Raw genomic sequence first — 57,671 nt, 5'->3', positions numbered from 1 at the left:
GGGGTCTTTTTCATTTTCAAAAAGGTAGGCAACCTCACTCCGATAGATGAGATCCCCCTCGCTTTCATAGCGTTCGATTTTGTGGGACGCATCCAGTATTTGGACTTGGTTTTTTCGAATATTTTCGAGATAGGACACTGCACGAACGACCTCTTCTGTAGAAGAGAGAAGGAGCTTCGTTAGGTTGATTGCACCCGGCATGGGCTTCCCCATTCGGTACATATCATAGCGCTGCAAAATCCCTTGCAGGAGGTCGACACCATCGTCCAGATCGTTTGCCAACGCGTATATGTCTTCACGATCAATCGGGGTAATAAACGTGAGATTCAGCTTATCGATGATGCGGTCATTAATGGCATCTGCTTCATGCTCAATGCGATTGATTTCTTCCACTTTCTTGCTTGCTGTAGTGTAATCCTTCATAACATCATCCAGCACCAATGCGCCTGCATGGAAGAATTTTGCACTCTCAAGGAATAAGTCGAAGAATTCGTCATCCTTCTGTTTGAAATTAAACATAAACCCGGATCCTCCCTAAGAAGATGTAATATCGGAGGCATATACAATAAAACTCGCAAGCTAATAATATCATTATTTCAGATTGACAGCAAGATATAAATTGAAAAGCTTTCCGGCTATAATTCAATATTTATCTAAGGCATAGTAAAAGAGCAGCGTATGAGATCGCTGCTCTTCTATCATATAATTTATCTATCTGTCATATTAGTTGCCTGCTATGCAGGGATTTCGAGTTCCGGAACGACAATGCGTGGAGCTTTCCCTTTCGGCAGGAGTGTAAATACGGACGAGAGGAGCTTTTGGGTGTAGGGATGCTTTGCGTGAGCAAGCTCCTGTCCATCCAGCTGCTCCACAACCTTTCCAAAGTACATGACGACAACACGCGTGCATAAACGCGACACGAGTGCAAGGTCATGACAGATGAACAGGATTGTCAGATTTCGTTCCTGCTGAATACGTACCAGAAGCTCTACAATTGTTTCCTGAACGGAAACGTCAAGAGCACTTGTCGCCTCGTCACAGACCAGAATCTCCGGCTCCAATGCCAGTGCACGCGCAATTCCTACACGCTGACGCTGTCCCCCGCTCATATTTGCGGGATAGCGTTCGGCAAAGTCCTCGGGCAGATCGACAAGACGCAGTAGCTCAGCTGCCTTGTCATGTGCGCTCCCTTTGAGGAGTCCGAAGTTCCGCAACGGTTCACAGATGATGTCCTTAATCTTCATTTTCGGATTGAAGGATGTTGTAGGATCCTGAAAGACCATCTGGATATTGCGCCGCATATTGCGGGCACCCTCGCCCTTCAGCCCCGTAATCTCCTTGTCTCTGAAGAAGATTTGACCCTCGGATGGTGCATGAAGCTGCATCAGCGTGCGTACAAGTGTACTTTTTCCACAGCCGCTTTCACCAACAATGCCTAGGATTTCCCCACGATATACGGGAAATGTCACATCGTCACATGCCGTAAGAACTTTGCCGCCCTCAAGGGGGAAGCGTTTAGTGATATGCTCGATGCGCAGGATAATCTCACGCTCCGACTGTGTCATAACGCTCCCCTCCAATCTGTGGTACGGCACGCAGAAGCTCCTTCGTGTAGTCCTTCTGTGCATGTTCAATAACTTCTTCAGCAGTGCCATGCTCAATGACATTGCCGTTCTGCATGACCATGATCTGATCCGACATATAGGCCGCGACACCGAGGTTGTGCGTCACAAGGACAATGGATGTGCCATCCTTCTGGCAGATATCCATCATCTCATTGACGACCTGTGCTTGCGTGGTCACGTCCAACGCGGACGTTGGTTCGTCAGCAAGCAGGAGTGCCGGTTTGAAGAACATCGCCATTGCGACCCCGACACGCTGACGCATGCCGCCCGAGAGTTCAAACGGAAAGCTCTTCATTACATTTGCGGGATTGGACAGATGCATGCGTGCAAGCATATCCTGTGCCTGCGCCGCCGCCTCCTTCGCCCCCATCGTATCATGGGTCTGAATGTACTCGACGAACTGCTCGCCGATGGTACGAATCGGATCCATCATGCTGCCGCTGTCCTGGAAGATCATCGCAGCGGTCTTGCCGCTCACGTGACGCCACTCCTCAGAGCTGCACTTTGTCATATCCTTCCCGTCATAGAGGATCTCGCCCGCCGTTACTCTGCCGACATGCGGCAGGCAGCCGAGCATCGCCCGAATGACGGTGGTCTTTCCGCTGCCGCTTTCGCCGACAATGGTCAGCACTTCCCCGTCCTTGAGGGTGAAGTCCACACCGTGCACCATTTCCGTGCCTTCGTATGCGATTTTTAGCCCTCTCACCTCAATCAACATTCGGGCTTCTCCTCCTTATTACTTCGCAGGTTTGATCTTGTTGGTGATCCAGTAGTAATCTGCCGGATGCATAATCGCACCCGTGATCTTTGTCGAGCTGACGATGTTTGTCTCGGGATAGCCGAGGAACAATGCAGCTCCATCATTCAGCAGAATCTGTTGCATATTGATCATTAGTTGACGGCGCTTTGCACGGTCAAACTCAACAGCAAGCTGTGCGCAAAGTGCATCATATTCTGGGTTGCTGTATCCTGAGCCGTTCTGCGGGTTGTTGCCGTTCACGTTTGTGCGCCAGTACCAATTGAGATAGATCTCAGGATCGCCTGTATTCGCTGTGGTGATGTTGGAAATCAGAAGATCGTACTCGCCATTGATCCCAATTTTGTCGAGCAAATTGTAATCGACAGACTTTACCTTTACGTCGATACCGACCTTCTTGGCATCTGCCTGTACTGCCTCTGCATAGATCGGCAGCTCTGCACGGCTGTTGTAGATGATAAAGTCCACAGACAGCGGTTTGCCGTCCTTATCACGGATGCCATCGCCATCCGTATCCTTCCAGCCTGCCTCGTCGAGAAGCTGCTTTGCACGGTCGACATTGTATGCATTCGGGTCGGTGAGCTGATCGAAGCCATAGTCGAGAGAGGGCGGGACAGGAGCCTTGCCCGGGATGAACGTTCCCTTCAGGATTACCTCATTGTATGCCTTGCGATCTGTCATTGAGATAAATGCAGCGCGTACCTTCGGATCGCCGAGAATCCCCTTCTGATTAATGCGTGCGAGAACCGTACGCAGCGATGCGATACGATCTACATGGAACTTCGACGTATCATTAAAGAGGCCAAGATCACCTGCAGCGATGTTGACCGCCATATCGACTTCTCCCGACTGGAGTGCCATTGCGCGCGTGTTCGGATCGTCGATCGACGGGATCTCGACCGTCTCATAAGGCACTTCGCCACCCCAATAGTTCGGGTTCTTCTTCATGACGGCCTTTTCCTTCACGAAGGACTCGCACACATAGGGACCCGTGCAGATGGGACCCTGTGTTGCGAAGTTGCGCTCCTTCTCACTCTCAACGTCGACAATGAGAAAAAGCGGATCTGCAAGGTAGCCGAGCATGCTCGGTGCAGGTTTATCCGTTGTAATTTTGAGTATCTGCCCGTCTGCAGTCATATTTGTATACGTGAAGAATGTTGCTGCGCGTGTATTCTTTGCAAACGCACGCTCAAGTGATGCTTTGACCGCCTCTGCCGTAAGTGGGCGCCCGTTCGAGAATTTGACATCGCGAATCTTAAATGTCCACGTCAGCTTGTCATCGCTGATTTCCCAGCTCTCAGCAAGCCACGGCTGGATATTCATTTTCTCATCAAACTGAGTTAGTGTCTCGCCCATACCGTAGCGCATGACGACCCATCCGAAGGCATTTTCCGTCGGTTCGAGCGAGTCTGCAAAGTTCGTTACGCCAACCTTCAGCGTCGTCTTGTCCTCTGTCGACTGACCGCCGCCGCATCCCGTCAGCAGTGCAGCTGCCATACAGCCTGTCAGCAGTGCTGTCAGCCATCGTTTTTTCTTTCCCATATGTTCCTCCTTTAATTTGCCTTGCGCGGGTCCATAATATCCCGCAGACTATCTCCCCATAGATTAAAGATTGCAACCACAGAAGCAATTGCAAGTCCTGGGAAAATCATAAGCCAGGGTGCCGTCTGAATCAGCTGACGTCCCTCATTCAGCATGAGTCCCCATTCCGGTGTCGGCGGCTGTGCGCCAAATCCGAGGAAGGAGAGCCCAGCAAGCTCCATCATGAGTGCGCCGATGTCGAGTGCGGCAGTCACAATGATAATCGGTATAATATTCGGCAGGATATGCCGACGAATCATCGCAATCGGTCGTGTACCATTTGTAATTGCAGCAGCTAGGAAATCCTGCTGCTTAACCTTCAGCGTCATACTGCGTGCAAGACGCGCATACTTTGTCCAGCCCACGATAACAACGGCAAGAACAGCGTTGACGGCACTTCCGCCCAGCACACCCGCAATTGCAATTGCAAGCACGATGCCCGGAAATGCAAGGAACACGTCGGTCAGACGCATGATGGCATTGTCGACCTTGCCGCCAATATAGGCGGAGATGACACCAATCAGTGTGCCAAGTCCTGACGAGATGATGACAACTGTGAGCGCCATCGTAATCGAGATGCGCGCACCGTAGAGAATACGCGTAAAGATATCGCGCCCGAGCTTATCTGTACCAAAGTAATGCTCAGCGGATGGCGGCAGGAGCGAATTCTGAATCTGCGACTCATACGGATCGTATGACGAGATCAGCGGCGCACAGATGGCGACAAGCACAATCAACAGGATGATGCCTGTATAGATACGAAACAGCAGTTGATCCCGCATCATGCTTTCGCCCCCTTCCTGAGTCTTGGATCAAGATACGCATAGGATATATCAACGATGAGGTTCACAAACATATAGAGCGTTGCAATCCAGAGGACAAAGCCCTGCAGGAGCGGATAGTCGCGCGCTTCGATCGCACGCACCGCAACACGTCCGATGCCCGGCCACGAGAATACGATCTCGATAACGGCGACACCGCCGAGCAGCCAGCCAATGGAAAGCCCAAGCAGTGTGATAAGCGGCAGGAACGCATTCGGCAGAACGTGACGAAGGAGGATGCGTGTCATCGACATGCCGCGTGCCTTGAGACCCGTGACGTAGTCCTGCCCGAGCTCCTCAAGTACCGCTGTACGTACCTGACGCGTATACTTCGACGACAGCAGGATGGCAAGTGTAAAGGCAGGGAGAATCATACGATCAAGGCTGACCTCGCCGCCTGCAATCGGGAAAAGCCCCAACTTCAGACCAAATACATAGAGCAGAATAAGTCCCACCCAGAAGCTCGGCATGGAGACACCGAGAAAGGTGAAGAATCGTATGACTTGATCCGGCCACCGATTACGATAGAGTGCTGAGATAACTCCTGCCGGAAGTGAGATGATCAGCATCATCACGATTGCCGTTCCCGCAAGAAAAAGTGTTCCCGGCAGATTCTGCAAGAGTTTATCCTGTACCGGAATTTTTGCCGAGTAGGAACGCCCCATATCTCCGTGTACCACACCGTTCAGCCAACTGAGATACTGTTCGTGGAATGGTCGATCCAGCCCCAACTCGTGGCGTGTACGCTCGATGGTCTCTTGTGATACAATCGTATCGCCGGTTTCGAGAATCGCATCCACAGGATCGCCCGGCGCAATGAATGTCAGACTGAACGTCAGAAAACTGACCCCCAACAGGGTAATGATCATCTGCCCCAGACGCATCAGGATCGCTTTTGCACTCAACTCCCCAACTCCTTTGTTGTCATGTAGAAAATAAAACCGCCTGTCTCTTTTAAGACAAGCGGAAGAATGCACATAAAAAATAACGATCTTACGGCACTCCCCTAGCGCTGTAAATCGCGCATCCATCTCCCCATCTCTCGTGAGTCCATCAATGAATCTTATTGCGAGCAGGCTTTCCGGCTCATAGATCGATGCATTCTTCCGCCTTCCCGGGGTTATCCCAGTGACTTTACAGGCACAGGCTCTGCGCCTGTGGAAGAACACTCCCTATTTACGGCTGCGGGACAGCATGGGCATTTCATCCATTTTCCTCTCATCGCTCAACGGAATGCGTATAAAGCTATATTCATCCGTCGACACTCGCAACGTCATGTATTCAATTTTCAATATCAATTCAAACGTAGTATATCCATATTAGATATACTTGTCAATACACCTATTTCAGATTATTGTATTTGGATAGTCAGAAAGTCCCTTGTACTTCATCTTGATTCTTTCTTAACATGGATTCAATGCATGCTTGTAATTTCTTTCATGATATACCTTGCGCAGGAGTATGGCTGCACAGATGGCGCGCATACTCTGATCGAGTGCCAGTGAAAGCCATGCCCCCTCAAGTCCCATATTGTACTTATAGAGGAAAATATAGGTGATAATTGGCCGCAGTACCGTTATGCTGATAAAGGAATAGGCTGCTACCTGTGTTGTCTTTCCGCTTGCGCGCAGAATACCGGCACAGACCATCTGGTACGCCTCGGGAAAACTGACCGCTGCGACGTATGCGATAATCAGGCTGCCAAGAGGAAGGAGAGCTGCATCACGTGCATAGACGGCAAAGATTTCCTCACGCAGTAAGAAGGTTATGAGGAATACAATGATGGAGAAAATCAGACTCCAACGCATCCCTGTCCAGAGATAGCGGCGCCATTCATTCTGCTTGTGGCTGTCTCTGTTGTGTCCGGCGAGAACCGTGCTTGCCTTTCCCATCCCATTGCAGAAGCTGTAATAGAAATCACAGAAGTTCATTGCAATTGCATGGATGGCATACGGAATCGTCCCCAGTTCCGCAACCATGCGGGTGTAGACGACCATGCCAATGCGTTCAAATCCCTGCTCACTGAAGATACCACCGAATACGCTGAGGAATTCACGCAGATAGGCGCGCGTCAGACAATAATTTCCCTGCGCAAAGATGCCCCATGCATAGAGTATACGCAGGGTGAGGTAGAATGACCAAAGTGTTCCGCCGATTGTTCCAAGTGCAGCACCAAGAACACCGAGCTGTGGGAATGGTCCAAGGCCAAAGATCAGGAGTGCATTGAGGATGACGTTGACGACATTCCCCTGTATGTTGATCGAGAGAACACGCATGGACTCGCCTCGCCCGAACATGACCGCCTGCATCAGCGTCGTGACGGATGTGATAAAGACAGCGGGCAGCGTCCAGAGACCGTAGATCATCGCGTCGGAAAGGTAGTCCTGCTGTGCCCCCATCCAGATCAGGATGGAATCAAGATGGATGAAAAATACAATATGTGCAAGTCCAAGAAAAACGACGACTAAGACTATGGTCTTTTTCAAAATATCCCCGTAGGTATCGTGTCGGTCTTGTCCAAACCGTTCTGCAATCAGGATGGTCACAGCTGCCGCCACTGAACGTGCAACGGTGAGCAGGATCATGCGCGGCTGCGTAAAGATGCTGACAGCCGCAATCGCCCCTGCCCCGAGCGTTCCGACCATGATGATATCCGCGTTGCTGAGGAAGATCATAAGCACGCCCTCGAGCGCTGCAGGCAGACCGATCCGCAAATAATTCCTGTCGTAGGATGTCAGCACAATATTATCCCCCATATTTTCCCATGATTCCAAGTCAACAAACTATCACACAATGATAATTCTTGTCAACCATATATGAATATGAATTGACAAGTGACCTGAAATACTGTAGTTTGGTCTTAGCGGGAATATGGAGGATCAATCGGAGGGAGAAAGTCTATGAAAATAGCATTCAGTGATTATGATGGCACATTGTCTGTTCCTCATGAAGGCGTTGCTGCAGAGACGATCACAGCCATTCATGACTGGCGCAGTGCGGGAAATAAATTCGGCATTGTGACGGGGCGGGATTATAGCCTGATCGCGATGGAGACGAGAGCACATAACATTCCTGTAGATTTCTATATCTGCTGCAACGGCGCGGCAATTCATCATACGGATGGTACGCCCCTTATTTCTACACCGCTCTCCCGCGAGGTAATGAAAGACTTTTTCCGCTCGGAACACGTTCGCAGCTACACAGACGGCATGCTCTTTTTTACGCCTGAGCATGCCTATACCTACCGTCTGCGTACGGATGTCCCGTCCTCCTATCTTACGCCGCTGAATACAATAGAGGAGGCACTGCGTCTCAAGGACGTTGTCCAGATGGGGATGCGATTCCGTGACCGAGAAGAAACGCTTGCGGCTTTTGCAGCGATTGATTCGGATTTCCCGAACATATTTACGGGAAATATGAATCGCCAATTTCTTGATCTCAATCGTGCAGGTGTAAATAAAAGTATGGGCATTGCAGATTTTGTCCGTCATATGGGCTGGGAGGCGTACGATCTGTTCATCATCGGAGATGACCGCAACGATCTCGCGATGATCGAAGAATATGGCGGCTATACCGTGCGCCGCGCTCAGCCGTTTATGCACGAGGCGGCGCGTGCGGTCTACGATTCAGTCGGTGCAATGCTGCGCGATTATCTATAAAATAATTACCACTAAAAAAGAACTTCTGCCGAGCAAATTCGACAGAAGTTCTTTTTTAGCGATGCAGCGCGCGATGTGCAATGTCTTTGCGATAGTACGCGTCCTTGAAGGAGATTTTCTCCACTGCCGCATAGGCAGAATGCACAGCAGATGCAATGTCCTCGCCCATACCGACAACGCCGAGTACGCGTCCGCCGTTTGTGACGAGTTTGCCTTCTTTCTCTGCTGTTCCTGCATGGAAGACAAGCGCCCCTGTTTTCTCGGCATCTGCAATCCCGTGAATCTCGTTCCCTTTTTCGTAGGATGCGGGATAGCCGCCCGCTGTCAGAACAACACAGACAGCCGCGCCATCCTTCCAGTGAATCGGCACATCGGCAAGCGTTCCATCTGCACAGGCACACATGATCTGTATGAGATCCCCATCCAAAAGCGGCAGAACAACCTGTGTTTCGGGATCACCAAAGCGGGCGTTGAACTCCACCACCTTCGGTCCTTTTTCCGTAATCATGAGACCGAGATAGAGGCATCCGCTATAGGGACGCCCTTCCTTTGCCATGGCGGCAAGCGTCGGCTTTAGAATCTCCTCGGTTGCACGATCAATCATCTCAGGCGTCATGACCGGTGCAGGTGCATAGGTTCCCATACCGCCTGTATTGGGACCCTTGTCGCCGTCAAAAGCGCGCTTGTGATCCTGTGCGCTGATCATGGGGCGAATGGTTTTTCCATCTGTGAAAGCGAGAAGGGATGCCTCCTCCCCTTCCATGAATTCCTCGATGACAACACGAGCCCCCGCATCTCCAAAGGAGTTGTCCTCCATGATTGCATTCACGGCGTCAAGCGCCTCCTGCTCACTCATGGCGACAATGACGCCCTTCCCTGCCGCAAGACCATCTGCCTTGACGACAATCGGAGCACCCTCACGGCGGATGTATGCACGTGCAGGCTCTGCCTCCGTGAAGACTTCATAGCGTGCTGTCGGGATACCGTACTTCTTCATGAGATCCTTTGCAAAGGACTTGGAGCCCTCGATCTCTGCGGCGTTGGCACGAGGTCCGAAGGCGCGGATTCCCGCCGACTCGAGCTCGTCCACAAGCCCGTTCATCAGGGGAACCTCGGGGCCGACCACAACAAGACCGATCTCCTTTTCCTTGGCAAAGCGCAGGATTTCCGCATTGTCCTCAACGGAGATGTCCGTCATCTCTCCCATGCCGGGGTTTCCGGGGATTGCATAGACCTTGTCCGCCTGCGGGCTTTCCGTGAGCTTATGGAAGAGCGTGTGTTCACGTCCGCCTGATCCGATTACGAGAATATTCACGTTGCGTTCCTCATTTTTCTAGCTGCTGTGAAAGATAGGCATTGATGGCACTGTCATAATCCGCCGTATGTGCAAACGCCTCATGGGCAAGCCGCATGCGCGTCATACCGTCGACAGCGCAGTCCTTCTGAATCTTCTCCGCAATCTCTGTATAGCGCGCGGGGTTCGTAATAACGGTGACAAATTTGAAATTCTTCGCCGCCGCGCGGATCATCGCAGGCCCGCCGATGTCAATCTGCTCGACAGCCTCTGCAAGGGTCACGTTCGGGTTTGCAACCGTCTCCTTAAAGGGATAGAGGTTGACGGCAACGAGATCGATCGGCGTGATCTTCAGCTCGCGCAATGCCTTCTCGTGCGTCTGATTCCCGCGAACGGCAAGAATTCCCCCGTGCACGAACGGGTGCAAGGTCTTGACGCGGCCGTCCATAATCTCCGGGAATCCCGTCACATCGCTGACATAGACGACAGGAATACCTGCCTCTCGCAGCGCCTTCATCGTTCCCCCCGTAGATACGATCTCTACGCCTGCCTTGTGCAGAACGCGTGCAAACTCAACAACGCCGGTCTTATCGGACACACTGATTAGGGCACGTTTTATCTTCATAATGATCCTCCTTCAGCGACGTGCAGAATCTGTACTTTTCGCCCATCAGTACGCAGTCTGCCTTCGACATAGAGTTTGATGGATGCAGGAAATATCCGATGCTCCTGTTCCAGCACCCTTGCGGCAAGCGTCTCTTCCGTATCCCCTTCCAGAACAGGCACTGCCGCCTGCATGATGATGGGACCGGAATCCATGCCCTCATCCACGAAGTGCACGGTACATCCACTGACCTTGACACCGTATGCGAGTGCGTCGCGATGGGCGTGTGCCCCGGGAAAACTCGGCAGAAGTGCGGGATGAATGTTCAATATGCGCCCCGTATATGCGTGGACGAAGATCGGCGACAGGATGCGCATAAATCCTGCAAGAACGACAAGGGTCACGCCGTGTGCCTGCAATTCTTTGAGCAGAGCCCGCTCGAAATCCGCACGCTCCGCATAGTCCCGATAGATGACGGGCACGGCGGGGATGCCCTTTTCACGTGCGCGTTCAAGTGCATAGGCATCCGCCTTGTCCGCGATGACGATGGCGATCTCCGCAGGAATATCGCCGCGCTCGACCGCCTCGATGATGGAGGCGAGATTAGAACCTCGTCCCGAGCAGAGAATACCCAGCCTCTCCTTACACATCAAAGACACCGCCCTTGATGACGACTGCGTGTGCGCCCTCGGTCACATGGCCGATGCGGTGAACGATCTCGCCCTGTGCGTGCAGATGGGATACAATGCGCTCCGCTTCCTCGGGTGCAGCGATCAGCACCATGCCGATGCCCATGTTGAACGTGCGGTACATCTCCGCCCAGTCCACATTGCCCCACTCCTGGAGCAGACGGAAGATTGGCGGCATCTGCCAGGCAGCGCCGTCCACCTCTGCGCCCCTGTTCTCGGGAAGTGCACGCGGAATATTCTCATAGAATCCGCCGCCCGTAATATGCACCATGCCGTGAATGTCAAATTCTCGAATCAGAGGCAGACAGATGCGCGGATAGAGGCGGGTCGGCGTCAGCAGTTCCTCGCCGATGCTCTTGCCGAGTTCCTCTATGAACTCATTGCCCTTGAATCCCTTGTGTTCAAATACAATTTTACGTACCAGCGAGTAGCCGTTCGAGTGCACGCCCGAGGATGGCAGACCGAGCAGCATGTCTCCCGCCTTGACACGTGCGCTCGTAATGAGCTTGGAGCGCTCCGCCACACCGACCGAGAAGCCTGCAATATCATATTCCCCGACGGGATAGAAGCCTGCCATCTCTGCTGTCTCACCGCCAATCAGGGCGCAGCCGGATTCCTTACAGGCGCGTGCAACGCCTGTGACCACTTCGGCGACCTGAGCAGGTTCGAGCTTGCCGACGGCGAGATAGTCAAGAAAGAACAGAGGCTCTGCGCCCTGCACAAGGATGTCGTTCACGCACATGGCGACGGCATCCTGTCCGATCGTATCGTGTTTGTTCAACAGGAAGGCAAGGCGCAGTTTCGTTCCGACACCATCCGTACCGGATACGAGTACGGGTTCTTTATAGTCCTTCGTATTGAGGGCAAACAATCCGCCGAAGCCGCCGAGATCGCCCAGTACCTCGGGTCGGTAGGTCGCGCGTACACAGTCCTTTATCATGGACACGGATTCATTTCCGGCATCAATGTCAACGCCCGCATCGCGGTAGGTCATTTTCTCCATCGGTCTCAGAGTCCCCTTTCACGCTGTGCAATCCGTCTGCGCTCAAGGATGATTTTGTCATCCTCGCTGAGTGTCGCATCCTCCTCGGGAACGGGATAATCGTTGTTAAAGCAGGCATAACACATATGATCCGGATTGAGTGCCGGAACACATTGCCGCAGCCCTTCGATGGATATGAAATGAAGGGAATCAGCGCCAATAAAGGAGCAGATTTCCTCGACACTCTTTGTCGCAGAGATGAGCTCCTTGCGGATGGATGTATCTATGCCGTAGTAGCACGGATCTGTGATCGGCGGGCTGCTGATACAGACGTGGATCTCCCGTGCGCCCGCATTTCGCAGGAGACGCACGATTTTGCCGCTCGTCGTGCCGCGCACGATGGAATCGTCCACCATGATGACAGCCTTTCCAGCAACGACGGAACGCACGGGACTCAGCTTCAGCTTGACCGCCGCATCGCGTTGCTTCTGCGTGGGTTGGATGAAGGTACGCCCAATATAGCGGTTTTTGATGAGCCCCTCCGCAAATGGAATCCCTGTCTCATAGGCAAAGCCCGTTGCTGCCGTTGTCCCCGAATCGGGGACGGAGATCACGACATCCCCACGGAAGGCAGATTCGCGCGCCAAAACGCGCCCCATCTCGAATCGTGCAGCATGAACACTCTGTCCGTCGATGATGGAGTCGGGACGCGCAAAATATATGTACTCAAAGATACAGGAGGCAACATCTTCACCATTGGAAAAGCGGTAGGATTTCAATCCCTCACTGCTGATGACCACCATTTCGCCCGGCAGCACGTCGCGCACGAATTCCGCACTGTTGACATCAAGGGCGCAGGTCTCCGAGGACAGAATCCAGCCGCCGTCGGGTGTGCGGCCAATGCACAGCGGGCGGAAGCCCTGAGGGTCACGCACGCCGATCAGCTTATCCTCGGTCATAATGCTGAGACAAAATGCGCCGCGTACAACGCTCATTGCCTCAAGGATACGCTCCTCGATGGAGGGCTTCTGTGAACGCGCAATCAGGTGGACAAAGACCTCAGAATCGATCGTCGTCTGAAAGACTGTTCCCTTGCTCTCGAGGTCGCGTCGAATCAGCGCCGCATTCGTAAGGTCACCGTTGTGTGCAAGAGCGAGTGCGCCGCCCGCATAGTTGACACGGAGCGGCTGCGCATTTGCAGCAAGGCTGAATCCGGTTGTCGCATAGCGGACGTGCCCGATGGCAATCTTCGCATTGTCGAGATGTGGGAGCTGTTCGCGAAAGACCTCGCTGACCAGCCCCATCCCCTTTTTCACATCAATCCAATAGCCGTCCGTCAGCGCAATGCCCGCACTCTCTTGACCGCGGTGCTGGAGCGCAAAGAGTCCAAGATACGTCATCTCCGAGACATCCTCCGCATGGGAGTATACCCCGTAGATGCCGCATTCTTCCTTCCACTTTGGCACTTTTTCGTACATTGTGCTTATGCTTCTCCTGTCAGCCTGTGGAGCATCTCCTTATAGGCATCCTCTACATTGCCGAGGTCGCGGCGGAAACGATCCTTATCCAGTTTCTCCTTTGTGTCGCTGTCCCAGAACCTGCAATTGTCCGGCGAAATCTCATCGGCGAGGATGATATTCCCCTGCGCGTCCTTGCCAAATTCCAGCTTAAAGTCGATGAGATCAACCTTTTTCGTCTTGAGGAACTTGGTCAGGACATCGTTGATCTTGAGCGACATCCGCTCAATCTCATCCAGCTCCGCGTCTGTTGCAATCTTCATCGCACGAATGTGATAGCGATTGAGCATGGGATCGCCGAGATCATCGTTCTTGTAGCAGTATTCGATGACAGGGAACGGCATCGGAACGCCTTCCTCAAGTCCAAGGCGCTGCGCCAGCGAACCTGCCGCCACGTTGCGGATGATGACCTCCAGCGGAATGATTGTGAGTTTCTTGACAATCATCTCACGATCGCTCGGCATGGAGATATAGTGATGTGCAATCCCCTCTTTTGCAAGAAGGTCGAAGAAGAATGCCGTCATCTTATTGTTCATGACACCTTTGTCCGCGATCGTGCCGCGTTTTGCACCATTCCCTGCCGTTGCGTCGTCCTTGTAATAGACGAGATACTCATCCGGATGATCCGTTGCATAGATGATCTTTGCCTTACCCTCATAAAGAGCCTCTTTGCGTTCCATCATAGGCCTGCCTTTCCATTATTCCCAATCAGAGGAAAATCCTATTCCATGATTCACAACAGTTTACAGCTGAGCTGCAACGCGATCTGCCTTTGCCTCGACATCGAGTACCATCTTTTCGCGATAGTCCATCAACGCCTCTGCAATCGAAGCATCATAGACCGCAAGAATCTCCGCTGCGAAAATCGCAGCATTCTTTGCACCGTTGATCGCCATGGAGGCCACGGGCACGCCCGATGGCATCTGTACCGTACTGAGCAAGGCATCCATGCCGTTGAGCGGTGTCGCATTGACCGGAATACCGATGACAGGTTTGATCGTGTAGCTTGCAACAACGCCTGCGAGATGCGCCGCTGCACCTGCAGCAACGATAAATGCCGCAAAATCCTTGTTATGGTCGGCCTCCATGACAAAGTCACGCACATTGGACGGTGTGCGATGTGCCGAGGCAACCTTCACCACAGGCTCAATGCCGAATTGCTTAAGGAGCTCGACCGCAGGCTTTAAGATTGGCCAGTCGGAGTCGCTTCCCATGAGAACTGCTACCTTCATTTTACCATCTCCTTGAATCCTATGATAACGAGATTTTAGAGTCATGTCAATAGAATGAACAAAGGGACTGCCATACCGGAGTACAGCAGTCCCTCATAAATATTCAATTAGTGTTCGTCTACGACATCGTGGAGCGGCTCGCCAAAGGTGAGCGTGTCCAGGAGGTCGATGAGCTGATTGATCTCCGGCTTCGACACCTGTCCAGATGCACCGAGGCTTTCGCCTTTGCGCCTCATCTCCTCACTGATGAGAGAGGAGAAGAGCACGAGAGGAACCTCGCTTAGGCGATTGTCCTCTCGGACGAGTTTAAGGAGACGGTGTCCGTCCATCTTCGGCATCTCAACGTCGGAGATGATGATGCGCACATGGTTCTCAATCGGCCCGTTCTTGCGTGCAAGATCCTGCAAATAGTCCCAAGCGTCCTGTCCATTGCCGAAGTCACGGATGAACTTGTAGCCTGCTTCGTGCAAGGTGCTGACGAGGAGGTCGCGGAGCATCTTGGAGTCCTCTGCAACGACGATATGAGCTGTACCACGGCGCGTCTTCGCATCCTGTGTTGCCTCCGTAACCGTTGTGAGCTTCTGATTGATCTCCGGGTTGATCTCGGCAATGATCGTCTCGAAGTCGAGCAGGAGGACAATGCGATCTTCCATTTTGATGATGCCGACAACGCGCGAGCCTTCTCCGACGTTCGGCGCGGGTTCCATGTTCTTCCACGAGATGCGGTGAATGCGGTAGACACTGCCGACGAGGAAGCCAATATCGTAATTGTTGATCTCCGTGACAATGATGTTCTGAAGCTCGTCTGCTGTCTGGAGATTGAGGCAACGTGCCATGTTAACCAGTGGGATCGCCTTGCCGCGCAGCGTGAACAGTCCGTCGACGTATGGATGCGCCTCGGGCATTGCCGTCACCGGTGCGCGCGTGATGACCTCACGCACCTTGGCAACATTGATGCCGTAGTTCACCTTCCCAATGCTGAACTCGACAATCTCAAATTCATTCGTGCCTGTCTCAAGCAGGATGCCTTTTCTCTCTTCTGTAACCGTATCTGCCATTTATCTCTCTCCCCCATGCTCGTAAACATTGTTTGCTATGCTCTCTATTCGCCCTTCAGGAAAAAAATCCTGCCTGTTTTGATAAAAAACTATTTCTCTGTTAAATATGTCCATCCATCGCGCTGCTCAACGAGACCGTCTTTCATGAGTCTGCCAAGTGCGCGCTTGAACGCCCCCTTGCTGATATGAAATCGATCCTGAATGACCTCGGGCGATGTGTCATCGGTGTAGGGCATCTTTCCGTCATGTTCCATCAGGAGGGCGAGCAGACGATCCGCATCCTCGATGCGGGCGGTCTCCTTGGGAGGTCTGAGCGACGCGTTTAGGCGTCCATCCTCACGTAGATAGGTCACGCGTATCTCCACGGTCTCTCCTACGCGCGGACGATTTTGAACCTCGCGATGATCGATAAATGCGATGTAACGTTCCTCGGTAAAGAGGAAGATACCGCGCTCGGTGATATTATAGACCGATGCTTTCAGGTGATCTCCCACGCGTACTCCTTCGGCAGGACGTGAGGCGCGGCGGAGCTCGTCCTCAACCTCCATTGTCACCGCGAGCCGTCCGGATTTATCCGTGTAAAGCTTTGCCCATACGGTTTCGCCGATCTGCGGACGGCCGCGCATCCCCGCATAGGGCAGGAAGATGCCGCGCTCCGCGCCGACATCGAGGAACGCGCCCTCCTTCGTGACGTTGATGACGCGCAGACGGGCGACCTGTCCCTCCTTCATGCGGGGGGTGCGCATGCTCGCAGTCAGCCTGCGCTTCGGATCCAGATAGAGAAAGACGCGGACGCGATCGCCAACCTTGACAGGCGCAGTCTGCTGGATGGTATGCAGCAGGATATCGTCGTTTGTATTGCCCGTCTCCGCATCCAGAAATACGCCTAGCTCACTTTCGCGCACGGCGGTGAGCTCGGCAACCTGACTTGGCCCGTATTTGCACGGACGCCGTGCCGCTTTGTCCCTCTGCGTTCTTTCCTGCATGAATTCTATTCCTCGTACGGGGTCAGCCTCGCATCGCCCCACAGGCGCTCTAGGGCGTAGTATTCGCGTGCCTCATGCTGGAAGATATGTGCGACGGTATCGCCGTAGTCGAGCAGAACCCACTCGCCCTCGCGGTAGCCCTCCTTGTGCAGGAACGAAATACCCGCTTCCTCCATTTTCTCCTCAATGTTGTCTGCGATTGCGCGTACCTGCGTCGCCGTATTCGCAGAGCAGATCACAAAATAATCATTCGTCGACATGAGACCGATCATGTCCATCTCCACGATATCGCGAGCCTTTTTCTCATCTGCCGCTGCACAAATCACGCGGCATTTTTGCTGCTCTGTCAAATCTTATTCCTCCTGCTTCTCCGTACCCGCCTCCGGCGGGAAAAGTTCATGAATAATCTCATCTGTTGCCGCACGATCCATAATCCAAACGGTATCATCGTCCCGTGAAAAGTCCCCGGGCAGCATGATGGTGCGCGGCGGCTCGATGTTCAGCTTTCGGATGACGTTGCCAATATGCACAGAGTCAAAGAGCTCGGCGCTCGTCGTGACGTTCTTCTTTAGAATATCTGCAATGGCAGGAACCTTTGGCAGTGTATCAACGCGCAGCAGCTTGGCATAGAATGCCTTGACAAATTTCTGCTGGCGCTGCGTGCGCCCGAGATCGCCGAGATCGTCGCTGCGATAGCGCAAATAATGCTCTGCACCTACCCCGTCCAGATGGCGGTAGCCCTGCTTCATATGGATGGACAGTCCTGCCTCCGGATCGTCATAGTCCATATTGCGCTCGATATAGAGATCAATGCCGCCGACGGCATCGACAATCTGTCCGAATGTTGCAAGGTCGATGACGACATATTGATGAATGGAGATATCAAACATCTGATTGATTGTCCGCACCATTAGGGGCGCCCCCCCCACGGCGTAGACATTGGCGAGCCGCGTCTCTCCCTTGTCCTGAGCCATTTTGACCCATGTATCGCGCGGGATGTTGAGAATACGTACCTTGCCCGTCGCATTTTCCATGCTGATCAGGAGAATGGCATCAGCACGCTTCTCCTCCGCGTTATCCATGTTGACAGCATCATCCAGACCGAGAACGAGTACGTTGGTGTAACCGTCAAAGCGGACATCCACCTCGCCCCGATTTGCCTCCTGCCTGATGAGGTACGCCTCGTACATATCGCGTACATCTCGATATGCCTGAACGCCCCAGCCCACGACGTAATAGCCGCCAATTCCGACTGCCGCAAGCAAGAAGATCGTGCAGATAAGGCGGAAGATTCCCTTCAGAAATGCCATGCGGCGGCGGCGTGTCCGCTGACTGCGACGCTTTTTTATATTCTCACGCGAATTTTCGCTCTGTAGTTGTGCAGCAAGCTCCTCTGCATCGTATTCCGACATCGCCACCCCCTCTCTTATTTACAGCATAGCACGTTTGTCAACGGCGATTCAGAATAAGTTCATTTCGCGCCGTGATCGTATCGGGATGAATGAGACCGCCCTTTTGCGCAACAAAGAGGATGGACTCCGTCAGTCCGACGAGCATCATCTCATCTAAAGATGCCGTGCGGGCAAGTTCACGCAGATGCTCCACCTCGGGGTACGCGCGCGACGGCTCGATCATATCCGCATAGTAGATGATCTTGTCCAGTGCCGTCATGTTCGCCCCGCCGACCGTATGCCGCCAGACGGCCTGCGCAATCGCCGCATCGTTCACGCCGTAGACCTCGTAGATCAGATAGGCACCTACATAGGCATGGAGGAGGAGCGGCATGGCAGCCTCGATTTTTCCGATGGGAATCCCGCGTCGGCGAGCCTCTGTAGGAAGTTCCGCAGTTCCGTATACGCGTCCGCAGTCATGCAGGAGCCCCGCAACGTGTGCACGTTCCTCATTCATGCCGAAGCGGCGTGCCAGCGCGGCAGCCGTATCCGCAACGCCGAGAGAATGCTGATAGCGGCTTGGGGTCAGCTGCTGTTCCAGAATGACACGCATCTCCTCATAGCTCTTTGTCATACTCACGATACAGCCCCCGTTTCTCAATATACTCCTCTACGACACGCGGCACAAGATGGCGGATGGACAGTCCCGCACGGATGCGTGCGCGAATAACGGTCGAGGAGATCTCCAAATGCGGCGTCGGCAGCACCTCGATGTGACTGCGATCCTCCACCGTAAATTTTTCTGCAATCAGCACCTCGTCCAGCGGAACACCCTGCCGTGTCGCAACGATGAAGCGGCAGGAACGCAGCAGCTGCTCCGGCTCGTGCCAGAGATAGAGGTCGTTCATGGCATCTGCGCCCGTGATAAAGAAGAGCTCCGCATCTCCCAAATCAGCGCGCAGCTGCGCAATCGTATCCACTGTATAGGAAGGACCATCTCTCCGCAGTTCGACGTCGGATACAGAAAAATACGGATTCTCTGCGACCGCATACTCCGTCATGATAAGGCGATCCTCGGCGGATGCCGCACGCGCCCCATCCTTATGTGGCGGACGTGCGGACGGAATGAAGAGAATCTCGTCCAAATGCGCGTCAGCGCGCACCATTTCCGCAGTGATGAGGTGTCCCATATGGATTGGGTCAAATGTGCCGCCCATAATTCCGATGCGCCGCTTCAACGCACTCACCTCACGATCCGCAGAAATAGCATTATGAGTACAGTCGTCAATATAAATATAACGCCTGCATACAGATAGTCAAGTATATCGTGACGCCCTTTTGGCGACGTTGCATATTGCCTGATCGTACGCAGATAAGCATTCAGGTGTCGCATGCGCTCATTTTTTCGCGGGGACACTCCCGCGGATCTGCCCCTCCCCATAGACGAGATACTTCGTGCTGGTCAGGGCATCCAGCCCCATCGGACCGCGTACATGGAGCTTTTGCGTACTGATGCCGATTTCTGCGCCAAAGCCGAACTCGAAGCCGTCCGTAAATCGTGTCGAGGCATTGACATAGACGGTCGAGGCATCCACTCTCTGCTGAAAGTCATGTGCCGCCCGTATGTCGTTCGTGACAATCGTTTCGGAGTGCCCCGTATTATAGCGATTGATATGCGTGACAGCTGCATCGAGATCCTCCACGATGCGGATGGACAGGATGAGATCCCCGTACTCGGTTGACCAATCCTCCTCCGTTGCCGCAGCGATGTTCGGCAGGATGCGGCAGGTATTAGCACATCCGCGCAGTTCCACGCCGTCTGCACAGAGGAGCGTCGCCATCTGCGGCAGGAACTCCGCTGCAATGCTTTCGTGGACGAGCAGCGTTTCCGCCGCATTGCAGACGGAGGGACGTGCGACCTTCGCATTCTCCACAATGCGGAGTGCCATCGCGGTATCAGCCGCACGGTCTACGTAGATATGACAGACGCCCGCGCCTGTCTCTATGACGGGAACCGTGCTACTCTCGACGATACGGCGGATGAGCCCCGCGCCGCCGCGCGGAATGATAACATCGAGCAGTCCCGTCAGATGCGTCATAACGTCGACAGCGGCGCGATCCTTCATTGCAAGCAGCTGAATTGCCCCCTGTGGGATGCCTGCACCATATGCGGCATGTGAAAGGGTATCTGCAATCACACGATTGGAGCGGAGTGCGTCAGAGCCGCCGCGCAGCAGGACTGCATTGCCCGACTTTAGGCAGAGACCGATGGCGTCGGCGGTCACATTTGGTCGCGCCTCGTAGATCATTCCAATGACGCCGAGCGGGACACACATACGCCTGATCTCAAGACCATTGGGGCGGCGAACCGAGTAGTCCTCTCTGCCAAGCGGGTCGGGCAGAGCTGCCGTCAGGCGAAGCCCCTCCGCCATAGCAGCAACGCGCTCCTCATCAAGGCGCAGACGATCCAGATAGGACGCGCGTGTTCCCGCGCTGGCCGCCTCCGCGACATCCGCTGCATTTTCACGGAGAATCTCATCCGTGTGCGCGGTCAGTGCATCTGCCATCGCAGAGAGCGCCGCATTCCGCTCGTCCGTCCGTAGCACTGCAAGCCGATAGGATGCCGCCTTTGCCGCCTCTGCCTGTGCGTGAATCTCCTGCTCCATCATCGTCCACACTCCTTAGGAATCACTGATAAAATGAAGTTCTCCGGATTGGTAACAGATTTTTGTCCTGCCAAGGAAACAAACCGAACCCAGAGTGGTGCTCTGTGGAGGATTTGTTGACGATGGCAGGGCGAAAAAGATGCGCCAAGTCGGCGAGACTGAATTTATCAGTGATTCCCTTATACCATCAGCACCATATTATCTCGATGAATGATCTCCTCATGCGCTGCATCCGCGACGAGCGCATGAAAATCTGCCGTCTGATGTCCCATCAGGCGCGCAATATCTGCGGCATCATACGCCGCAATGCCACGTGCAATCTCCTGGCCATCGGGGCTGAGAACGCGTATGGTGTCTCCCTCTGAGAATTCACCGTAAACGTCGGTCACACCGACCGCAAGCAAGCTCGCACCGCCCCGCATGGCGGAAACACAGCCCGCATCGACGGAGACTTCGCCCATTAGACGCTGGCCGAATGCGAGCCAGCTCTTGCGCGTTCTGAGATGTGCCTCACGCGCCGGAAAGAGAGTTCCGACTTTTTCTCCGCGCAGGATACTGCGAACGATACCGTCCTCATCACCGCGTGTAATCACCATCGTCACGCCGGCATTCTGGGCAATCTTTGCAGCCTCGATCTTCGTCTGCATACCTCCTGTGCCCTGTGCGGAGCCTGCCCCGCCTGCGATGCTCTCGATCTCGGGCGTGATCTCCGGAATCTCCGAGATCAGCCTTGCAGATAGATCTGTGCGTGGGTTCGCTGTATAGACGCCGTCAATATCAGAAAGGATAATCAGCACATCGGCATCGACGAGTGCGGCAACGACGGCGGACAGATTGTCGTTGTCCCCAATCTTGATCTCATCGACTGCTACGGCGTCATTCTCGTTGATGACCGGAATGACATTCATCCCGAGAAGCGCAAGGAGGGCGTTGCGTGAATTCATATACTGATGATGACGTGCGGCATTCTCCTTCGTGAGGAGCACCTGTGCCATGGTACGCCCGTACTCGTGAAAGAATTTCTCATAGATGTGCAGGAGTGCCCCTTGCCCGATTGCCGCAAGTGCCTGTCGCGCAGGGACGCTCGCAGGACGCTCGGCAAGTCCAAGCGCATTCATCCCCGCTGCAATTGCACCGGAGGAAACGAGCAGGATATCCTTGCCTTGATTTGCTTCGTCGATGAGTTCGCGCACGAGATGCTCGATGCGATGTAGATTCATGCCGCCCGATGGATGCGTGAGCGTGCTCGTTCCTACCTTGACGACGATGCGCTTTGCAGAGCGGAGTTGATTGCGCGTACTCATAGCTCAATCCTGGGCTTGTCAAAATTCCGACGGAAGAGCAGTCCGTTCCGCCCGATCACCTGAACGAGATTCGCATCGGCTCGCTCTGCAAGAACGGTGATGGCATCCTCCGGATCGTCTGGTGCATTTTGCAGGACGCGCACCTTGATGAGCTCACGCTTCTTGATCGCCTCGCGGGCGGAGGCAACGACTGTAGGTGTCACTCCATCTTTCCCGATCATGACGACAGCGTCCTCCGTCATGCCGAGCGAGCGCAGCTTACGAATCTGTTTACTGGTTAGAGAGTTTCGCAGCAAAGGTCTTCCTCCCCTAATCCTGATAGTCGAACGCCATATCTCCGATATGTACGGTCATGCCTTCTTTGATGCCGCGTGCACGCAGCTTTTCGTCCAGCCCCTTGAGGCGCCAGATATACTGGAAACGCCGTACCGCTTCATCGTTGTTGAAATTCGTCATGGCAACGAGTTTTTCAATCGCCTTGCCGGAAACGATAAAGTCGCCCGCATCGTTGCGCGAGATTGTCACCTTTTCGTCATCCTCGGCATTCTGGTCAAAGACGGCGACTTCCTCCTCCTCGGACTCCGGTTCCGGGACATAGGCATCGAGCCATGCGCCGACGTGGTCGATCAGCCCCTGCACGCCTGCACGGGTCGCCGCTGAGATGGCAAAGAATTCCAGTCTCTCGCGTTCAGCAAGCTCCTTCAGACGCGGCAGATGCTCCTCCGCAGAGGGGAGGTCAATCTTGTTCGCTACCAGAATTTGTGTGCGCCGTGCAATCTTCTCACTGTAGCGCGCGAGTTCCGTATTGATCTTGTAGTAGTCCTCGACAGGATCGCGCCCCTCGATGGCTGAGGCATCCACAATATGCAGGATAAGACGTGTGCGCTCGACATGGCGCAGAAAATCATGCCCCAGACCAACGCCGTCGGCAGCCCCCTCGATGAGTCCGGGGATATCTGCCATGACGAAGCTCTTCTCGTAGTCCGTCTGGACAACGCCGAGAACGGGTGTGAGCGTCGTAAAGTGGTAGTCCGCAATCTCGGGACGTGCTGCAGAGCAGGAGGCGACAAGGCTCGACTTACCGACGCTCGGATAGCCGACCAGACCGACATCTGCGAGGAGCTTGAGTTCCAGACGCAGCTTGCGGCTCTCGCCCGGCTCACCGAACTCGGCAAATGATGGGGCACGGTTCGCTGCATTTGCAAACTTCGCATTGCCGCGTCCCCCGCGTCCCCCGCGCACAATGACCGCCTCTGCGCCGATCTCCGTAAGATCGGCAAGCACCTCCCCCGTCGCATCATCGGTGACAATCGTACCGGGCGGGACATCGACATAGAGGTTCGGGGCATTCCTGCCGAACTGGTTCTTATGCTCGCCGTTCTCGCCGTTTTTCGCGATGAATTTGCGGTGAAAACGGAACGAGAGAAGCGTATTCAGATTGCGGTCAGCGCGGAAGATGACATCTCCCCCGCGCCCGCCGTCTCCGCCCGACGGACCGCCCTTCGGCATGAATTTCTCGTGACGGAAGGCAGACTTGCCGTGTCCGCCGTCTCCTGCCTTCACCGTAATCTGTGCGCGGTCAATGAACTGCATACGTCCCCCTACATAAGAAGCTGCTTTCGCAAGTGTAGCATTTCACTTGTGAAAACAGCTTCTAAAAGAGCCTGTACCCGGAGGGGCACAGGCATCCACATATAACAAGATTAAACAGCGGCCTCCGCAAGCGGATACACACTAATCTGGCGCTGATGACGCCCCTTGCGCTCGAAGGCAACCTTGCCGTCGATCTTTGCAAAGATCGTGTCGTCCTTGCCGATGCCAACGTTGTGCCCCGGATGGAAATGCGTGCCGCGCTGACGAACGATGATGCTGCCTGCAGTCACATGCGTACCTGCCTGCTCCTTTACGCCGAGGCGCTTGGAATGGCTGTCGCGTCCATTGCGTGTCGAGCTGACACCCTTTTTATGTGCAAAAAGCTGCAAATCAAACGAGAACAATCTGTTCACCCCTTTACTTCCTGAATTCGAATACCTTTCGGGCTGATCTTCTCAATTTCTGCAAGCCCCATATACATGGTGCGCAGAATCGCCTCGGTGGAATCGTCCGGCTCTTTCAGCCGCATTTTGAGATTCCCGCTCGCAATGTCATAATCGACGGTGCGATGCAGATGCTCCATGATTCCGAGAAGCGCCGACTGGGTCAGAGCCGATACACCGGCGCAGACAATATCCTGCCCGCGCTTCGCTGTGCCGCTGTGCCCTGCAACAGTATACCCCGTGATCCTCCCGTCTTCATTCGTGAAGATTTCAACCGAGATCACAAATTACGCCTCGATCTTCTCGATGACGACCTTCGTGAACGGCTGACGATGACCCTGACGCTTGCGGTAGTTGGACTTCGCCTTGTACTTGAAGATCAGAATCTTCTTGCCCTTGCCGTGTGCCATGACCTTACCCGTCACCTTCGCACCGTCCACCATCGGACGACCGACCTTGACGTCTGCGTCATTCACAACAGTCAGCACCTGATCGAAAACAACGGTCTCGCCCTCGCCCGCCTCGAGCTTCTCCACGAAGATGGTATCGCCCTCAGCGACCTTGTACTGCTTGCCGCCCGTCTTTACGATTGCATACATGAAAACACCTCCCTATATGGTTACTCGCCGGCTGTGGTTCGGCTATGCCGATTACATGACCTCGCCGTGCGGTTGGGGATGGGCTCACGCCCAAACAGGCTATACGCCTACGTTAGAGGATAATAGCATATTCATGACTTGCTGTCAACTTTTCTTTAGGAAACCGTCAGCTCTTCCGTCACTCGAGCTCGATCGTGCTGGGCGGTTTGGCCGTGCAGTCATACAGAACGCGATTCACGCCGCGCACTTCGTTGACAATGCGGGTCGTGACCCTCGACAGCACGTCCCACGGGAGCTGTGCCGCCTCTGCCGTCATGAAGTCGCTGGTCTCGACCGCGCGCAGAACGACGGCATAATCGTAGGTGCGTCCGTCTCCCATGACGCCGACGGAGCGCATATTCGTGAGTGCGGCGAAATACTGTCCGAGGTTCTTTTGGATGCCTGCTTTTGCAATTTCCTCGCGATAGATGGCGTCTGCCTCCTGCACAATGTGTACCTTCTCCGCCGTGACTTCGCCGATGATGCGGATGCCGAGCCCCGGCCCAGGGAAGGGCTGACGGTCGACGAGATAGTCCGGAATGCCGAGTTCACGCCCTGCGGCACGCACTTCATCCTTAAAGAGGAGGCGGAGCGGCTCGACGATCTCCTTGAAGTCGACGTGATCGGGAAGTCCTCCGACGTTGTGATGCGATTTGATGACAGCGGATTTTCCAAGACCACTTTCGATGACATCGGGGTAGATCGTTCCCTGCACGAGGAAATCGACTGCACCGATCTCGCGTGCTGCCTCCTCAAAGACGCGGATGAATTCTTCCCCGATGATCTTGCGTTTCTGCTCCGGCTCTGTTATGCCCTTGAGTTTTGCATAGAAGCGGTCGCGTGCATTGATACGTACAAAGTTGACATCATAGGTTCCGGATTTGCCAAAGACCGCCTCGACCTCATCCCCTTCGTTCTTGCGCAGGAGACCGTGATCGACAAAGACGCAGGTGAGCTGGCTGCCGATTGCCTTGGAAAGCAGGACGGCGGCGACGGAGGAGTCCACACCGCCCGAGAGCGCACAGAGCGCACGCCCCGTTCCGATCTTTTGATGCAGCTCCTCCACCGTCTTTTGGACGAAGGAATCCATGCGCCACTTACCCGTGCATTTGCAGACATGATAGACAAAGTTGCGCAGAATCTCCGTGCCGTTTTCCGTGTGCATGACTTCGGGATGGAATTGCACGGCATAGAGCTTCTCCTCTGCGTTCTCCATGGCTGCAATCGGACAGACGGGCGTACTTGCCGTCGCATGAAATCCTGCGGGCAATTCGCTGATATAGTCCGTGTGGCTCATCCAGCAGATGTTTTTCGCAGGAATACCGTCAAACAGAAGTGAATTCTTGTCCGTGATGTCTACTTCCGTTTTACCGTACTCGCTTGTTGGCGCAGTTTCGACGCGTCCCCCGCAGAGATACGCTATCAGCTGCGCGCCGTAGCAGATGCCGAGGACGGGAATCCCGAGCGAAAAGAGCTCGTTTGGCGCAGTAACGGCATCCTCGCCGTAGACACTGTTCGGACCGCCCGTCAGAATAATGCCGCGCGGTGCAAGTTCACGAATACGATCCAATGACAATGTATGTGGATGTACTTCACAATATACGGAGTTCTCGCGTACACGGCGCGCAATGAGCTGGTTGTACTGTCCTCCGAAATCGAGCACTAAGATCATTTCGGCGGCATCGGGTCTGTTCATCATGGAAGTCCTTTCCTACTTTTATTCTTCTGCACCCTCTGTATAGTTTTCCACGGCATGACGTGCCGCATCGACGGAGAACCCCTTTTGATAGAGATTCGCCATCATCTTTTGACGATTGTCCGTCGGCTGATACTTCATTGCAAGTACGCGCTCTGCTGTGGCAATCTCCCGCTCGAAGGTATCCTCCGGCACAACACTCCATACGAGGTCATGATTGAATCCACGCTGGATCAGCTTTGCACAGATCTGTCGGACAGAGTTTCGTTTCTCGTTGTAGAGGTACATGAACTGCTGCGCGCAGAGATCCGAATCGTCCAGATAGCCGCGTTCGATCAGGCGTGCGATGGCAGCATCGATCTCCTCCTCCGGAAAACCCTTGCGCTCGAGCTTCTCACGCAGTTTCTTTTCGCTATGTGCCTGCCGCGCAAGATAGTCAACAGCAGTCACAAGTGCGGTCTTTGCCTGCGATTTTCGACCACGTTTCTTCGGCGCGTCGCCCGTGCCATTCATTCATCCATCTCCGGCATTGCCTCTTCCTCAGGAATATCCGTTGCATCTTGATCCGTATCTGCAGAAGTTTTTTTCGAACCTTTCTTTTTTGACGCAGCTCCCTCTACGAGAATTTTCGTGCGAATCTTCTCCTCGATTTCGGCAATCAGCTCCGGCTTTTCCTCTAAGGTCGCCTTTGCATTTTCCTTGCCCTGACCGAGGCGCTCCCCCTCATAGGCATACCATGCACCGCTCTTGTTCACGATGTCCAGCTCGACGCCCATGTCGATGATGCTGCCCAGGCGCGAGACACCTTCACCGTAAATGATGTCAAATTCTGCCGTCTTGAACGGCGGTGCAACCTTGTTCTTGACAATCTTCGCGCGTGTGCGGTTGCCGAGGGATTCCGTCCCCTGCTTAATGGAGTCTGCACGTCGCACATCAATGCGCACGGAGGCATAGAATTTGAGAGCCCGACCGCCCGTCGTCGTCTCGGGATTGCCGTAGGATACGCCAATTTTCTCGCGCAGCTGATTAATGAAGATTGCGACCGTGCGCGTCTTGCTGATGATACCCGTGAGTTTGCGCATTGCCTGACTCATAAGACGCGCCTGCATTCCAACAACGGAGGAGCCCATGTCCCCCTCAATCTCGGATTTTGGCACCAGCGCAGCAACGGAGTCAACGACGATGATGTCAATGGCACCGCTGCGTACAAGCGCATCCACAATCTCAAGAGCCTGTTCCCCTGTGTCCGGCTGAGAGATCAGAAGATCCTCCGTATTGACGCCCAATTTGCGCGCATACTCGGGGTCAAGGGCGTGTTCGGCGTCGATGAACGCGGCAAGCCCTCCTGCCTTCTGTGCCTCAGCAATCATATGGAGGGTGACGGTTGTCTTTCCGGAGGACTCGGGACCGTACACCTCGATGATACGTCCGCGCGGGATGCCGCCGACGCCAAGTGCAATGTCCAGCGGCAGAATACCGGTCGATATGACATCGATATTCATATTCGCCTTTGCTTCGCCGAGACGCATGATCGCGCCTTTGCCATGCGTTTTCTCAATTTGCTTGAGTGCATTCTCCAGAGCCTCTTCGCGTGTCATCTGCTTGTCTCGCTTCGTATCCTTCTTGTCCTTCTCTGCCATATCGTGCACTCCTTTGATGTTCTATTGATGTTCTATTCCATTCCCAATTATACGAAAATCCCCGCACCTTTGTCAAAAGGAATGTGCGGGGATTTTATGTTATGCGCGTGAGTTATTTCAAAAGAGAGCGGACAATTTCGTTTACGAGCTTGCCGTCGGCACGCCCCTTGATACGCGGCATAAGGACGCCCATGACCTTGCCCATGTCCTTCGCCGTCGCTGCACCAACCTCGGCGACAGCTTCCTCAACGATCTTCTTGACCTCATCGGCACTGAGCTGTGCGGGCAGATAGGGCATCAGAATATCGATCTCCGCCTTGGTCTTATCCACGAGATCTGCGCGCCCGCCGCGCTCAAACTCCTCGATGGAATCGCGGCGCATCTTCACTTCCTTCGTGATTACACCGATGATCTCATCATCGTTCAGCGTTTTCTTGCCGTCAATCTCAGCCTGACGAACGGCACCGCGTACAAGGCGAATGACAGAGAGCCGCTCCTTCTCGCCCTGCTTCATAGCATCCTTCATATCCGCCGTGAGTTTTTCCATCAATGACATCTTCTTCATCCTTTCCTCAGTCGAAGCAGAATAGAAAAACATCCGCGGAACAGCGTCCACGGATGCCTTTTTGCAATCAGCCCCTGTATTTGCGTTTACGCGCTGCCTCAGATTTCTTCTTGCGGCGAACGCTCGGTTTCTCGTAATGTTCACGCTTTCGAACTTCGGCAAGAGTGCCGGCCTTCTGTGACATACGCTTAAAGCGGCGGAGAGCACTATCGATCGACTCGTTCTTGCCGACCTTGATTTCATTTGCCATGCATTTCCCCTCCCTCCACGCGCGGAGTAATTTTGCACCGATAAATGATGCAAGGACATTATACCCCATAGAGATAATCCGTGTCAATCGCGTAATGAAATTTTCACAAAACATAGGATGATATCATCAACTGTTCGTTTGAACATCTATTTATACATAGTATGCAACAATAAAAAATTTTTATATTTTACTCTTTTCGTATTGACAATACATCTCACCTTAGCTATGATTTTACTCGTGAGACTTAACCCAATTCACAAAACGTTCAGCTACATTAAGGAGATCTGTTACCCATGCACAGTACAACGAAAATTCTATCTCTGCTGCTTCTCGTCCTCTCCGTCGCACTGGTCGGTTGCGGCGGTGCAGACAAAGGCGCAGAAAAGAAAAGTGCGGAACCGTTCCGCATCGTGACATCATTCTATCCCATGTATGTTGCGACCATCAACATTACGGACGGCGTGGACGGTGTCGAGGTATACAATATGACGAAGCCACAGACTGGCTGTCTGCATGATTATCAGCTCATGACAGAGGACATGAAGACGCTCGAAAAGGCGGATGCCTTTGTCATCAACGGCGCCGGTATGGAGGACTTCATGGACAAGGTGACCGAGCAGCAGAAGAAGCTCAAGGTCATCGATGCATCACGCGGCATTGAACTCATTCACGATGATGAGGGCGATAACCCCCATGTCTGGCTCAGCGTGACCGACGAAATTGCTCAGGTGCGCAACATTGCCGATCAGCTGAAAGAAGCCGATCCCGCACATGCCGACAAATACGAGAAGAACGCCGCTGCCTATATCGAAAAACTCACGGCGCTCAAAAATGAGATGCACGCAGCACTCGACAATGTGCCCCACAAGGATATTGTCACCTTCCACGAAGCTTTCCCCTACTTTGCAAAGGAGTTCAATCTGAACATCATTGGCGTGGTAGAGCGTGAGCCGGGTACGGAGCCAACACCGACAGAGCTGCAGGAGACCATCGAGCAGGTGAATGCACTTCCGACGAAGGTGCTTTTTACAGAGCCGCAGTACTCCCCCGCTGCCGCTGAGACCATTGCACGCGAGACAGGCGCCAAGATCTACACGCTTGATCCTGTTGTCACTGGTGAGGCAACGTCTGCGGCAAAGGACGCATACATTGATACGATGAAAAAGAATATGAAGGTATTGCAGGAAGCTCTGCAGTAACCTAACGCAAACGAAAAGACATCCACGGCAAATACGCTGTGGATGCCTTTTGCTTTGCAAGAAATTCATCTCGGATATGATCGTCTATATTTCGGAAACCTTATTTTTTCGGCGCTCTCGAAAGAAGCACTTAATAATCTCTGAGCACTCGTCCGCGAGCACGCCAGCGCGTATTTCCGGCTGATGGTTGAGCGCGGGGCAGCCCGTGATGTTAAAGAGCGATTCACACGCTCCCGCCTTCGCATCCGTACTGCCGTACACAACGCGGCTAATGCGGCTCATGACAATTGCACCGGCACACATGGGACACGGCTCGATCGTCACGTACAGGGTCAGCCCCGTGAGCCGCCAACGCCCGAGCTTCTGACAGGCACACCGAATCGCAATCAGTTCGGCATGTGCCGTTGCATCATGTTCCGTCTCGCGAAGATTGTATCCACTGGCAATCAGTTCCCCAGCGTCATTCAAGATAACGGCGCCGATCGGAACCTCACCGAGCGCATAGGCGCGCTCCGCCTCTGCCAGTGCAAGGCGCATTCCGTAGGAATCATCCGGCATGAGGGAGCTTCCCCTTCACATCCGAGATATCAGCTTTCCCCTGATAAAAGAGGGACTGCGTCGGACGACCGACCTCAAGCTGATAGGCTCGATTCGAAGAAGAATTTTCTGACTGACGCTGTTTCTTCTTCTCGATCTCATCTTGAAAGATGGATGCGAATGTCTCGCCTTGTTCCTTCTCTTCAAAGCCTTTCCTACGCTCAAACAGCTCGTCGTTGTTGAACCGCAGACGCTTTATGCGCATGACGCGCTCAATACGTTCTACCATCGCTGACACCTCCAATCATTATTGACACACTATTCTATCTTATATCAATAATATCGTCTGCCCGCGATGGAACTTAAACAAAAAAGGTAGTATTTACCACAATATAACGTGAAATAATGCTGCCCTAATGCGCTCTGTTGTGCACTCCGTCAGCCCGGCGGCCATGCGAGGGAGCGTCCGCCGAGAAGATGGAAATGCAGGTGTCCGACCGTCTGTCCGCCATCTGCACCGGTGTTCGTCACAAGGCGGAAGCCGCCTACATCGACACCGAGCTCTCGTGCAATCTTTGGCACAACTACGGTCAGAATATGCGCAGCCAGTTCCCGATCCTCTTCTGCGAAATCCAGCACGCTTGCGATATGCTTCTTCGGAATGACGAGAACGTGCTCCGGCGCCTGCGGATCGAGGTCGCGGAACGCTAGCACCAAATCGTCCTCATAGACCTTTGTCGAAGGAATCTCTCCCTGTGCAATCCTGCAAAAGATACAATCCGTCATTTCACTCGCTTCCTTTCAATATGTTTTGTATTGGACTAATTCGCCGCAGACTGAATGATTCCTGCATCCGTGCATCTATCTTTGAATATAGAAGCAATCAGAAATATTCAATCAGATTGAGGAAGAACATCCGCCATCTTGCCGCAGTTTGCAATATCCGTCTCGTAGCCGAAATGCACGAGATCGGCGGCGAGTGCCACATCGGTCACGGTAAAGCCAGAGAGACCGTCTACACCATAGTTAAGGACGCACTGATAAATTCAGCACCGCCATCTTGGCGTATCTTTTTTGCCCTCTCTGTGTCGACAAATCCTCCACATAGCTCTGGCTATGCGTCCGGTTTGCTGCCTCAATCGGACAGAAAAATCTGTGCCAATCTGACGGACTTCATTTTATCAGCGATTCCTATACATTGATCGCTGCGGCGACGATGGACGCCTACTGTCCCTGCAAGGATCTCACATACTCCCCCGCTTCGCGCAGGGAGCAGCCGAGAAAGCTCTCCTTTCGCAGACGCGGGCGCGTGTACGCTGGAATCGTCATGCAAATACCCCCTAGTCCCCCTGCACGCATATACGTCCATGGTCGTCCGACAGCATAGTCATCAATCCGAACATCGTCGGGTAGTCCGGCAATGATTTCATCATACAGATTCCGATAGTTCAAGAAAAAACCTCCGTATCCTACATTTTTACCTCTATGCCCGTATCGAGCAGGAAGAGATAGCGTTCCTTGACCGCCTTGTGCAGGATGGTCTCCACGGCGTCGCAGTAGAGGTCGATCTGGAACTGGTAGCGCTTGCGCGCAGCGACAGCGGAAATCCTGCGATCCGTCTTGTAGTCGAGTAGGATGTAGTCGCCGTGCTCGTCCTCAAAGAGTACGTCGATGATGCCTTGCAGGAAGATCCGATCGGATGTATCTGTTGCCTCCTCATAGTAGCGCCGCGCAGGGAGCAGCCGTCCAAACGGCAGCTCGCGGTAGATCGCCTTTGCCGTGCGCATACGACGCCCCAGCGGCGAGGAGGCAAATTTCCAGATTTTGCCGACATCGATGCTTTTGCGTTCTGCTTCCGTGAGAATCCCCTTTTTCAGGAGTTCGTCGGCCTGCGCCGCAATGGCAGCGATATTCTCCACATGATCGAGATCGAGCTGCTGCATGGCTGTGTGCATTGCCGTACCGCGCTCCATCGGGGTCAGATGCTCCCGTTCCGACGCGCGTAGGAAGCGCGGCATTTCCCATTCCGGCTGCATACTTTCAGCATTGCCGACGGCGGGCAGGAATGGTGCGATCACCTCTTCCTCCACCGCCTGCTGCCGCTTTAGCTCGGTCACACTGGTCTTGGCATGGATATGCGCCGTGCCGCGCAGGTCGTATGTCCAGTCCAGCACCGCTGCAACGCGGTCGGCTGTGCCGCCGTCCGGAAGAGGCTTATCCACACGGACTGCGGAGAGGATGTCATCTGTCGCCTCCTGCGCCTCTGTCTGAGCGGCACGGACGCTCTCATCCAGAATCCTCACATGGAAGCGTGCCTGCGGGTGCGTCGGCTGACGATGTGCGATTTCCTTCTCACCCTCGAACAGCAGCGCGCCGTCGGGGTGGCGCATGAGCGCGAGCGTAATCCAGTCGAGATAGGACTTCGCTGAGAGAATGGCAGATGCAGGAAACTGCGCCTCCTGCGTCTGTGCGTATTTCAGACAGAACGCACGCAGCTGTTCCAGTGCATCCCTGCCTGTGCGCGTGATGCTGAGCGTTCCCGTCAGAATCAGCTTTTCCTGTGCGCGCGTCATAGCAACGTAGAGGATGCGCATTTCCTCCGCAATGGACTCACGCTGAATGATGTTCTTGACCTTCCTTCTTGCCATGGTATCGTATTTCTGTCGTCCTGCTGTTGTATTCTCAGAGACGCGCAGTCCGATTCCCATATGTGCGTGATAGAGGAGGTCGCCCCTCGTGTCCTGTGTGTTGAATGTGCCCGCAATATTGGCGAGGAAGACAACGGGGAACTCCAGCCCTTTGCTCCTGTGGATCGTCATGATGCGCACGACATCCTCACTCTCGCCGAGCGTTCGGGCAACGGAGAGATCCGTGCTGCGGCGTTTCAGTGCGTCGATGTAACGCAGGAAGCGGAAGAGGCCGCGCTCGTTCGTCCGTTCGAAGTCGGCGGCACGGTCGATGAGCATGCGCAGGTTCGCCTGACGCAGCGTGCCCCCGGGGAGCGTGCCGACATAGTCATAGTATCCCGTCTCACGATAAAGTGCCCAGAGCAGTTCGGGAACGCTGTGCGTCAGCGCATGACGGCGCCAGCGGCGAATGCGCTCCAATGCGTTCTCAGCCGCCTCGTCCCCCGCCGCGCCCGTGAGCATATCGTAAATGCTGCCGCTCGGCGTGCGTACGCGCAGCTCCGCCATCTTCGCCATCGTGAGCCCAATCATCGGTGAGGTGAGCACAGCGGCGAGCGGGGTGTCCTGACGCGCATTGTCGAGGACTGCGAGGAGGGAGAGGATCATGCGGATCTCGCTCGCCTCGAAGTAGCCCGCCGTATCATCCGCATAGGCGGGAATGTTCCGTGCGCGCAGTGCGTTGAGCAAAAGCCCTGCGCGCTCCTTCGCCCCGCGCAGAAGAATCACGATGTCCCTGTTGCGGAGTGGCTCCCCGTTCTGGAGGACATAGCCCTCCGATTTGAGTTCGTCGATGCGGCGTGCGATGAAGTGCGCCTCAACCTCGAATGCCTTGCGCTCCTCCTCTGCCTCCTCATCCTCAGAGGTGGAGTAATCGGCACGGAGAAGGTCGATCTCAAGCGGATCCACGAGTGATCTTCCCTGCGGTAGATCATCGAACTGCCGCCCTGGATTCAGCCGTGCAGTGTCGTCATAGGCGATCTCAACGGACTCCTCGCTCATGATTTGGGAGAATATCTCGTTGATGGGTTCAAGCACCTCGGCACGGCTGCGGAAGTTCTCGGACATGGTGACGAGCGTCCCGTCCACCCCATTCGTGCGATACTTCCGATAGGTCGCCTGAAAGAGGGCGGGATCGGCAAGGCGAAATCGGTAGATGCTCTGCTTCACATCGCCGACGATGAAACGATTCGCGTCTCGTGCAATCTGACTCAGGATGCCCTCCTGCAAGCCGTTCGTATCCTGATACTCGTCCACCATAATTGCGTCGTAATGTCTGCGCAGCTCCTCTGCAATCTCCGTTGGCATGGGGGTGGTCGGCTTCTCCTGCAGGAGCGCGGGCTGCGCGCAGAGGAGGGCAAGCGCTGTGTGTTCGAGGTCGCTGAAGTCAAGGATGCCGCGCTGCAGTTTTTCCTTTTGAAACGCCTTGTGAAATGCTGTTGTCAGTCGTACGTATTGACGGATTGACGCGTTTGCGCGGTTTTCCGTCTCACAGAGCTCATCCGCTGTTGTGGGCAGCTGTCCGATGCAGCCGTCCCACGCGGCGTGGATTTTCTCTGTCAGCTTTTTCAGACGCGCGCCGACTGCGGCATCGTAGTTCTCGACTGCCTTTCGCGGAATGTTTTTTCGCTGTTTCTTTGCTGTGGCTGCTTCGGTCAGGAATATTTCCCACGCAGCTTCATCCTCTGCGTGCAGGAAGTGAGCGAGTGAAGAACGGAGCGCTTCGTAAATCTCCCGATTGCCCTCAAGTGCGTCGAGACATTTTGCAGCTGCCGCGCGCAGGTTCGCATCCCCTGCAACGAGGAGCGCTGCTGCCTCGGCATAGTCTGCGCACAGCTGCGAGAGAGCTTGCTTCAGTTCATCCGCAAGCATGGAAAAGCCGCTGCGCGCCCAATATGGGGTATCCGCGCTCTCCTGCCCCTGTGCCCGCAGCCATGTCTCGGGTGAGGGCTGACTGAGAGAAAAGGCATGGAGGGAGAGAATGTCTCCTTGCAGCTGCTCGTCATCGCCCCTGACCCCACCATAGGCGTCAGAAAAGGCAAGAAATCCGTCCACATCGCCGTTCTCGGCACGTTGATACTCCTGTTCGAGCAGATCTTCCACGACCTTGTTTTTCAGAAGGGTGATCTCCTGCTCGCCTGCAATGCGGAAGTTCGGCGAGATGTCGGTCGCGTCAATATGCGACTGAATCAGACGCTGGCAGAAGGAGTGAAAGGTCGAAATGTCTGCTCCTGTGAGCAGGACGCGCTGGCGTTCGAGAGCGCCGATGCGCTGATGAAGGTCGGATGCGAAGCCGCCGCCCACAGCCAGTGCGGCAATCTCCTCGTTGAGCGCCGCCTCGATGCGCTCCCGCATCTCTGATGCCGCCGCCTTGGTAAAGGTGAGGACGAGGACGCGGTCTAGTGAGAGCGTACCGCTGCGTACCTGCGAGATGATGCGCTCCACGAGGACGCGCGTCTTTCCGGAGCCTGCTGCTGCCGCCACGAGGATATTCTGTCCGTGGGTTTCAATCGCCTTTTTCTGATCTGCCGTAAATGTCATCTGTGCCATCGGATTTCACCTCCCCACATACGATCTGTGCGATTTCCTCCATCGCCGCCTGCCCATTGTCTGCAATATCGCGGTAGACATCGCCCCGCCCGAGTTCCGGCTCGAACGCGCAGACGGCGCGATAGGTACAGAAGGTACAGGCATTGCGCTCGTTGAAGCGATAGGGCGCAACCTGTATATTCCCACGCAGTATCTCCTCGGCTGTCTCACATACGAGCTTTGGCAGATATGCGAGAAGCTGCTCGAACTCCTCCTGTGAGTGAATGTGCTTCTCCGAGTTCTTGGAAAAGCTGCTGTCCTTGTTGAACGATATGCAGAGATGTTCGCCCATCTTGTCAATCTGCTTCACAATCTTTTCGTCTTTGATCAGGAGGCCTGTGAGCACCATTGCAGCCGCAATTTTCTTTTGTAAACTTTCATCATCCAGACGCTTGTCGTCCGACACAACGGGATTCACCGCAGGCACATAGAGCATGCCGGCAGGGATGCTGCTGCCATCGAGCAGGGAACGGACGACGAAAAGATAGAGGAGCAGCTGCATTTTCAGCCCGTGTCGAATCTCGGGCAGAAGCAGCGATGTCCCGCCCGTCTTGTAGTCGAGGACAAGGTAGTAGTCCATGTCCCTCGTCACGTCGAATCGGTCGATCTGACCGCGCAGGGACAGGGTCATGCCGTTGGAGAGCTGGAAGTCCGCTACCTTGACCCCGTCGCTGCGGCGTCCGAAGCTGAGTTCAAATCGGTGGGGATGAAAGGAGGATTTCTTCGCCCACGAGGTGAGATGGCGGATGACCTGCTGTGCGGTGCTGCGTATCCGCTCGACTCGGTGACGGTAGCCGGCGCTGCTCATGAGGACGGCGCTCCGTATCTTCGGTATGAGACCTTGCAGCAGCGCGTCAATCTGCGCCGCGCCGCCCGCCTCTGCTACGACCCAATCATTTGCATGCTCTGTGCGTACCCACTCACCGTATCCGTGCAGAATTTCATGCAGGAGGGTTCCGAAATCGCTGCTCTGGAACTCATAGACATCGCGCTCGCGCAGACCAAGCCCGTATCGCGCAAAGTGGCGAAACGGACACTGACGGAAGGTCTCGAGTCTGGTCGTACTGCCGCTGATCCGCCCATTGCGCGCGTACAGCTCCGCTGCGATAGAAGCAGAAAGAGCCTCCTCGCGCGGCGCGGCAAACAGACCGCGTACCATTAGGCGAAGGAGTGGGTGCATGGCGTGATCGCTGCGCATCCAATTGTAGACATCCTGCCACAGAGGGCGCATTTCCCCCAGCTCCTTCTGCCCCAGCAATGCACCTGAAAGCGATGAAAGCATCGGATGCGGCGCAGACAGGACGAGATCATCCTGCCGCTGTACCATTGCAAGCGGTATCGAGAGCACCTCCGGGGCTATCATACGCAGACGTGCCACGAGCGGCGACGGTGCAAGCGCAGTGCCGTCGACAGAGGAGAGCGCATAGGAGACCAACAGGTATTCACGCGCCTCCGTGAAGCCGCGATAGAGCTGATAGGGTTCGAGAAACGTCTGCTCCTGTGTGCCGCCGAAGATCATATACGGCGTATCGGAGAGCGATTCACGTATGGAAAGGCGGTCTGCGTCCGACAATACACCCTGCGGCGCTGCGGCGCGCGGCATGATGCCCGCATTGGCACCCACGATGTAGACGGCGCGGATGCCTGCGAGGCTGTTCTGATCGAAGGAGGCAAGCGTCACATGATCGAGCCCCGGGGGAATCAATGCGATTTCAAGCGCATCCAGACCGTCTCCCAGCAGCTCCTCGAAGTCGCGGGCGGAGATCTCCTGCTCACCGCTGACCTCGACAAGCTGCTCGAAGAGCGTCATGCAGGAAGCCCAGATCTGACGATGCGCCGCCGCATCCGCGAGACGCCCCTCCGCATCTGCCGCTGTCCGCCACGCATCGAGCGTCTGCTGCACCCCCAGCTGATCGAGGAAGTCGTAGAGGGCGCGCGTGCGCTCATATGCCGTGCTCTGCTCGCTCGAAAGATGCTGCGTCAGGATGGAGAGCGGTGCGGCGATGCGTCTGCGCATCGCGTCGAGGGCGATCTCCTCGGCAATGCGTAGGGCGTTCTGCTCCGTTCCCATCTCCTCGTCAGGGATTGCGTGGCGGACGAAGTTCCACTCATCCGTCATCGTCCACTGACGCTCGGTGCGGATGCCAAATGCAATGCAGTAGTTCTCGAGCCGATCCACAGCCTCCTGCCAGTCGCCGCAGTTAAAGCGCGCGTCTTCTTCCTCCGCCGCGTCCGCTGTGACGGGGAAGAATCCCGTCCGCAGCGCACGGAATACGCTGTCATAGCCCCAGCCGCGCCACGCTGTCTGTGCTGCAGCACGCAGGAGTTCGGCGAGCGGGTGATGCGTACTGGGACGTTTTGCGTCCAGATAGCATGGAATCTCGCAGTCCGTCAATGCCTGCGTCAGGAGTTCGCCGTAGGTATCTATATCGCGCACGAGTACGGCAATCTCGCGATAGCGGTACTGCTTTTCTCGTGCGAGACGGAGGATGTCCGCCGCCACGGATTCCGCTTCGAGGCGCGGATTCGCCGCCTCCACGAGTCTCAGTGCATCGTCTGTGACAGGGGCAAGGTGCTCGTGACCGAACAGCTTCGCCTCGACCATTCTGAGCGCGTCGCTCTGCGCGCGGTGTTGTTCCTGCATCAGTCGGATGGTGAGAGCAGCGGACGGATCGAGCTCCCTGAGAGTATCCGTCAGCGCGTTCATGGTCTGATAGCTTCGTGCAAATAGCCCCGTGTCCAATGTATTTTCGGGTAAATTCGTACGCACGCGATCACCCTCACGCCGTCCGCCCATCGTCAGGCTGACGTGAATCATGTCTGCTGTCTGAAAGAGCGCACGAAAGACAGCCAGCTCCTGCGGATTGAAAAAATCGAATCCGTCGACCCAGATTTCAGCGCCGCGTAGAAAGGACGCATCCGCAAGCTGCTGTGCAAGGCGCTCCATCCGATCTGTCTGATCGGTCAGCCGCCCCTCCATGCGCGCGGACAGTTCGTCCATGATGAGCGCAAGTTCCTTTAGTTTCTGAGGCAGCCGCCCCGCGCTGTCTTCGCTCTGATCGGCAGTATCGCGCAGAATCTCGGGGCTCAGGCGGTAGCGTCTGAGCTCGGCGATGGTACGCCCCAATGTCTCTGTAAAGCCGCGCTTGGTAATGGAGCGCGCAAAGACGGAGAACTCCTCCCGGTGCTTCAGCAGGATGTCCTTGAGCAGGATGCGGCGCCCGATCTCGCTGATGCGCGGCAGATGCGCACCGCCGGTCTCAAGGAGCACCTGTCGTGCAAGGCGGCGAAAGCCGAACACATACGTCTGCAAAAAGCCCGCACTGTCCGTCAGCGTCTCTGCCAGAGCGCGCTCCGCGGCATAGGTCATATGCTCCGGCACGAGGAGGATGCGCTGTCTGCCGAGTGGCTCACGCATCAGAGCCTCCGTCATCGCAGCAAGACAGGCATGTGTCTTGCCCGTGCCCACGCGCCCGATGATGAACTCCAGTCCTGCCGTCATAATGCCTCCGCTCCGCCCTGTGTAAAGCGCGCCCTGCTGCCGCTCGCCGTGCGCGTGACCTCGAGATGCACGGGAATGCGCGCGCGCAGCTCCTCGACGTGCGAGATAATTGCAACGAGCCGCCCCCCCTCCTGCTGCACCTCGAGCAGGGCGCGGATGGCGACGTCGAGTGTCTCGCTGTCGAGCGAGCCGAAGCCCTCGTCGATGAAGATCATATCGAGGTGCATCCCGCCCGCGTAGTGCTGAACGACATCCGAGAGCCCGAGCGCAAGCGCCAAAGATGCGAGAAAGGTCTCGCCGCCGGACAGCGTGCGTGAGACGCGCGGAAGCCCCGTGTACTCATCGAATACATCGATCTCAAGCCCCCACCATTTATTCCTGTGACCGCCCTCGCCGTGTACGAGACGATAGCGGCCGCGGCTCATGACGACGAGGCGTGCGTTTGCTGCCTCGATGACATCGCTCAGAATCGAACGCAGGACGTAGGTCTGAAAATGTACCTGATAGGGCGCTTTTGCCGCCGCCACATTCGCAAGTCTGCCAATGACACGATAGCGCTCTGCACGCGCCGCCCCCGCTCGCTCGAGCGCATCGATCTCGTTCATCATACGAGTGAGCGCGTCCCGCCGCTCCGTGCGGATGCCCTGCTCCCTCGCCTGATCGCGTACCGCCTGATCGGCGGCGGTTTCCGCCGCCATGAGCGCAGCCATATCGGGAGGAGTCAGCCCCTCTGCGGCTTTTTTTGCCGTATTCAGCAGCTCTGCTGCGGTCTTGTAGTCGGTCTCATAGGCGTTGATCCTCTTCTGTACCTTCTCCAAATGCTTGCTGTCCGCCCAGTTGCCCGCAATTGCCGCATGATATTCCTCCTCGGAGGAGAATCCCGCCTGTGCACGCGCAGCGTCATATTCGCTCTGCGCCGTCTGTGCCGTCTGTATCGACTCTGTGTGGGCACGCTGTGCGGCAGTATGTGCGCTCTCCGCACCTGCACGGGCGGCAGCGGACTCCTTCTCCTTTTCCCGCGCGGTATCGTATGCACGCTTTTGCTGCGCGACCTCCGCAGTCAGCCGCTGAATTTCGGGGGCGATCTTCGCGTAGTCACGATATTCCTCGGGCAGCTCTGCCTCAAGCGCCGCCCGCTCTCCCTCGCGTGTACGCAGAAGGTCGCGATGCTGCTGTGCGTCGGCATTCTGCTTCTCCTGCTCCACGCGTAGGGCTTCAAGCCGTGCCTGCTGCGCGGCGCGCTGCGTCGTCCGCTCCGTATGCTCCTTTTCGGCGTGCCTTAACTGCGCATCGTGCTGCTCTGTCCGCTGTGCCATTCCCTCAATTGTATCAGAACCCAGAAGATCATCCAGAAGTTCCTGCTCCTGTGTGCGGCTCTGATTTGCGCGTGCATACTTCTCTTTTGCCTCTTCCAACTTCCGTGCGGCATTCTGTGCGTTCTGTTCGGCAGCGTCCACAGCCTTTGCACAGGACTCCACCTCCTGCTCGGAGGGGATGTCCTCCGCGTGCATCGCAGGGCTGGGATGCGACAGTGCGCCGCAGACAGGACATGGTGCGCCGTCCGCAAGCGTCTCGGCAAGGCGCGCTGCACTGCCGAGATCATAGAGCGTCTGCATCTGCCGCAGCTTTGTCTTGGCTTCTGCCAGCTGCTCCGATTCGTCCTTCACAGTCTGCTGCGCCGTTTCCTGCTGCGTATGCAGTTCCGATTCTTGTGCAGTCATCGCAGTGATGCGGGCTGCGGCGCTCTGACAGCGTTTCAGGCGATCCTGTTCGTGCTGAAGCGCCTCCTTGCCTGCCAATATCTTTTCAAGGGCGGCAATCCGCTCCTCATTCTCCTTGCATTCGGATGTCAGCTTCTCAATGGCATCTGCAGCCGTCTTTTTTTTCGCTTCGAGTTCATCTGCATACGCGCGCAGCTTCTCTGCCGATGCGCGGCAGTCCAGAAGTTTTTGTGCACGCTCCGCATTGTTCGAGAGCAGCTGAATGCGCTCCGTTTTTTTCGTGCGCTCCGGCTCGGCTTCCTCTGCTGCTGTCAACGCCTCCTTTGCCGTGTGGAGCGCCGTCTGTGCCGCAGTCAGACGCAGGGCGGCGTCCTTCAGCTCCCCCGCTCTCGTCTTCTCCTGCTCCGCTGCCTGCACGGCTGCGTGCTCCTTGTAGATGACGGGCTGCGCACGCTGCGCGCGTTCCAGAAGTATGCGAAAATCCGCGACTGATTTTTCCTGTGCCTGCTTTTCCTCAAATCGTTTCTGTGCATTGGCAAGTTCCTGCAGTTTTTGCTGTGCCGCCATCCCCGCCTCACGTGCGCGGCGCGCCTCGCGCTGCTTCTCCTCCAACGCCTTGATCTCTGCAGCATGGCTGTCAATCACCACACTCAGTTCGGCGACGCGCGTACGCAGCTCATCGAGGCTGCCGAGATTCTCCCCGTGCAGCATCTGATCGATGCGCGCACGCTCCTCATCTGCCGCGCGCTCAAGCTGCAGAGACTCCTGCAGCAGAGCATCCTCGATGCGTTGATAACGCTCCGTGCGAAAGATGCGCTGCATAATGGCGCTGCGATCCTTGACTTCGGCAAGCAGGAAGCGCTGAAACTGCCCCTGCGGGAGAAGGACGACCTGGCGGAATTGATCGGCGTCAAAGCCGATGAGCTGACCGATTCGTTTCGATACCTCGGTCACGTTCGAATCGAGCAGAATATCATCGCCGTCCTCTCCCTCATTCGGGAGTTGGTAGAGCTGACCTGTCGGCGGACGGCGCGTCATCTTCCCGCGTGACATGCGCTCGTATGTCGGTGAGCGCAGGACGCGATAGCGGCGGCGTCCGAGCGCAAAGACGTACTCCACCTCTGTTGTCCGCTCCGGTGGAGCAGTGGCAGATCGCAGTGTTGTTCCCTCTCGGACATTACCGCTGGATTCTCCGTACAATGCAAATACAATAGCGTCAAGAATCGTGGTCTTTCCTGCTCCCGTCGCTCCATGAATGAGTACAAACGGAGCGTCTGCAAGCGCAGATTCAAAATCCAGCACCTGTTCCTCGACATAGGAGCCGAATGCCTGCAAGCGTAGTTTCAGCGGTCTCATTCTGCACGCGCCCCCTGTTCCAGCGAATCAATCACACGAACGAGTTCCCTCCGCTCAGCTTCTGTCAGCTCGTCTGAGGTCACCTCGGCAAAGAAGTCGGAGAAGAGGTGGAGATCGGATTTGCCGCGCTCATAGCTGCGCTCCGTGGAGGAAAGGCGATTGACGTTGATGTTCGGGCGCGTGATGGTAAAGAGATTCGGATAGATCCTGCGCAGCTTCTCGTGTGCAGCGAGTACGGCATCCGTGTCGAGGAGCTCCACGCAGATGTAGTCATCATGCGAAAGCGGATCGAAGTCCTCGCGCATGAGTTCATCCATCAGCCCGCTGACAATGCGTACATCGTGACGCGGCGTCAGCGGATAGAACATATGGGACGCCATTCCCTCGGCACCTAACTCGACGAATTCGGCGCCCTTTTTCTGGCGGGCTTCATCAAAGGAGTATTTCAGCAGAGAGCCGGAGTATCGTACATTCTCCGCGCCTGCCCGCTGAGGTGCATGCAGATGTCCGAGTGCCGCATACGAATACGCAGAGAAGTTCTCTGCGCTCACCTGATCGCTCCCGCCGACGGAGAGCGCGTGCTCCGATTCCGAAACTTGCCCACCGATGACAAAGGCGTGCGCCACTGCCACACTGCGTGCCGAGGGTGGAATCTGCGCGCGTGCCGCCGCGATCTGTACGGCGAGCGCCGTGTCAAACGAAAGCGCCTCCTCCACGGAGAATGCCGCGCGCACATGGGGCGGATCTCCATAGGGAATGAGCGAGAAATACACAGGGCCGAATTCATCCGAGAGAACGACGGGAGCCTCATCGGCACGCACAGTCCCCGCAGGATAGATGCCGGACGCACGAAGAAGCTGTGCGCCAAAATGAAGACGCACAGCGCTGTCGTGATTCCCTGCGATGAAGAGCACCTTGACCCCTTGCTCTGCCAGCCGCGTCAATATGTTGTTGAAGAGTTCGACTGCCTCGGGCGGCGGAATGGCACGGTCATAGACATCCCCTGCAATGACGAGCGCATCAGGACGCACATCTCTGCACAATGCGAGCAGTTCCTCCAGCACATATGCCTGGTCCTCCGTCATATGCCGCTGCCCGAAGAGTTTTCCCAAATGCCAGTCTGCCGTATGGATGAACCGCATTTCATTCCCTCATCTCTGCTTATGAAATTGCTGATAGGTGCTTCCCTATGAATTTGCTTCCTCGGCAAGGATCTTTGGAACGGAAGAGCTGCCAATGCCGAGACGCTCGACACCCATCTCCAAGAATGCCTTTGCCGTTGCATAGTCCCGAATGCCGCCGGATGCCTTGACCTTGCACCGCCCATGTGCTGTGTCCAGCATGATCTGCAGCTGCTCCTCCGTTGCTCCCGTACCGAAGAAGCCCGTCGCCGTCTTAACAAAATCCGCACCCGCAGCAATGCTGACTTCTGTTGCGCGTGCAATCTCCTCCGCTGTCAGCTGACTTGCCTCGAAGATCACCTTCACAATAACATTCCGTGCATGCGCCGCATTAACAACGGCGCGTATTTCCTCCTCGACCTCTTCCCACTGTCCGGAACGTGCGAGACCGTAGTTCATCACCATGTCCAGTTCCTCGGCGCCGTACTCCATATAGTAGCGTGCCTCGATCTCCTTGACTGCGGCGGGCGCTTTCCCATGCGGGAAGTCCAGCACCGTGCAGACGTGCGTATCTGTATTCCGACAAAGACGGACAGCGAGAGGGATATCCGAGGGCTGTACACAGACCGAACGGCATTCCAGCCGCACTGCTTCCTCGATTGCCGCACGCACCTCATCGCTTGTCATGGAGGGATTCAGAGGAGAAGAATCAATATATCTGCTGAGTTTCATATGATGTCCTTTCCATCCGCGCCGATCATCCCTCTGAGCATTGCCTCATCCAATACGGGAATGCCGAGATCTTCCGCCTTTTGGAGTTTACTTCCTGCGGCTTCCCCCGCGACAAGATAATCGGTCTTTTTCGATACCGATCCTTTCACGACGCCTCCGTGTGCAGTAATCAGCGCCGCGCATTCCTCGCGCGAGAGCGTTGGCAGCGTTCCCGTAATGACAAAACTCTTTCCCGCAAGCGCCGTCCCTGCGCGCACAATGGGGGCACTCTCAAAGTTCACGCCAGCAGCGCGGAATTTGTCGAGCAACGCTTTTCCCGATTCCGATGCGAAGAATTCCGTGAGCTTCTGCACACTGATCTCGCCCATATCGGGTACATCGAGGATGCGCTCCGGCCCTGTGATTGCGATCTCCTGCAGGGCGTCAATGGAGGGAAATGCCTGCATGAGAGAGATTGCCGCCGCACGCCCGATGCCGGAGATCCCCAGTCCCGTGAGTAGGCGGTCGGGTGTATTCGCCTTGCTCGCCTCGATTGCGGCAAGACGATTGTCCACGCTCTTTTCACGGCCGATGATGCCGGACGCAATCAGTTCCTCGCGATGTAAATGCAGAGCATATATATCCGCAATGTCATGCAGATAACCCTCGTGCGTCAGTCCAATAACAGCAGACTCCCCAAAGCCCTTGATGTCCATTGCATTGCGGCTGACGAAGTTCAGGATGTGATTCTCCACCTGTGCAGGGCAGGCGGGATTCTGACATTTGATGTCCGCCGTATCAGACTCGCGGACGGCATGGGAATGACAGACGGGACAGCGGTCGCCGATCAGATACGGCTCCGCTGTCTGCGGGCGTTTCTCTTTGATGACCGCCTTGACGCGCGGGATGATTTCACCCGACTTATAGACGAGGATTGTGTCGCCAATCCGTATGTCCAGACTGTCGATATAGTCCTGATTGTGCAGGGTTGCGCGCTCGACGCGTGTACCGCAGAGCTGCACGGGGTCGAATACCGCCGTCGGCGTAATGCGCCCCGTGCGTCCCACGGACAGCTCAATCGCACGCAGAACGGTCTCCTTTTCCTCGGGCGGATACTTGTAGGCAATCGCCCAACGCGGCGCCTTTGCCGTTGCTCCCAGCTCCGTGCGCTCTGCAAAATCGTTGACCTTGACAACAGCACCATCGATGTCATAGGGAAGATCTCCGCGCCGTACACCGATCTCCGTGATTGCGTTCCAGACTTCGTCCGCTGTATGACAGACACGATAGTTTGAAATAATCTTGATCCCCTGCGCGCGCATGAAGTCGTATGCCTCTGTATGCGAGGAGAATGTGCGCCCCTCTGCACGCTGCAAATTGAAGACGAACATCGAGAGTCTGCGCTCGCGCGTTACGCGTGCGTCCAGCTGACGCAGCGTTCCTGCCGCACAGTTGCGCGGATTCGCAAACGGTTTCAGCCCGAGGAGTTCCTGCCGCTCGTTGACCTCGGCAAATGCCGCGCGTTCCATATAGACCTCGCCGCGCACCTCGAAGTATGGGATATGTTCATGTAGTTGCTCGACAACATCACTGATTGCACGTGCATTCAGCGTGACATCCTCGCCCTGCACCGTTCCGTCGCCGCGCGTGATGGCACGCGCAAGCGCACCGTTTTCATAGCGGAGTGCGAGGGAGAGTCCGTCAATCTTTTCCTCGACAACGAATTCCGCTGTCGGAAAATGCGACAGAATGCCAGCGACAAAGGAGCGTATTTCCTCTTCACTAAATACATCCTGCAGAGAAAGCATGGGGACATCATGGCGAACGAGTACGCCGACCTCGCGCTGTGCACTGCCGCCCACCTTCTGGGTCGGCGAATTCTTCGTGATGAGTTCCGGATACTCCGCCTCGATTGCTTTCAGACGCTGCATGAGCATATCGAAGTCATAGTCGGAAATATCCGATGCATTTGCGTCATAATACTGCTTAGAATATTTTCGGATCTTCTTCCGCAGCTCTGCGAGCTCGCTCTTGATATCCACGATGTCGCTCATATCTTCCTCACAGCTTCAAAATCGGTGCATACTTCTGTATGAATTTCTTGATTCCTTCGCCCGGGAACGCAATCGTCAGCTCTGCGTCCTCGCCCGAGCCGCTGATTGCAACAACGTGCCCGTCTCCCCATTTGCTGTGGCGTACGGCGTCACCTGCCGCAAATTTCGCCTCTGTGTCGGGGCGGATGACACTCCCGTCCTCTGCTGTATGCTGCGGCGGCGGGGGCAGATAGGAGCGCCGACCACCGCCGGAGCCGCGTCCCCATACATCGGAACGCCCGTGTGAACTCCCCGCATCCGCAAAGAAATCCGCCGTCTTATGCTCCACAAGCTCCTCGGGAATCTCCGCGAGGAAGCGCGAGGGGCGCGACATTTCCGTCCGCCCGTAGATTGTGCGCTGACGCGCGTATGTGAGATAGAGACGGCGCTCGGCGCGTGTAATGCCGACGTAGCAGGTGCGCCGCTCCTCCTCGATCTCCGTATCGTCAAGCAGGGTGCGTGAATGTGGGAAGAGCCCCTCCTCCATGCCCGCCATGAAGACGGTCGGGAATTCCAGTCCCTTTGCCGCATGGAAGGTCATGAGAGTTACGCTGCCCTCCGACTGCTCCGTCTCATCCACGTCGGAGATGAGCGAGATCTGTGCGAGGAAATCCTCCAGCCCGTTCTCTCCCTCTTCCGCGCCGTCTTCGAAATTCTTTGCCACGCTGATAAACTCACGCAGATTCTCGAGACGGTCGCGATTGTCCTCCTTCGGATCGTCCTCGAGTGCGGCGGAATAGCCCGACTCCTCAATGATGTCCTCGACAATTTCGTGCAATGGCCGCGTGCCGAGCTGTCCCATGTAGGTAAAGACGAGGGCGGAGAAATCCTCAAGCTCGAATTTTACCTTTGCAGAGAGCTTTGGAATCGTGCTGAGGAGCTGCTCGTCCGTGATAAGTTCAAAGAGGGAGATACGGTATTCCGCCGCCTTCTCGATCATGCGCCCAAGGGTTGTCTGACCGAGTCCACGCTTCGGCACGTTGATGATGCGCAGGAGGCTCAACGTATCGCGTGGATTGTAGATCACGCGCAGATAGGCAATGATGTCCTTGATCTCGCGGCGGTCATAGAAGCGCACCGCGCCGACCATGGAATACGGAATGCCCGTTGCGTAGAACGCTTCCTCGATGTTGCGGGACTGTGCGTTCGTACGATAGAGAATGGCAATATCGCCATATTTCGCGTTGAACATCGTGTGCAGACGCTCCACTTCGCGCACGATGAAGGCAGCCTCGTTCTTCTCCGTCCCGCCCTCATAGACGGTGATGGGATCACCCGTAGGATTGTCCGTCCAGAGCTCCTTCTTCTTGCGCGTCAGATTGTTCTCAATCACGGCATTCGCCGCTGCGAGGATGTTCTTAGTCGAGCGGTAGTTCTGCTCGAGCAGGATCACCGTCGCTTCGGGATAGTCGCGCTCGAAGTTCAGAATGTTCCTCATGTCCGCACCGCGCCAGCCGTAGATCGACTGATCCGCATCACCCACAACGCAGATATTGCGGTGTCCCTCGGCAAGCAGCTTCGTAATCGCATACTGTGCGCCGTTTGTGTCCTGGTACTCGTCCACGAGGATGTAGTGAAATTTCTTCTGGTACTTTTCACGTACCCCAGCGTTATTTGTGAGCAGCTCCACCGTCAGCATGAGCAGATCGTCGAAATCCAGTGCATTGTTTGCGCGCAGCTTCGACTGGTAGAGCTCGTAGATCTTTGCCACCTGCTCCGCAAAGAAATCCGTCGCCTGTGCCGTGAATGCCTTGACATCGAGCAGGCGGTTCTTCGCATCCGAAATATGAGACTGGACGGCGCCCGGTGCCGTATGCTTCTCGTCGATATTCAATTCCTTCAGGCATTCGCGGATCAGCGCCTTTGAGTCCGAGGCATCATAGATGACAAAGTTCTTCGCATAGGTGCCGAGCTGCTCGATCTCCATGCGTAGGAAACGGGCACAGAAGGAGTGGAACGTGCTCAGCCAGACATCGTGCGCAGCATCCCCGATCAGCGTGTCCACACGGTCGCGCATTTCGCGCGCCGCCTTGTTCGTGAAGGTGATGGCAAGAATGCGGTACGGCGGAACCCCCTGCTCCAAGAGGTTTGCAATGCGGAAGGTCAGTACACGCGTCTTGCCGGAGCCGGCGCCCGCCACGATGAGGAGAGGTCCCTCAAGGCAGGCAACGGCCTTTTGCTGTGGCTCGTTCAGCCCCTGAAATAGATCCATGGAAACTCCTTTGTCTCAAATAAGAAAGGCGGGGCCGCCACATCTGGCCAACTCCGCCCCTGCCGTCATAGAAATATTTACCGTTACGTCTTGATCCGCTTGACCGCCTCCGAGAGCGGCGGAATGATCTGCTTCTTGCGCGACATGACCCCGGGCAGATAGAGATGCGTCCCGCTCGTATCCTTGCGGAAAGCCTCGCCGATCAGCGTGCGCGGCGATCCCGTGAAGAGCAGATAGGTCGCCTCCTCGAGGATGTCCGTAATCATGACGAGGCTCAGGTCAAACCCTTCGGAGTCGCAGATGCTCTTCATCGCAGCGAGGAGCTCGTCCTCCTTCGCCATGATTTCCTTCGTATCCATGACGGAGGTCTGACTGACAATGACGCGATATGCACCGATGGTGAATTCCTTGAGATCGTTGCGTACAATCTCCATCGGAGACATATTGCCGATGCTGGAGCCTGCCTTGAGCATCTCGAGTCCGTAGGTGTTCAGATCGACGTTTGCAATGTCCGCGAGTCGTTCTGCCGCCTTCTTGTCCTTCGGCGTGCAGGTCGGGGACTTGAAGAGCACGGTATCCGAGATGATCGCCGAGAGCAGAAGTCCTGCGATCGACGGCGGGATGTCGATGTCGTTCTGCCAGTGCATATTCGAGACAATCGTCGCCGTGCAGCCGACCGGCTCCGCGTGTGTGTAGATCGGCTCGCTCGTGCTGATGCCGCCGAAGCGATGATGGTCGATGATCTCGATGATCTTCGCCTCCTCGATCCCCTCGACCGCTTGATTGCGCTCGTTGTGATCCACGAGGATGACCTGCGCCGGCTCCGAGACGACGAGGCGGTCGCGGCTGACAAGGCCTACGATGCGCCCGTTTTCCAGCACGGGGTAATTGCGGAAATTCGTCTCCTCCATCGTCCCCTTGATATCCGAGAGGAGGTCGAGCGGCTTAAAGCAGACGGGATTGTCGTGCATGATCCGCCGAATTGGGACGCACTGGTTGATGAGACGCGCCACAGTATAGGTATCATACGGCGTCGATAGCACGAAGATCCCGCGTGCCTCTGCCTCCTCAAGTGCCTCTGCGGGCACGCGCCCATCTCCCGTCACAATCAAGCAGGCGATGCCCTGCTGAATGCAGGCGAGAATCGTCTCTGTCCGACGGTCGCCGACGAGCACAATGTCGTTTTCCTTGATGAGCTTATGGATGGTCTCTACGCTGCCGGCGGCAATGCGAATCTGTCCCTTGATCGTCTCGCCCTCTTCCCCGGCGACGAGCACATTGCTGTCCGTCGCACGGATGATGTCGCGATAGCGCACGCGCATATCCGAGAGATTCGTCATGCCGAGCTCTTGGAAATAGCGCTTTGCAAGATCGCTGACCGAGACGATGCCGACGAGAATGCCCTTGCTGTCCGTCACGGGGATCGAGCGCAGATCGTTCTCGCGCAGCACCTCGCCCAGATTGCGCAGGGTGTCATGCTGACGAACGACAATCTTGCAGTCCATCGCAATGTCCTTGACGCGCGGATAGAGATCGGGAATGAGGAGCGGCTGCTCGACATGGAAATACTCGAGTGCGAACTTCGTCTCCTTATTCACCTTACCGGCACGTGCCGCAACGGCATTGACGCCCATCGCCTGTTTCAGATGCGCGTATCCGACCGCAGAGCAAATGGAATCTGTATCCGGATTGCGGTGCCCGATGACGTAGATCGGCTTTGCAACATTCAAGATGATACCTCCCTATCGCGGCTTCCACATGCCGCACACTTTGATTCCCATTATAGCATACTCACGGATGTGATTCAATTTTTGCAAAAATAAAAAGATGTGGGCGCTCGCAGGAATACGCCGACATCTAAAACTATACCTCAAATGCGTTCTTGATTGCGTGTACTGTCCATGTGTCGCCGACAGCGTAGACCTCAAGCACATCAAAACGGCAATGCGCGTTCTCCATATGGTGCTCACGCAGGTACCAATATGCCGTCTGTACGATTTTTTGACGCTTACGGTAGTGAACCGACTCTGCAGGCGTTCCACAGCGGATACTGCGGCGCGTCTTCACCTCGACAAAGACGAGTGTTCCATGATCGTCTGCGATGATGTCGATCTCGCCGATTTTGCACCGATAGTTGCGCGTGAGGATGCGGCAGCCCTGTCGGCGCAGATACTCTGCAGCACAGGATTCTCCCTGATCACCGAGCGTCTTACTGCTCATGACAGTCTCCGTTCACCCGCATGGCGGTCAATGCGGTAGACATGTGCGAGAATCTCTGCAATCGTGCGATAGAGTTCCGGCGGAATCTCGCGGTCGATCTCAAGCGCCATCAGCATATTGACGAGGGATTTATTCTGGTAGACGGGGATTCCGTTCTTCTTTGCCTCCGCAAGAATGCGGTCGGCGACGAGCGAGCGCCCCTTTGCCGTCACGCGCGGGGCACGGTCGTTTTTCACATCATATTTGATCGCAACCGCGCGCTGTTCCTCTGACGCCGGCATATCATCGACAGGCGAAGTGTCCTGATCCCAATGTTCCGCCATCTCTCACCCATCCTTGTGACTGCTATTTATTCGTCCACATTATACCGAGGAGCAGCGTTCTCCGTCAAGCGGGGAGCACGTACTTATCTCCGTCAGTTTGTAAAGAAACGCCGCTCACCGATGGCGCCGATCTGGATGCCCTCGATGATGAGGGAGGTACTGTCCGCCGTCTCCCGTATGCTGTCGAGCGCATTGCGAAACTCCCATGCCGCGTCTGCGTCGGAGAAATAGAGCCGCATATCCACGTGATTCTCCTCGTAGATGCGATTGATGAGCTCCACCGTGCCGATATTGTCTGTGAGCACGCAGATACGCAGCCAGGTCTCCTTCTTGACGAGATCCGTTTCCTCATCCTTTTTTGTCTCATCGTAAACATGGATGTAGGCGGGATATTCGGATGCGCCCATGAAGAGCGGCATGACGAAATTCATCGAGCGCTGCCCCGGCTGTGGGGCGGCATTCTCGCCCTCAAGTGCGTTGCGCATGGTGAGGGCAAGTGCCGCGACATCCCTACCCGCACGCTTGTACTGCTCTGCCGTCATCCTGCGCGTCTTTACAATGTCCGCCATCTGCATGAATGCCCACAGACGCGGGAGGTCGAGCATCTGCTGTTCAAGTGCTGCCTGACGCACGGTTCCCGGGATATTCTGCTGGGTTAATTGGATGAGCTGTTGGAGCTGCTTCGCATCTCCCTCGCTGAGCGTTTGACCGCGTCCGCTGACAAAGTTTTGCAGCAGCAGTGTCTCTTTCGGGTTCAGATTCTCATTTTGGAGAAGCGACTGTGCGAGATTCCGCAGGACATTCATCGTCTGCGGCGTGTTCTCCATCGTCTGTGTGAAGAAGCGCGGAATCGCACTCTGTATCTCTGGGGACTTCATCTGGGCGGCGGCTTGCGACGGAGATTTTGCTGCATTGGCAAGTTCTGTCTCGGCTCCCGTCTTTGGGCGTGCGGTCTGCACCGTTGCCTCTGCCTGCGGAGCGGATCTTGCGGACTGAGTCTGTGTTTCCGTATTGGTTGATGCTCGTGTGCTCACATCTGTGGAAGGCTTGTTTTCCGGAGTGGCGGCAGGGTCACCCTGACGCGGCATCGCATTTGTCGGCTCTTTGCCCGTCTGCATGGGAGTGTTGGCACTCCCGGTCGGCGGTGCTGTATTCTGTCCGCGTTCGGCGTGCGTCCCCGTTTGGGGAGCCTCGTTCGACATTGTTTTCTGCGCACTTCCCGCTTCATTGGATGCGCTCTGAGCATTCTGCGCGGAAGAGTTATTGGAAGGCGAAGGAGCATCAGGCATTGTTTTTCCTGCATTTTGCTGCGGCATCTCTGTCGCAGCCTTTCCGACGTTTTCTTGTGGCGTAGTCCCTGCCTGTCGCAGCGCGGGCGATGCGTTTTCCTTTGTCAAGGTATCCGTGGCTGTCATTCCAGTCTGTGCACGTGGCATTTGCTGTTCAGGTTGTCCTTCCTCGGGCATTGCAGGAATTGCGTTTTGTGCGGACGAAGATGCACGCGCTTCCTGTCCCCCTGTGGAACTCGGCGGAGTCTGTGCACTTTCACCCTGTGAATTTGTGTTTGTCGTCATTGGCTGCGGCGCAGCTTCCGCATCGCGCGGCATGAGGAGCTGAACCAGTTGATTCAGGAAAGAGAGCGAGGTCGAGCCCGCCCCGCCCGATGTCCCCACAGCAGTTCCCTGCGCATTCAGCTGTGTGAGAAAAGTCTGCAATTCCTTCGGCAGTAGCTCCGCATTCCCGGTATCGAGCAGTTGAAATGCCGCCTTTGTCAGCATGATCGGCTCGAATGTTCCGCCGGATTCCTTTGCAAGCGCGGACTTCAGCCCCGTGAGGAGTGCTGCAAGATCATCGCTCACCTGTGGGGATCCGCCCTCCTCCGCCATTGTCCCCAGCTGGTTGAGCATACGCGCGAGCGTCGTGAGTTGATCGGTCGAGAAGCGCTGACTGGCAGCGGTGCTGCCGAGCCCCTGTCCGAGCGTCGTCTCGATCGAAAAGGACTGCCGCATCATATTCTGGATGACTTCCTTGAGTTCGGCGGGCATTTGCTGCACATTCGTCTGCTGGCGTCCGCTGATCTTCGCGAGAACATCCGCCATATGGTCGATGGCAGTTTCAATCGAGACATTCGTCCGCTGGCTGAATGCAGCGGACGAATCTCCCTGATTTCCACGATTTTGAACAGCCTCGGTCGTTTTCCCCTGCGAAATCTGGGATGCGGCAGGAATGACGGGAGATGCTGTTGTAGTATTTGCTTCCATCGACACGGTGTTCACAGCCTTTTCTGTTATATATTGTTCAGCATGGAGCGTATCGGCTCGAAGGATTTACGGTGAATGGGGCAGACACCATATTTGCGAATCGCGTCGATATGTTCCTGGGTTCCATAGCCCTTATGCTTTGCAAAGCCATAGTTCGGATATTCTGTATCGTATTGTTCCATCAAATGATCGCGCGTCACCTCCGCCAAGATCGAGGCCGCAGCAATCGATGCAGACTTGGCATCCCCCTTGATGATGGAGTTTGAAGGCATCGTGAGTTTCGGAAGCTCCACGGCATCAATCAGAACCTCGTCTGGCGTAGGCGACAATGCGTCAATCGCCTCATACATCCCCATCCGCGTTGCCTGCAAGATGTTCATGCGGTCGATCGTCTCTGCATCAATCAGAGTGACATGATAGGAAATCGCAGCATTGACAATCTCGTCGTACAGCGCCTCGCGCACGGCAGCAGAGAGCTTCTTTGAGTCGTTGAGGCGCGGTAGATGGCATTCCTGCGGCAAAATGACGGCGGCAACGGCAACGGGACCTGCGAGAGGGCCGCGTCCAGCCTCGTCTACGCCCGCAACAATCGTGCGTCCCGCCTCTGCTGCAGCGCGCTCATATGCATACATCGCGTGCAACCGCTCACGTTCCTTCTGTGCCCTTTCGTAGCGACGTAGAATTGTCTGAACCGATTTTCTTGAGTCATGCCGACAGAGTTCGATGAACTCTGCTGGGGCATCGCCTTGGAGAAATACGTTCTCTATTTCTTTTATCGTCATTTTCTCCATTTCCTTTACCGTACATCTCCGTCGAATGACATGTCAGGCAAGGAATCCAACGTGACCCGCCCGAGGCGTCCGCTACGAAAATCCGTCAACACGATCTGTTCCGCCTTTTCGTAGTCGATCTTTCCGCCCGCCCGCAGACAGCCGCGTCTGCGTCCGATCTCCTCAAGCAACTCTGTGCCGGACGGCAGGTCTCCTTCCATGCGATAGCGCGCCGCCAAATCGGCGGGGTATGCTTCCCGCAGCGTATTGAGCAGCAGGAGGACGACGCTCGCCACGTCGTAGACATTGTCGTTGATTGCGCCCGTAAATGCGAGGTGAAGCGCCGCCTGCTGATCCTCGAATTTCGGCCAGAGAATCCCTGGCATATCGAGCAGTTCCAACTGCGCTCCGAGTCTGATCCACTGCTTTGCACGCGTCACGCCAGGGCGGTTCTCCACCTTCGTCTTCGTTCCGCCCGACAGACGGTTGATGAGGGAGGACTTGCCCACATTCGGGATGCCGAGGATCATGCATCGCGCCGCACGCGCCTTTGCACCATGCTGAACGAGTTTATCCGTCTTCGGCTTTGCACATTTTGCAATCGCCTGTACGAGCTCCTTCACGCCGTGCCCCTTCACCGCATCCACAGGCACTGCCGTGATCCCCTGCGCCGCAAAATATTTTACCCATGTGCGCGTCGCTGTCTCATCCGCAAGATCCGCTTTGTTGAGCACAATCAAACGCGGCTTTCCACCCACAATCTCACGCAGCACAGGATTCGCCGAGCTCAGCGGAATCCGCGCATCCAGCAGCTCCACCACCACATCGACCAGCTTCAGATTCTCCTTGACAAGCCGCTCTGCCTTGCGCATGTGCCCCGGGTACCATTGCAGGCTCGGGATGTCGATTACGTTGTCATTATCAATCATTATATATTCCTCTCAGACTTTAATTTTACTGGCGTTCATCATCATGCGAATATATATGGTGCAAGAAAATCATAATTCATCATTATCTATACTATACCATAAAACCGCCCGGAGCATCACCTCCGGACGGTCAAAACGAAATTTTTCTATTCGATTCCATGACGCTCCATATACCGCATGAGCAGATCAGTTATGTTGTCCCAATCATCATCAGATACCTTCCCGAGCTTCTTCAGAAAGTCAGATACGGGAATGACGATCGTTTTGCTGATCCGCGCTGTCGAATATACAGATAATGATAGATGGTTAGTGATTAAGATAAAAACCGTTCGGGGATACAGGCTGTTCCTTTGTAGATTATCTCTCCGGCAAAGTGAAGAATGTACTGTAAAATACTTGTCTTCCACGTGTTTCCATCGAAAATCATTTTCTCACGATGTCCATTCAAATGGATTTTCGCATAAGAAGCGCCACATTTTCAACATGCGAAGTCTGCGGAAATAAATCTACGGGCTGGACTTCCTGCGTGATATAGCCGAGGTCTTTTAATATGGCGAGGTCACGCGCGAGTGTGGCGGGATTGCATGAGACGTAGACGATGCGCTGCGGTTTCATGTTGGCGAAGGTGCGGAGGACGATTTCGGTGCAGCCGGCACGCGGCGGATCGACGACGACGACATCGGGACGGATACCCTGCTTGTAGAGTGCCGGCATAACGGCAGTGGCGTCCCCCACGATGAACTCGGCGTTCTTCACGTGATTGTCGCGTGCATTTTTCCGCGCATCGAGGATGGCGGGCTGCACGATCTCGATGCCGTAGACCTTGCGCGCCTTCTGTGCAAGGAAGAGGGTGATCGTGCCCGTTCCACAGTAGGCGTCGATGACGGTCTCCGTGCCGTGCAGATCGGCATAGGCGAGTGCCTGCTCGTAGAGACGCTCCGCCTGCCTCGTATTGACCTGAAAAAAGGAGCGCGGGGAGATGTGAAAGTTCAGCCGTCCCAAGGTATCCAAAATGGTTGGTCTGCCCCACAGCAACTCGGTATCACGCCCCATAATGACGTTGTTCCGATAGGTCTGGATGTTCTGATGCACGCTGACGAGATGCGGCAGTCGTTCGCGCAGCAGACGAACAAAATCTTTGGCATGCGGCAGCTGCTTGGTCGCTGTGACAATGACTGCCATCAACTCGTTGCCACGTCCGACGCGCCCGACGATGTGGCGCAGGATACCCTTGTGCGTGTCCTCGTTGTAGACGGGGATGTGCAGTTTTTCGGCAACCTCGCGCACGGTGTTTGCGAGTTCGTTGTTCGCACTGCGCTGGATGTGGCAGTTCTCCGTGTTGATGATGCGATGGCTGCCCTGTGCGAAGCAGCCGACAACGAGCCGGCCTTTATCGACGCCAATGGGAAACTGCATCTTGTTCCGATAGTTCCACGGGTCATCCGCAGGCAGTGTTTCGTTCACGGGAATCTGCGGGAGCTTACCGATATGCGTCAATGCCTCTACGACTTGCGCACGTTTGGCATGCAGCTGTGCCTCATAGGAGAGGTGTTGGAGCTGACAGCCGCCGCATGCGTCGTAGATTTCACAGCGCGGCGCGACGCGAGCGGGGCTCTCTTGCAGGATCTTCCGGATCCGTCCGCGCGCATAGGTCTTTTTGACCTCATCGATCACAGCTAAGACACGCTCGCCTTGCAGTGCATTCGGAACAAAAACGGTGAAGTTTTCATATCGTCCGACGCCTTCCCCACTTGTGCCAAGGCGGTCGATTTGGATTTCATAGACCTGGCCCCTGCGGACGGGAATCATCTCTGCGGATCGCTTCGTCTTCTCTTTTGATTTCATCGCTCTGCAAATGTCACCTTTTCAAATAGTTCCATCGGATGTTTCAAGAGGATGTCAGCACCGTGCTCGGTCAGTTCCTCAGCCGGACGAAATCCCCAGAGGACGCCGACGGCAAACGTCCCGGCGTTGCGTGCCGTATCCATATCCACGCTCGTGTCGCCGAAATACAGAGCCTTATCCCCCGCAACGCCCATATTCGTCATAATGTGAAGTACCTTGTGCGGGTCGGGCTTGCGTGGAAGACCGTCCTGATCTCCAATGATTTCGCAGAACATATCGCGTGGAAACAGCTCCTCCATGATTGCCTCTGCCGCAGACTGATGCTTATTGGTGCAGACTGCCATCGGGATGCTGCGCCGACGCAGTTCCTCCAGCATCTCCATGATTCCCTCATACGGCTTCGTTTTATCAAGCAGATGTGAAGCATAGCGCGCCTTATACTCCGCCATAAAGTCACGCACGAATGCTGCATCTGCTGCGCGACCTGGAGGCAGAATCCGCTCGATGAGCTTGCGCGATCCATTGCCAACAAAGTAGCGGTATGCCTCCACATCATACAGGGGAAATCCATGCGCATGGAGAACAGCGTTCGCGCTGTCCGCAAGAT

At 55.4% G+C, this 57,671-nt stretch carries 54 protein-coding genes and 1 riboswitch (2 of these 55 running past the window's edge); of the genes, 2 read left to right on the top strand and 52 right to left on the bottom strand.

Annotation, left to right across the window (positions count from 1 at the left end; genetic code table 11):
- The 7 genes from H1B31_RS09145 to H1B31_RS09115 all read right to left on the bottom strand — a co-directional run.
- On the bottom strand, positions 1–519 hold the 5' portion of the coding sequence (locus H1B31_RS09145) for a DUF47 domain-containing protein (protein WP_009656764.1). 108 nt of this gene lie to the left of the window's left edge; 519 of the gene's 627 nt are visible here — the first part of the coding sequence; it begins with the start codon at positions 517–519; the stop codon falls past the left edge of the window.
- A 215-nt stretch (positions 520–734) separates the two neighbouring features.
- On the bottom strand, positions 735–1,565 hold the full coding sequence (locus tag H1B31_RS09140; protein ID WP_185980084.1) for an ABC transporter ATP-binding protein: 831 nt from the start codon (positions 1,563–1,565) through the stop codon (positions 735–737).
- The gene (locus H1B31_RS09135) at positions 1,546–2,343 is read right to left on the bottom strand and encodes an ABC transporter ATP-binding protein (RefSeq protein ID WP_009656769.1); all 798 of its coding nucleotides are present in this window, start codon (positions 2,341–2,343) and stop codon (positions 1,546–1,548) included. The genes H1B31_RS09140 and H1B31_RS09135 overlap by 20 nt, the downstream gene beginning before the upstream one ends.
- Positions 2,344–2,361: 18 nt before the next feature.
- Positions 2,362–3,924 carry an ABC transporter substrate-binding protein gene (locus H1B31_RS09130; protein ID WP_009656765.1) on the bottom strand — a complete coding sequence of 521 codons (1,563 nt, stop codon included), beginning with the start codon at positions 3,922–3,924 and terminating at the stop codon, positions 2,362–2,364.
- An 11-nt stretch (positions 3,925–3,935) separates the two neighbouring features.
- Positions 3,936–4,748, bottom strand: coding sequence for a nickel transporter permease (gene nikC / locus H1B31_RS09125; RefSeq protein ID WP_006691891.1), 813 nt, complete (start codon positions 4,746–4,748; stop codon positions 3,936–3,938).
- Complete coding sequence (gene nikB / locus H1B31_RS09120) at positions 4,745–5,689, bottom strand: nickel ABC transporter permease (protein ID WP_009656773.1); 945 nt, start codon at positions 5,687–5,689, stop codon at positions 4,745–4,747. Before nikB ends, nikC begins: the two co-directional genes overlap by 4 nt.
- Positions 5,690–5,838: 149 nt before the next feature.
- A riboswitch (cobalamin riboswitch) is annotated at positions 5,839–6,068 on the bottom strand.
- A gap of 119 nt (positions 6,069–6,187) precedes the next feature.
- Positions 6,188–7,525 carry an MATE family efflux transporter gene (locus H1B31_RS09115; protein ID WP_226372099.1) on the bottom strand — a complete coding sequence of 446 codons (1,338 nt, stop codon included), beginning with the start codon at positions 7,523–7,525 and terminating at the stop codon, positions 6,188–6,190.
- 159 nt (positions 7,526–7,684) lie between these two features.
- Between H1B31_RS09115 and H1B31_RS09110 the strand changes: the two genes are divergently transcribed.
- A complete protein-coding gene (locus H1B31_RS09110; protein WP_185980082.1) occupies positions 7,685–8,443 on the top strand; it encodes an HAD-IIB family hydrolase in 759 nt (252 codons plus the stop codon).
- A gap of 55 nt (positions 8,444–8,498) precedes the next feature.
- On the opposite strand, the gene purD is transcribed toward H1B31_RS09110, so the two are convergent.
- From purD to rpsU, 25 genes are all read right to left on the bottom strand, one after another.
- A complete protein-coding gene (gene purD / locus H1B31_RS09105; RefSeq protein WP_185980081.1) occupies positions 8,499–9,758 on the bottom strand; it encodes a phosphoribosylamine--glycine ligase in 1,260 nt (419 codons plus the stop codon).
- A 10-nt stretch (positions 9,759–9,768) separates the two neighbouring features.
- Positions 9,769–10,362 (bottom strand): IMP cyclohydrolase, encoded by a 594-nt coding sequence (locus H1B31_RS09100; protein WP_185980080.1) that lies wholly within the window; start codon positions 10,360–10,362, stop codon positions 9,769–9,771.
- Positions 10,359–10,991, bottom strand: coding sequence for a phosphoribosylglycinamide formyltransferase (purN, locus tag H1B31_RS09095; RefSeq protein WP_185980079.1), 633 nt, complete (start codon positions 10,989–10,991; stop codon positions 10,359–10,361). Before purN ends, H1B31_RS09100 begins: the two co-directional genes overlap by 4 nt.
- Positions 10,984–12,033: a phosphoribosylformylglycinamidine cyclo-ligase gene (purM, locus tag H1B31_RS09090; RefSeq protein ID WP_185980078.1), complete on the bottom strand. Its 1,050-nt coding sequence runs from the start codon at positions 12,031–12,033 to the stop codon at positions 10,984–10,986. Before purM ends, purN begins: the two co-directional genes overlap by 8 nt.
- 5 nt (positions 12,034–12,038) lie before the next feature.
- Positions 12,039–13,490 carry an amidophosphoribosyltransferase gene (gene purF / locus H1B31_RS09085; RefSeq protein WP_185980077.1) on the bottom strand — a complete coding sequence of 484 codons (1,452 nt, stop codon included), beginning with the start codon at positions 13,488–13,490 and terminating at the stop codon, positions 12,039–12,041.
- A gap of 5 nt (positions 13,491–13,495) precedes the next feature.
- Complete coding sequence (gene purC, locus H1B31_RS09080; protein WP_037345902.1) at positions 13,496–14,209, bottom strand: phosphoribosylaminoimidazolesuccinocarboxamide synthase; 714 nt, start codon at positions 14,207–14,209, stop codon at positions 13,496–13,498.
- 63 nt (positions 14,210–14,272) lie between these two features.
- Positions 14,273–14,761, bottom strand: coding sequence for a 5-(carboxyamino)imidazole ribonucleotide mutase (purE, locus tag H1B31_RS09075; RefSeq protein ID WP_009440172.1), 489 nt, complete (start codon positions 14,759–14,761; stop codon positions 14,273–14,275).
- 107 nt (positions 14,762–14,868) lie between these two features.
- The gene (locus H1B31_RS09070; RefSeq protein ID WP_185980076.1) at positions 14,869–15,819 is read right to left on the bottom strand and encodes a chemotaxis protein; all 951 of its coding nucleotides are present in this window, start codon (positions 15,817–15,819) and stop codon (positions 14,869–14,871) included.
- A gap of 89 nt (positions 15,820–15,908) precedes the next feature.
- On the bottom strand, positions 15,909–16,805 hold the full coding sequence (locus H1B31_RS09065) for a CvfB family protein (protein WP_009440174.1): 897 nt from the start codon (positions 16,803–16,805) through the stop codon (positions 15,909–15,911).
- A 5-nt stretch (positions 16,806–16,810) separates the two neighbouring features.
- A complete protein-coding gene (rsfS, locus tag H1B31_RS09060) occupies positions 16,811–17,155 on the bottom strand; it encodes a ribosome silencing factor (protein ID WP_185980075.1) in 345 nt (114 codons plus the stop codon).
- A gap of 3 nt (positions 17,156–17,158) precedes the next feature.
- Positions 17,159–18,217, bottom strand: a complete 1,059-nt coding sequence (locus tag H1B31_RS09055) for an LCP family protein (RefSeq protein ID WP_185980074.1) — start codon at positions 18,215–18,217, stop codon at positions 17,159–17,161.
- 37 nt (positions 18,218–18,254) lie between these two features.
- Positions 18,255–18,830, bottom strand: coding sequence for a bis(5'-nucleosyl)-tetraphosphatase (symmetrical) YqeK (gene yqeK / locus H1B31_RS09050; protein WP_185981274.1), 576 nt, complete (start codon positions 18,828–18,830; stop codon positions 18,255–18,257).
- Positions 18,814–19,434 carry a nicotinate-nucleotide adenylyltransferase gene (nadD, locus tag H1B31_RS09045; protein WP_037345795.1) on the bottom strand — a complete coding sequence of 207 codons (621 nt, stop codon included), beginning with the start codon at positions 19,432–19,434 and terminating at the stop codon, positions 18,814–18,816. The genes yqeK and nadD overlap by 17 nt, the downstream gene beginning before the upstream one ends.
- A 159-nt stretch (positions 19,435–19,593) precedes the next feature.
- On the bottom strand, positions 19,594–20,865 hold the full coding sequence (locus tag H1B31_RS09040; RefSeq protein WP_185980073.1) for a glutamate-5-semialdehyde dehydrogenase: 1,272 nt from the start codon (positions 20,863–20,865) through the stop codon (positions 19,594–19,596).
- Between the two features lie 176 nt (positions 20,866–21,041).
- Positions 21,042–22,166, bottom strand: a complete 1,125-nt coding sequence (gene proB, locus H1B31_RS09035; RefSeq protein WP_185980072.1) for a glutamate 5-kinase — start codon at positions 22,164–22,166, stop codon at positions 21,042–21,044.
- Positions 22,163–22,462 carry a YhbY family RNA-binding protein gene (locus tag H1B31_RS09030; RefSeq protein WP_185980071.1) on the bottom strand — a complete coding sequence of 100 codons (300 nt, stop codon included), beginning with the start codon at positions 22,460–22,462 and terminating at the stop codon, positions 22,163–22,165. Before H1B31_RS09030 ends, proB begins: the two co-directional genes overlap by 4 nt.
- 13 nt (positions 22,463–22,475) lie before the next feature.
- Positions 22,476–23,759, bottom strand: coding sequence for a GTPase ObgE (gene obgE / locus H1B31_RS09025; RefSeq protein WP_185980070.1), 1,284 nt, complete (start codon positions 23,757–23,759; stop codon positions 22,476–22,478).
- A gap of 110 nt (positions 23,760–23,869) precedes the next feature.
- Positions 23,870–24,172: a 50S ribosomal protein L27 gene (rpmA, locus tag H1B31_RS09020; protein ID WP_006691870.1), complete on the bottom strand. Its 303-nt coding sequence runs from the start codon at positions 24,170–24,172 to the stop codon at positions 23,870–23,872.
- Positions 24,169–24,486, bottom strand: a complete 318-nt coding sequence (locus H1B31_RS09015) for a ribosomal-processing cysteine protease Prp (protein ID WP_009440185.1) — start codon at positions 24,484–24,486, stop codon at positions 24,169–24,171. Before H1B31_RS09015 ends, rpmA begins: the two co-directional genes overlap by 4 nt.
- Positions 24,487–24,489: 3 nt before the next feature.
- Entirely contained in the window at positions 24,490–24,801 is a 312-nt protein-coding gene (gene rplU / locus H1B31_RS09010) for a 50S ribosomal protein L21 (RefSeq protein ID WP_009655403.1), read from the bottom strand.
- A gap of 178 nt (positions 24,802–24,979) precedes the next feature.
- Positions 24,980–26,539, bottom strand: coding sequence for a glutamine-hydrolyzing GMP synthase (guaA, locus tag H1B31_RS09005; RefSeq protein ID WP_185980069.1), 1,560 nt, complete (start codon positions 26,537–26,539; stop codon positions 24,980–24,982).
- Between the two features lie 18 nt (positions 26,540–26,557).
- Complete coding sequence (locus H1B31_RS09000; protein ID WP_185980068.1) at positions 26,558–27,049, bottom strand: regulatory protein RecX; 492 nt, start codon at positions 27,047–27,049, stop codon at positions 26,558–26,560.
- Entirely contained in the window at positions 27,046–28,176 is a 1,131-nt protein-coding gene (gene recA, locus H1B31_RS08995) for a recombinase RecA (protein WP_185980067.1), read from the bottom strand. Before recA ends, H1B31_RS09000 begins: the two co-directional genes overlap by 4 nt.
- 112 nt (positions 28,177–28,288) lie before the next feature.
- Positions 28,289–28,732, bottom strand: coding sequence for a GatB/YqeY domain-containing protein (locus H1B31_RS08990; RefSeq protein WP_185980066.1), 444 nt, complete (start codon positions 28,730–28,732; stop codon positions 28,289–28,291).
- 76 nt (positions 28,733–28,808) lie between these two features.
- Positions 28,809–28,991, bottom strand: coding sequence for a 30S ribosomal protein S21 (gene rpsU, locus H1B31_RS08985; RefSeq protein ID WP_005841552.1), 183 nt, complete (start codon positions 28,989–28,991; stop codon positions 28,809–28,811).
- 293 nt (positions 28,992–29,284) lie between these two features.
- Here rpsU and H1B31_RS08980 point away from each other — a divergent pair, with 293 nt between their 5' ends.
- On the top strand, positions 29,285–30,190 hold the full coding sequence (locus H1B31_RS08980; protein WP_185980065.1) for a metal ABC transporter substrate-binding protein: 906 nt from the start codon (positions 29,285–29,287) through the stop codon (positions 30,188–30,190).
- An 84-nt stretch (positions 30,191–30,274) separates the two neighbouring features.
- On the opposite strand, the gene tadA is transcribed toward H1B31_RS08980, so the two are convergent.
- From tadA to H1B31_RS08885, 20 genes are all read right to left on the bottom strand, one after another.
- Positions 30,275–30,748 (bottom strand): tRNA adenosine(34) deaminase TadA, encoded by a 474-nt coding sequence (tadA, locus tag H1B31_RS08975; RefSeq protein ID WP_185980064.1) that lies wholly within the window; start codon positions 30,746–30,748, stop codon positions 30,275–30,277.
- Complete coding sequence (locus tag H1B31_RS08970) at positions 30,738–31,016, bottom strand: hypothetical protein (protein WP_009440194.1); 279 nt, start codon at positions 31,014–31,016, stop codon at positions 30,738–30,740. The genes tadA and H1B31_RS08970 overlap by 11 nt, the downstream gene beginning before the upstream one ends.
- A 149-nt stretch (positions 31,017–31,165) precedes the next feature.
- Positions 31,166–31,513 (bottom strand): histidine triad nucleotide-binding protein, encoded by a 348-nt coding sequence (locus H1B31_RS08965; RefSeq protein WP_009440195.1) that lies wholly within the window; start codon positions 31,511–31,513, stop codon positions 31,166–31,168.
- A 240-nt stretch (positions 31,514–31,753) separates the two neighbouring features.
- Positions 31,754–31,867, bottom strand: a complete 114-nt coding sequence (locus H1B31_RS11490) for a secretion protein HlyD (RefSeq protein WP_226372165.1) — start codon at positions 31,865–31,867, stop codon at positions 31,754–31,756.
- 84 nt (positions 31,868–31,951) lie between these two features.
- The gene (locus tag H1B31_RS08960; RefSeq protein WP_226372098.1) at positions 31,952–32,179 is read right to left on the bottom strand and encodes a DUF4213 domain-containing protein; all 228 of its coding nucleotides are present in this window, start codon (positions 32,177–32,179) and stop codon (positions 31,952–31,954) included.
- Between the two features lie 17 nt (positions 32,180–32,196).
- The gene (gene addA, locus H1B31_RS08955; RefSeq protein WP_185980063.1) at positions 32,197–35,961 is read right to left on the bottom strand and encodes a helicase-exonuclease AddAB subunit AddA; all 3,765 of its coding nucleotides are present in this window, start codon (positions 35,959–35,961) and stop codon (positions 32,197–32,199) included.
- Positions 35,918–39,502, bottom strand: coding sequence for a PD-(D/E)XK nuclease family protein (locus H1B31_RS08950; protein WP_185980062.1), 3,585 nt, complete (start codon positions 39,500–39,502; stop codon positions 35,918–35,920). Before H1B31_RS08950 ends, addA begins: the two co-directional genes overlap by 44 nt.
- Entirely contained in the window at positions 39,499–42,579 is a 3,081-nt protein-coding gene (locus H1B31_RS08945; protein ID WP_185980061.1) for an SbcC/MukB-like Walker B domain-containing protein, read from the bottom strand. Before H1B31_RS08945 ends, H1B31_RS08950 begins: the two co-directional genes overlap by 4 nt.
- Entirely contained in the window at positions 42,576–43,721 is a 1,146-nt protein-coding gene (locus tag H1B31_RS08940) for an exonuclease SbcCD subunit D (protein ID WP_185980060.1), read from the bottom strand. The genes H1B31_RS08945 and H1B31_RS08940 overlap by 4 nt, the downstream gene beginning before the upstream one ends.
- A 45-nt stretch (positions 43,722–43,766) precedes the next feature.
- Positions 43,767–44,432, bottom strand: coding sequence for a deoxyribose-phosphate aldolase (gene deoC, locus H1B31_RS08935; RefSeq protein WP_185980059.1), 666 nt, complete (start codon positions 44,430–44,432; stop codon positions 43,767–43,769).
- Positions 44,429–46,465 (bottom strand): NAD-dependent DNA ligase LigA, encoded by a 2,037-nt coding sequence (gene ligA / locus H1B31_RS08930; protein WP_185980058.1) that lies wholly within the window; start codon positions 46,463–46,465, stop codon positions 44,429–44,431. The genes deoC and ligA overlap by 4 nt, the downstream gene beginning before the upstream one ends.
- Positions 46,466–46,472: 7 nt before the next feature.
- Positions 46,473–48,716, bottom strand: a complete 2,244-nt coding sequence (gene pcrA / locus H1B31_RS08925) for a DNA helicase PcrA (protein ID WP_185980057.1) — start codon at positions 48,714–48,716, stop codon at positions 46,473–46,475.
- 83 nt (positions 48,717–48,799) lie between these two features.
- Positions 48,800–50,446 carry a putative manganese-dependent inorganic diphosphatase gene (locus H1B31_RS08920; RefSeq protein WP_037345808.1) on the bottom strand — a complete coding sequence of 549 codons (1,647 nt, stop codon included), beginning with the start codon at positions 50,444–50,446 and terminating at the stop codon, positions 48,800–48,802.
- Positions 50,447–50,579: 133 nt separating this feature from the next.
- Positions 50,580–50,936 carry a YraN family protein gene (locus H1B31_RS08915; RefSeq protein ID WP_185980056.1) on the bottom strand — a complete coding sequence of 119 codons (357 nt, stop codon included), beginning with the start codon at positions 50,934–50,936 and terminating at the stop codon, positions 50,580–50,582.
- A complete protein-coding gene (locus tag H1B31_RS08910) occupies positions 50,933–51,259 on the bottom strand; it encodes an EscU/YscU/HrcU family type III secretion system export apparatus switch protein (protein WP_185980055.1) in 327 nt (108 codons plus the stop codon). Before H1B31_RS08910 ends, H1B31_RS08915 begins: the two co-directional genes overlap by 4 nt.
- Positions 51,260–51,351: 92 nt before the next feature.
- Positions 51,352–53,520 carry a hypothetical protein gene (locus H1B31_RS08905; protein WP_226372164.1) on the bottom strand — a complete coding sequence of 723 codons (2,169 nt, stop codon included), beginning with the start codon at positions 53,518–53,520 and terminating at the stop codon, positions 51,352–51,354.
- Positions 53,521–53,546: 26 nt separating this feature from the next.
- Entirely contained in the window at positions 53,547–54,311 is a 765-nt protein-coding gene (locus H1B31_RS08900; RefSeq protein ID WP_185980053.1) for a ribonuclease HII, read from the bottom strand.
- Between the two features lie 5 nt (positions 54,312–54,316).
- Positions 54,317–55,219 carry a ribosome biogenesis GTPase YlqF gene (gene ylqF, locus H1B31_RS08895; RefSeq protein ID WP_185980052.1) on the bottom strand — a complete coding sequence of 301 codons (903 nt, stop codon included), beginning with the start codon at positions 55,217–55,219 and terminating at the stop codon, positions 54,317–54,319.
- Between the two features lie 444 nt (positions 55,220–55,663).
- Positions 55,664–57,064, bottom strand: coding sequence for a 23S rRNA (uracil(1939)-C(5))-methyltransferase RlmD (rlmD, locus tag H1B31_RS08890; protein ID WP_185980051.1), 1,401 nt, complete (start codon positions 57,062–57,064; stop codon positions 55,664–55,666).
- A protein-coding gene (locus tag H1B31_RS08885; protein ID WP_185980050.1) for an HAD family hydrolase crosses the window boundary here: on the bottom strand, positions 57,061–57,671 show its 3' portion. 58 nt of this gene lie beyond the right edge of the window; 611 of the gene's 669 nt are visible here — the last part of the coding sequence; the start codon falls outside the window, past its right edge; it ends in the stop codon at positions 57,061–57,063. Before H1B31_RS08885 ends, rlmD begins: the two co-directional genes overlap by 4 nt.

The sequence above is a fragment of the Selenomonas timonae genome, from assembly GCF_014250475.1.
Lineage (GTDB): Bacteria > Bacillota > Negativicutes > Selenomonadales > Selenomonadaceae > Centipeda > Centipeda timonae.
Note: the sequence above shows the minus strand (reverse complement) of the source record. Positions and strands in the feature narration are given on the sequence as shown.

Bases quoted from the DNA above. Each gene is read 5' to 3' on its own strand.
- H1B31_RS09140 (WP_185980084.1), bottom strand. From the start codon at position 1,565: ATGACACAGTCGGAGCGTGAGATTATCCTGCGCATCGAGCATATCACT.
- H1B31_RS09135 (WP_009656769.1), bottom strand. From the start codon at position 2,343: ATGTTGATTGAGGTGAGAGGGCTAAAAATCGCATACGAAGGCACGGAA.
- H1B31_RS09130 (WP_009656765.1), bottom strand. From the start codon at position 3,924: ATGGGAAAGAAAAAACGATGGCTGACAGCACTGCTGACAGGCTGTATG.
- nikC (WP_006691891.1), bottom strand. From the start codon at position 4,748: ATGATGCGGGATCAACTGCTGTTTCGTATCTATACAGGCATCATCCTG.
- H1B31_RS09110 (WP_185980082.1), top strand. From the start codon at position 7,685: ATGAAAATAGCATTCAGTGATTATGATGGCACATTGTCTGTTCCTCAT.
- H1B31_RS09100 (WP_185980080.1), bottom strand. From the start codon at position 10,362: ATGAAGATAAAACGTGCCCTAATCAGTGTGTCCGATAAGACCGGCGTT.
- purN (WP_185980079.1), bottom strand. From the start codon at position 10,991: ATGTGTAAGGAGAGGCTGGGTATTCTCTGCTCGGGACGAGGTTCTAAT.
- purM (WP_185980078.1), bottom strand. From the start codon at position 12,033: ATGGAGAAAATGACCTACCGCGATGCGGGCGTTGACATTGATGCCGGA.
- purF (WP_185980077.1), bottom strand. From the start codon at position 13,490: ATGTACGAAAAAGTGCCAAAGTGGAAGGAAGAATGCGGCATCTACGGG.
- purC (WP_037345902.1), bottom strand. From the start codon at position 14,209: ATGGAACGCAAAGAGGCTCTTTATGAGGGTAAGGCAAAGATCATCTAT.
- purE (WP_009440172.1), bottom strand. From the start codon at position 14,761: ATGAAGGTAGCAGTTCTCATGGGAAGCGACTCCGACTGGCCAATCTTA.
- H1B31_RS09070 (WP_185980076.1), bottom strand. From the start codon at position 15,819: ATGGCAGATACGGTTACAGAAGAGAGAAAAGGCATCCTGCTTGAGACA.
- H1B31_RS09065 (WP_009440174.1), bottom strand. From the start codon at position 16,805: ATGCAGGAAAGAACGCAGAGGGACAAAGCGGCACGGCGTCCGTGCAAA.
- H1B31_RS09055 (WP_185980074.1), bottom strand. From the start codon at position 18,217: ATGTCGGAATACGATGCAGAGGAGCTTGCTGCACAACTACAGAGCGAA.
- yqeK (WP_185981274.1), bottom strand. From the start codon at position 18,830: ATGACAAAGAGCTATGAGGAGATGCGTGTCATTCTGGAACAGCAGCTG.
- H1B31_RS09040 (WP_185980073.1), bottom strand. From the start codon at position 20,865: ATGATGGAGCAGGAGATTCACGCACAGGCAGAGGCGGCAAAGGCGGCA.
- proB (WP_185980072.1), bottom strand. From the start codon at position 22,166: ATGAGTACGCGCAATCAACTCCGCTCTGCAAAGCGCATCGTCGTCAAG.
- obgE (WP_185980070.1), bottom strand. From the start codon at position 23,759: ATGCAGTTCATTGACCGCGCACAGATTACGGTGAAGGCAGGAGACGGC.
- rplU (WP_009655403.1), bottom strand. From the start codon at position 24,801: ATGTATGCAATCGTAAAGACGGGCGGCAAGCAGTACAAGGTCGCTGAG.
- guaA (WP_185980069.1), bottom strand. From the start codon at position 26,539: ATGATGAACAGACCCGATGCCGCCGAAATGATCTTAGTGCTCGATTTC.
- H1B31_RS09000 (WP_185980068.1), bottom strand. From the start codon at position 27,049: ATGAATGGCACGGGCGACGCGCCGAAGAAACGTGGTCGAAAATCGCAG.
- recA (WP_185980067.1), bottom strand. From the start codon at position 28,176: ATGGCAGAGAAGGACAAGAAGGATACGAAGCGAGACAAGCAGATGACA.
- H1B31_RS08990 (WP_185980066.1), bottom strand. From the start codon at position 28,732: ATGTCATTGATGGAAAAACTCACGGCGGATATGAAGGATGCTATGAAG.
- rpsU (WP_005841552.1), bottom strand. From the start codon at position 28,991: ATGGCAAATGAAATCAAGGTCGGCAAGAACGAGTCGATCGATAGTGCT.
- H1B31_RS08980 (WP_185980065.1), top strand. From the start codon at position 29,285: ATGCACAGTACAACGAAAATTCTATCTCTGCTGCTTCTCGTCCTCTCC.
- tadA (WP_185980064.1), bottom strand. From the start codon at position 30,748: ATGCCGGATGATTCCTACGGAATGCGCCTTGCACTGGCAGAGGCGGAG.
- H1B31_RS08970 (WP_009440194.1), bottom strand. From the start codon at position 31,016: ATGGTAGAACGTATTGAGCGCGTCATGCGCATAAAGCGTCTGCGGTTC.
- H1B31_RS08965 (WP_009440195.1), bottom strand. From the start codon at position 31,513: ATGACGGATTGTATCTTTTGCAGGATTGCACAGGGAGAGATTCCTTCG.
- addA (WP_185980063.1), bottom strand. From the start codon at position 35,961: ATGGCACAGATGACATTTACGGCAGATCAGAAAAAGGCGATTGAAACC.
- H1B31_RS08950 (WP_185980062.1), bottom strand. From the start codon at position 39,502: ATGACGGCAGGACTGGAGTTCATCATCGGGCGCGTGGGCACGGGCAAG.
- H1B31_RS08945 (WP_185980061.1), bottom strand. From the start codon at position 42,579: ATGAGACCGCTGAAACTACGCTTGCAGGCATTCGGCTCCTATGTCGAG.
- H1B31_RS08940 (WP_185980060.1), bottom strand. From the start codon at position 43,721: ATGCGGTTCATCCATACGGCAGACTGGCATTTGGGAAAACTCTTCGGG.
- deoC (WP_185980059.1), bottom strand. From the start codon at position 44,432: ATGAAACTCAGCAGATATATTGATTCTTCTCCTCTGAATCCCTCCATG.
- ligA (WP_185980058.1), bottom strand. From the start codon at position 46,465: ATGAGCGACATCGTGGATATCAAGAGCGAGCTCGCAGAGCTGCGGAAG.
- pcrA (WP_185980057.1), bottom strand. From the start codon at position 48,716: ATGGATCTATTTCAGGGGCTGAACGAGCCACAGCAAAAGGCCGTTGCC.
- H1B31_RS08915 (WP_185980056.1), bottom strand. From the start codon at position 50,936: ATGAGCAGTAAGACGCTCGGTGATCAGGGAGAATCCTGTGCTGCAGAG.
- H1B31_RS08910 (WP_185980055.1), bottom strand. From the start codon at position 51,259: ATGGCGGAACATTGGGATCAGGACACTTCGCCTGTCGATGATATGCCG.
- H1B31_RS08905 (WP_226372164.1), bottom strand. From the start codon at position 53,520: ATGGAAGCAAATACTACAACAGCATCTCCCGTCATTCCTGCCGCATCC.
- H1B31_RS08900 (WP_185980053.1), bottom strand. From the start codon at position 54,311: ATGGAGAAAATGACGATAAAAGAAATAGAGAACGTATTTCTCCAAGGC.
- ylqF (WP_185980052.1), bottom strand. From the start codon at position 55,219: ATGATTGATAATGACAACGTAATCGACATCCCGAGCCTGCAATGGTAC.
- rlmD (WP_185980051.1), bottom strand. From the start codon at position 57,064: ATGAAATCAAAAGAGAAGACGAAGCGATCCGCAGAGATGATTCCCGTC.